This is a genomic window from Salinibacterium sp. NK8237 (assembly GCF_015864955.1).
GTDB lineage: Bacteria > Actinomycetota > Actinomycetes > Actinomycetales > Microbacteriaceae > Rhodoglobus.
In genome coordinates, this window is record NZ_JADYWE010000001.1 from 1 (window position 1) to 57,172 (window position 57,172).

The following is a 57,172-nucleotide window of genomic DNA, read 5'->3' on the forward strand; positions in this document are numbered from 1 at the left end:
AGAGGGAAACGCCCGGTTACATTCCGAACCCGGAAGCTAAGACTCTCTGCGCCGATGGTACTGCAAGGGGGACCTTGTGGGAGAGTAGGACACCGCCGGACTTCAATTGTAAAATAGCCACCACTGTGTTTGATAGACACAGCTGGTGGCTATTTTGCGTTAAGTCCCCACCCCAAAATCAGGAGCAACGAATGAGCGATTCCTCAGAAAATGACGGCCGGCACGACAGCCGACCCCACGGGAACCGCTCTGGCGCGCCCCGATCTGGTGGACGTCCCACTGGTGGGCGTCCAGGTGAGGGACGACCAAGCGATGGAAGGCCACGCCGCGACAACGCCGCAGGTGGTCCTGCCCGCGGCACGCCGGCATCCGGCTCGGACCGTCCATGGCGCAACAAGCCCGAGGGTGATGACCGCCGCCCACGTCGCGATGGCGATAGTGCTGGCGCTGACCGTCGTCCGCGACGCGACGCTGATGGCAGCGATCGTGCGCCGCGCCGAGACTCTTCCGCCGGCGAAGACCGTCGCCCCCGCCGTGATGCCGCTGGAGAACGTGATGGTCGCCCGCAGCGCTCTGGTGACCGCGACTCACGACCTCCTCGTTCAGGCGACCGCGATAGTCGTCCCCCGCGCTCCGGCGATCGTCCCGATAGGGGAGATCGTCCGGCACGCCCGTTCCGATCCGATGGCTCAGGGCGCCCCGAGCGCGGCGGCCGTCCGGATCGTGGATCCGATCGCCGCGGTGGCGCGGACGAGAAACGACTCTGGACCAAGGGCGGAGCGCCCGCGCGCGGTGACCGCGACGCCAGCGAACGTGAGCCAGAAGAGGACCGCGATCCCTTCGGCATCCGCTCGGTTCGTGCGTATCACGAGGCTCCCGAGATTCCTGAGGGCGTTACGCCCAAAATGCTTGATCGTGTTGCCTCCAACGAGCTGAAGACGCTCAGCAAAGAGAATGCCGACGGCGTTGCTTTGCACCTTGTGATGGTCTCGCGCCTCATCGAAGAAAATCCTGAACTTGCACACCAGCATGCGATCTCTGCTGCTCGTCGTGCAGGTCGTATCGGCGTTGCGCGCGAAACGCTCGCCATTACTGCCTACGCAACAGGCGACTACGCTCTGGCACTGCGCGAACTGCGCACCTACCGTCGTATTACTGGTCGTGACGACCAGTTGCCGATGATGGTCGACAGCGAGCGTGGACTCGGGCGGCCTGAGCGCGCCCTCGAACTCGGGCGTTCGGTGAAGCGCAGCACGCTTTCCTCGGCCGTTCAGGTTGAGTTGGCTATCGCGATGTCTGGCGCCCGTCTTGATCTCGGTCACGCTGAAGAAGCGCTTGTTGAGTTGCAGATTCCGCAACTCGACCCCGACAAGGCCTTCACCTACAGCCCCGCGTTGTTTGGCGCCTACGGAACCGTGCTCGAGGACCTCGGTCGCGATGATGAAGCGGCCGTCTGGTTTGCCCGCGCAGATGTTGCAGAAGCTGCACTCGGTGACGACGAAGACGACACAATCGAAGTCGTCGAAGAAGAGCTCGAGTTCGAAGTGTCTGACGATGTTGCAGTAGAGATTGAGGATGCTGATGGCGCTGTGGAAGTCGCTGACGAAGCGGACGGGAACGACGACGAGAGCGGCACGCGTGTCAGCTAAGACACCGCTTACTGGCGTCGCTCTGGTACTCGCCGATCTTGATGGAGTGATCTATCGCGGTCCGGACGCAATTCCTCATGCAATCGAAAGCATGAACGCTATTGAAGGCGCTCAAGTCGCGTACATCACCAACAATGCGTCGCGTACCGATGCATCCGTAGCTGAACACCTGAGTGAACTCGGGCTGACAGTGGAACCGCGCGACGTGGTGACCTCGCCGCAAGCGGCGATGGGTCTGTTGCGCGAGATCGTTCCTGCCGGGTCGACGATTATGGTGGTTGGTGGTGACGGACTCACCAACGAACTCGAGAAGTCTGGCTTCGTCGTCACGCGCTCGGCCGATGATTCGCCAGCGGCAGTTGTGCAAGGCTTCGCTCCGCACGTGGGGTGGAAAGATCTCGCTGAAGCATCGTTCGCTCTCAAAAGCGGCGACGACGGCATCCCCTGGATCGCTACCAACACAGACTGGACGATTCCCCAAGCTCGAGGAACCGCACCCGGCAACGGAACGCTCGTTTCGGCGGTACATTCCGCCGTTGGGCGTTTGCCGATCGTCGCGGGCAAGCCCGAAGTAGCAATCTTTGAAGAAGCGTTCCGTCGCTACGATTCACGCGAAGCACTCATGATTGGCGACCGCCTCGACACCGACATTCTCGGTGCCAACCGGGCCGGCATCCCATCTCTGCTCGTTCTCACCGGCATCGACCAAGCCAAGCAAGTGCTCGCGTGCATCCCGGATGAGCGACCGACGATGATGGTCGATGACCTGCGCGGTCTGCATGAGCCGTATCCCGAAACGGTCGTTGCGCACGACGGCGCCGCCGTTGTGACGACGGTGGGAACTGCGACGGTGCGCCTTGAAGGGCAGCGACTGACCGTGACGTCGGCCGGAACATCCATCGACCGATTGCGTGCGGGAGCCGCAGCAATTTGGAATTCGGGGAGCGCCATCTACGCCCTCGAGGTTCCAGCCGAGCTATATTCGTGAGCATGGATGACGAATCGCCCGTCGACGGACTGATGTCTCGACTGAGCCTGATCGAGGACCAGCCGCTCGAAACCCGTGCTGCCGCGTTCACTCAGATTCACGACCAGTTGCAGCAGCAGCTTGAGGGCAAGGACGCGTTCTCGCGCAATGGCTAGCGTGCGGCTCGATGCAGCACTCGCTGCGCGTGGACTTGCTCGCTCTCGCACGCACGCAGCGAAACTGATCGCAGACAATCTCGTGACGGTGTCAGGAATCGCGATTCCTAAAGCATCCACTCCGGTGAACGACGACCACGTCATCGAGGTCGCCGAAACCGATCATTACGTGAGTCGAGCGGCCCACAAACTTGTGGCGGGCCTCGATGCGTTCGGGATCGACGCGACAGACAAACTTGCGCTTGATGTCGGCGCATCTACCGGCGGCTTCACCCAGGTTTTGCTCGAACGTGGTGCTCGCGAAGTTATTGCACTTGATGTTGGCCACGGGCAACTCGTCGACCTGATCCGGTCGGATGCCCGAGTGCGCGTTATTGAGCGAGAGAATGCCCGCTATCTCACCGCTGAATCGCTTGCTGAATTGAGCGGGACATCCGAAACGCCCAGCCTTGTTGTTTCTGATCTGTCGTTTATATCGTTGAGGACTGTCTTGCCCGCGTTTTACGCCGCGGTGGGGGAGAGCGCCGACTACGTGCTGCTGGTAAAGCCACAGTTTGAGGTTGGTCGCACGAACATTCGCGAAGGAATCGTGCACGGCTCGGCTCTGCGTGATGAAGCCATCACGGGCGTCTTGTGGGCGGCCTGGGATCTGGGGCTCGGCACGGCCGGCGTCATCTCCTCACCAATTGCCGGTAACGCAGGAAACCGTGAGTATCTTGTCTGGTTGAGCGCACGGTCAGGCAGCAATCCGACAGAATGGTTAACGCAGGTTTCTGCGATCGCCTAGAGCCATCCGCTTGGTGGCGTCGAATCACACAAACACTACGAATGAGAGGTGCACGGTGCAGTCCGAGAACTCTCATGCTTCTGATCGTCACATTCTGGTCATCGCTCACACCGGTCGTGCGGAGTCTCTGACTGCCGCTATTTCAGTGTGCCGCCAACTCATCAGCGCGGGAATCGTGCCGGTACTGGCGCCCGACAGCTACGAGACAATCCTTCAGGCAGAACCAGACCTTTCGCCGGTACGCCGGTTGGGCAATGAGGTCGAGACGGGCGAGCTCGAGCTGGTGATCGTGCTCGGCGGCGATGGAACCATACTTCGCGCTGCCGAACTCACTCGAGGGTGCAGCGCCCCGCTTCTCGGCGTCAATCTGGGGCACGTTGGTTTCTTGGCGGAAAGCGAACGCGAAGAACTCACGTCCACAGTGGAACGCGCGCTGGCTCGCGATTATCTCGTCGAAGAGCGCATGACGCTGTCGGTGCGCGTGAAGGTCGATTCTGAGGTTGTCTACGAGACTTGGGCCCTCAATGAAGCGACCGTCGAAAAGGCGAGTCGTGAGCGGATGCTCGAAGTCGTCATCGAAGTCGATGGCCGCCCGCTCTCGTCGTTCGGCTGTGACGGCGTCGTCATGTCCACGCCGACCGGATCCACCGCCTATGCGTTCTCCGCTGGCGGCCCGGTGGTGTGGCCGAGCCTCGATGCCCTCTTGCTCGTTCCGCTGAGTGCCCACGCACTCTTTGCGCGTCCCATCGTCGTCGGGCCAGACTCAGCCCTCGCCGTGGAGGTCCTGGATCGCAATATGGGCATTGGCGTGTTGTGGTGCGACGGACGACGCGCTTTCGATCTTCCACGCGGGGCCCGCGTGATTGTGCGCCGCTCACCGGTGCCGGTGCGACTAGCCAGACTGTCTCAAGGACCGTTCACCGATCGCCTTGTCAAGAAATTCAATTTGCCGGTCAACGGATGGCGTGGACCAGCATCGGAGGAGGGCACCGGCTCGTGATCGAAGAGATCTCCATTCGCGACCTCGGCGTTATTGCTTCAGCGCGACTTCCGCTGAGTCCCGGGTTTACCGCGCTCACGGGGGAGACGGGGGCGGGAAAGACCATGGTTGTCACCGCGCTAGGGCTCCTGCTCGGTGAACGAGCCGATGCGGCAGCGATCCGTGCCGATAGCGATCAAGCATCCGTGGAGGGGCGTTGGGTCATTGATCCCACCTCGGCGGTTGCTGAGCGCGTGCGTGATGCCGGCGGTGACCTCGACGACGGCGAACTTCTCTTGGTGCGCACCGTTGCTCGCGAAGGGCGCAGTCGTGCTGTCGTCGGCGGCCGGAGCGCTCCCGTCGGAGTGCTCACTGAGCTCGGCGACCAGCTCGTCGTGGTGCACGGCCAGTCTGAGCAGATCCGTCTCAAGTCGTCAACGGCTCAGCGAAACGCGCTCGACCGTTATGCGGGAGCCGAACTCGCAACCGTGCTTGAGGGCTACCAAACAGTGTTCCGTCGCTGGCAAGCGGCCCAGGGCGAGCTCGATGTGCTAGTCGCAGAGAGCGATCTTCGCAGCCGCGAAGCTGACGAACTCCGCGTCGCGATCGATGAGATCGAAGCCGCTGACGTGCGTCGTGGTGAAGATCTAGAACTCACGGAACGTGCGGATCGCCTCGCGAACCTCGAAGGTCTGCGACTGGCCGCTGAAGGCGCCCACGCGGTGCTGTCGGCGGATGCCGCGGAGGAAGGCTCCGATGTCGTGGCGCTGCTCGCCAGTGCCCAACGAGGGCTTGAGCGGGTCGCCGAGCACGACGGGCAACTCGCTGCCATCGCCGAGGCTTTGGCGGCAGCATCCATCACTCTCGGGGAAATTTCGACTGACCTTTCTGGTTACCTTGCTGGACTGGATTCCGATGGCAGCCGCGAACTCGAACAGGTTGAAGAACGTCGCGGCCAACTTGCCGCTCTCGTGCGCAAGCATGGTGTGAGCCTCGACGATGTCGTTGACGTGCTCGACACCGGCAGTCAGCGCCTGCTGGAACTCGACAATGACTCCACGCGCATAGACGAGCTGCGGGCTCAGGTCGAAGCAGATCAGTCAGAGCTGATCGAGCTGGCGGCCAAGGTCAGTGACGTGCGATCGCGCAGCGCTGCGCGTCTTTCAGCCGCTGTTACCGACGAACTCACCCACCTCGCGATGGCCAACGCCGAAATTGTCGTCACGGTCGAAGACCGCAGCGACTATTCGTTGAGCGGCAAAGACGAAGTGGCGATCCTGTTGAAGCCGCACCCTGGAGCTCCGCCGCGTCCGCTCGGCAAGGGCGCCTCCGGGGGAGAGCTCTCGCGGGTCATGCTCGCGATCGAAGTCGTCATTGCGGGCAACGATCCGGTTCCGACCTTTATCTTCGATGAAGTGGATGCCGGTGTTGGTGGTGCCGCTGCGATCGAAATCGGCAAGCGGCTTGCTCTGCTGAGCCGCACCGCCCAAGTGATCGTTGTCACGCACCTGGCGCAGGTGGCCGCGTTTGCCGACAACCACCTCAGCGTCATCAAGGGCGACGACGGATCAGTCACGGCATCCAGCGTTCACAAGCTTGAGGGGGAGGCGCGCATCGCAGAAATGGCGCGACTGCTCTCGGGACTACCCGATTCGGAATCCGGACTCGCCCACGCCCGCGAGCTTATTCAGACCGCGCACGACCTCGAGAATGCTGCTCTCGGGCGCTAACTATCCGGCGAACTACAGGGCTCGCTGCGTGCCCTAGCTGTTAAGCCGGTAACGAAACACCCCATCGCTGCAACAAAACATCCCAACGAGGCATAGGATGGAATCCCGTGGTGGACAATAAAAACGCGGTCGTAACAAAGCACATCTTCGTCACCGGAGGAGTCGTCTCTTCTCTCGGTAAAGGCCTCACGGCGGCGAGTCTCGGAAACCTGCTGACAGCACGCGGGCTCCGCGTCGTCATGCAGAAGCTGGATCCCTATCTGAACGTGGATCCCGGCACGATGAACCCCTTCCAGCACGGTGAAGTGTTTGTCACCGATGATGGCGCCGAAACCGACCTCGACATCGGGCACTACGAGCGCTTCCTCGACATCAAGCTCAACCAGGCAGCTAACGTCACCACCGGACAGATCTATTCCGAAGTGATTGCCAAAGAGCGTCGCGGTGAATACCTCGGCGACACCGTGCAGGTCATCCCGCACATCACCGACGAAATCAAGCGCCGTATGCGCCTGCAGGCCGCCGGCCCTTTCAGCGATGAAGACCCGCAGCCTGACGTCATCATCACCGAAATCGGCGGAACCGTTGGTGACATCGAGAGCCTTCCCTTCATCGAGTCGGCTCGCCAAGTTCGCCACGAACTTGGCCGCAAGAACGTCTTCTTCGTTCACGTCTCGCTGGTGCCGTTCATGGCTGCCTCGGGTGAACAGAAAACGAAGCCCACCCAGCACTCCGTTGCTGCATTGCGCTCGATCGGCATCCAGCCTGATGCTCTCGTGCTGCGCAGCGACCGCCCCGTCTCCGAGTCCAATAAGCGCAAGATCGCGCTCATGTGTGACGTTGAAGAAGACGCCGTGGTCAACGCTACCGACGCTTCCAGCATCTACGACATCCCTGAAATGCTGCACAGCCAGGGCCTCGACGCCTACATCATCAACCAGCTCGGGCTCGAAGCGAAGTCAGTGAACTGGGACGGCTGGAGCGAACTGCTCGAAGCCGTGCACAACCCCAAAAACGAGGTCTCGATCGGCCTCGTGGGCAAGTACATCGACCTGCCCGATGCGTACCTCTCGGTCACCGAAGCACTGCGCGCCGGTGGGTTCGCCAACAGCGCCAAGGTCAACATTCGTTGGGTTCCCTCTGACGAGTGCGAAACTCCCGAAGGTGCGGCCAAACAGCTTTCCGATCTCGACGGAATCATCGTTCCCGGTGGCTTCGGTGTGCGAGGCATCGAAGGCAAGCTCGGCGCGCTCAAGTTCGTTCGTGAGAACGGTATCCCTGCGCTCGGAATCTGCCTCGGCCTGCAGTGCATGGTCATCGAATATGCTCGCGACGTGGCGGGCCTCGAAGGCGCATCCTCGACGGAATTCGATGCCGACAGCAAATATCCGGTCATTGCAACAATGGCCGAGCAAGTCGACATCATTGCGGGCGGAGACATGGGCGGCACGATGCGTCTCGGTCTTTACAACGCCAACCTCGAGCCTGGCTCCATCGTTGAAGAGATCTACGGCGCACCAACCGCGGCCGAACGTCACCGTCACCGCTACGAAGTGAACAACGAATATCGCCAGCAGATTGCGGATGCCGGACTCAAGTTCTCCGGAATCTCGCCCGACCGCACCCTCGTCGAATTCGTCGAGTTGCCGCGTGACGTTCACCCCTACTACGTGGGAACGCAGGCTCACCCCGAGCTGCTCTCGCGCCCCAACCGTGCCCACCCGCTATTCCGCGGACTGATCGCCGCTGCAATTGAGCGCCAAAAGTCCAGCCGCCTCTTTGAGGTGACTGAGCAGGATGATGCATAACGAACTCAGCGACGACCGCGTCACACCGGAGCTGCTGAGCACCGAAACGGTGTTCGCTGGCCACGTGTGGAACGTAGACCGCGAGCGTTTTCAGCTCGACGGTTCTGCGCTCACTCGAGAGTTCGTGAATCACTCCGGCGCCGTTGCGGTGCTGGCTATGGATGAGCGTGACCGAGTGCTTCTGATCAAGCAGTACCGGCATCCGGTGCGGTTGCGTGATTGGGAACTGCCGGCTGGCTTGCTCGATGTCGTGAACGAGTCGCCGCTGCTGGCGGCTCAGCGCGAATTGGCCGAAGAAACTGACCTGCAAGCCGAGTCCTGGCACGTGCTCAGCGAAATGCTGACCTCGCCGGGCGGAAGCAACGAAGCCGTACGCATCTATTTGGCTCGTGGCGTGAGCGCCACGGGCGAAGTATTCGAGCGCTATGCGGAAGAAGCCGGTATCGAGCTCCGTTGGGTTCCGCTGGAGGATGCCGTTGAGGCGGTTCTCGAGCGACGCGTGCAGAACTCGATCCTGTGCCTCGGACTCTTGGCGGCGCAGCTCGGACGCGACCGAGGGTGGAACACGCTTGGCGCACCCGACGCACCGTGGCCACGGCATCCGCGAAACTACGCTGAATAGCCTCTCGCGGTAGGTTGAGCGACATGACCGAGCCGGCGCGTCCCGTTGCGAAGAGCGCGATTGCGATCGCCGCAGAGCGCTATCTGCGGCACCTGGCAATTGAGCGCGGTCTTTCGGCGAACACTCTCGCCGCGTATCGCCGCGATCTTGACGGCTATCTTGCGTTTCTTGGCACGCGCGGTCTCAGCACGCCCGCCGCAGTGACAGCGGATGACGTGACGGCGTTTGCTCACAGTTTGCGAGTCGATGCTGAGCGTCCGCTCGCGGCATCCTCGGTGGCGCGCATGCTCTCGACAGTGCGCGGGCTCCACACGTTTTTTGTCGATGAATCGCTCGCGGTGGAGGACGTCGCGCATACCGTCGCGATCCCGAAGCAAGCGATGCGCTTGCCGAAGGCGATCACGATCGAACAGATGGCGGCGGTGCTTGCATCGTTTCCGGGCGATGAGGTCATTTCGCTTCGCAACACTGCGCTGCTTGAGCTGCTCTATGCCACCGGTGCCCGAGTCTCTGAGGTCACAGCACTCAACGTTGACGACATGATCGACGGCGACATTGTGCGCCTGCTCGGCAAGGGCAACAAACAACGGATCGTTCCCGTCGGCAGCTTTGCGCAGTCGGCGATCGAAAAGTACCTTGTGCGCGCTCGACCAGTGCTCTCGGCGAAGGGTGCGGCGACTCCGGCACTGTTCCTGGGGGCCCGCGGGGCTCGGCTGTCTCGCCAAAACGTGTGGCTGATCATCCAAGCCGCTACCGAGCGGGCAGAACTCGGGATCGATATCTCGCCGCACACCTTTCGACACTCGTTCGCGACTCACCTTCTTTCGGGCGGTGCCGACGTTCGCGTGGTGCAGGAACTGCTCGGACACTCCTCGGTGGCGACGACCCAGATTTATACGATGGTCACCGCCGACACGCTGCGCGATATGTATACGACGGCGCATCCGCGCGCTCGCTAAGGCGTGTGGGGGAGCGCTGGAATGCTGCTGGTCGCTGATCTAAGGACCCGCTGACCCGCGTGTCGCGCTGCCAAACCTTCAACCTTTGGTAGAGGCGACCCTGCCGTGTCCGCGCGTGGGAGCGCGGGCTGCGGGGCAAGCGCGACGTAAACTTTTGTCATGACGACACAGCGCGAGAACGATTCGACGCTGGCGGGGTTGGATGTTCAGGCAATGGGCCCAACCGGCCGGCCGCTTACGGTTTTTCCAGAACCCCCACCCCTCACGGGCCATGGCCCGGCACGCATCATTTCGCTGTGCAACCAAAAGGGTGGTGTCGGCAAAACGACCACCACGATTAACCTCGGTGCATCGTTCGCTGAATATGGCCGCCGCGTGTTGGCCATCGACTTCGACCCGCAGGGTGCGCTCTCGGCCGGTCTCGGTGTTCCCACGCACGATGTGCCCACGATCTACGACCTGCTGCTCGGCACGATCAAGAACCCGGCAGAAGCGATCGTGCACACCAACGTGCCCGGTCTCGACGTAATCCCAGCGAACATCGACCTCTCGGCTGCTGAAGTGCACCTCGTCAACGAGGTCGCTCGCGAAACGATTTTGGCGCGCGTACTGCGCAAGGTCAGCGACCAGTACGACGTCATCCTCATCGACTGCCAGCCCTCGCTCGGCCTGCTCACCGTGAACGCGTTGACGGCAGCCCACGGCGTGCTCATCCCGCTCGAATGTGAATTCTTTGCTCTCCGCGGCGTCGCTCTGCTCGTGGAGACAATCGAGAAGGTTCAGGATCGCCTGAACCCCGCGATTAAACTCGACGGCATCCTCGCGACAATGTTTGACGCACGCACGCTGCACTCGCGTGAAGTACTCGAACGCGTTGTTGAGAACTTTGGAGACGACGTTCTCGAGACCGTTATCGGTCGCACCGTGAAGTTCCCGGATGCCAGCGTGGCCGGCGCCCCCATCACGACCTTCGCCCCCGACCACTCTGCGGCGCACTCCTACCGCCAGGTGGCGCGAGAGCTGATCGCCCGTGGCGCCGTCGCCTAGCGACGTGGACGAGACCGAGGCATCCGCACCAGGGTTCTCGGTCTCTCTCAACAACTTCAACGGGCCATTCGACCTGCTGCTGTCGCTCATCACCAAGCATGAGCTCGACATCACCGAGGTGTCGCTGTCGCGCATCACGGATGAGTTCATTGCCTACTTGCGCGACTTCGAGTCCGCAAATGGATCAGATGACATCGACGAACTCGATCAGGCCAGCGAATTTTTGGTCGTTGCTGCCACGCTGCTCGACCTCAAGGTAGCCGGGCTCCTCCCGCAGGGTGAGCTCGTGGATGCCGAAGACGTTGCGCTGCTCGAAGCACGCGACCTGCTGTTTGCGCGCCTGCTGCAATACCGGGCGTTCAAGCAGGCCAGCGACTGGTTTGGGTCGCACTTCGAGGCGGAAGCGACGCGCACCGTGCGATCGGTGCGGCTGGAAGAGAAGTACCGCACTCAAACTCCCGAACTCGTGTGGACGTTGAGCCTCGACGATTTCGCCGCACTCGCGACCCTCGCGTTCACACCGCGAGAGATTCCGAGCGTCGGACTCGACCATTTGCACGCACCGCTCATCAGCATCCGCGAACAAGCTGCGCATGTTGTCGCGCTGTTGCGCGCGGGGGAGCCGAAGACCTTCCGCCAATTGATCGCCGGCGCCGAGTTGAAGGGCGTTGTTGTGGCGCGATTCTTGGCAGTGCTCGAGCTGTATCGCGGCGGCAATGTTGCGTTTGAACAGATTGAACCTTTGGGCGAACTGACCGTGCGCTGGACTGCAGAACACTGGTCAGACGATAGCCTCGCTAATCTGGGAGCAGATTATGGAAACTGACGAACATACAGCCACCCCCGTTGTCGACCTCGCCCGCGGGCTCGAGGCGATCTTCATGGTTGCCGACCAGCCGCAGAGCCTCGTGAGCCTCGCAACGGCCCTGAACGCACCAGTGGCGGCGATCCGCAAGACAATCACTGCACTATGCGCCGATTTCGACGGTGAAGGCGATGGGCCGCGACGCGGTTTTGAACTGCGCGAAGTCGGTGGCGGCTGGCGGATTTATGTGCGCGAAGACTACGACTCGGCCGTGCGCGACTTCGTTTATACGCAGAATCCGTCGCGTTTGAGTCAGGCCGCGCTGGAGACACTTGCGGTGATTGCATACAAGCAACCGATCAGCCGGGGAGCCATTGCAGCCGTGCGCGCGGTGAATGTTGACTCAGTAGTGCGTACGCTACTGAGTCGAGGACTTATTACGGAAGCGTTTACCGACAACGAGACGGGCGCCATCCACTACGAAACAACGGAGCTCATGCTCGTGCAACTGGGGATCAACTCCATTGCCGAGCTGCCTCCCATCTCGCCACTTTTATCTGATGGTACGGACGGTTTTGATGAACAACGCTAATGGCTCAGGCCCCAGCAATCCCGAGGGCGAACGCCTTCAAAAAGTAATGGCCGCTGCCGGTGTGGCATCGCGTCGCGTCTCGGAAGACTTGATCTACCAAGGCCGCGTTGCCGTCAACGGCAAAGTTGTTGAAGAAGCTGGTCGCCGGGTAAAACCGACCGACCGCGTCACGGTGGATGGCAGCGCGATCCAGCTCGACACCACCAAGCGCTACGTCATGCTCAACAAGCCCGTCGGCGTCGTCAGCTCTATGTCTGATGAGAGCGGGCGCCCCGACCTTCTGCCCTACACCGGCAACTATGACGAACGACTCTTCAATGTCGGTCGTCTCGACGTGCAGACCTCTGGCTTGCTGATCCTCACGAACGACGGCGAACTCGCCCACGTGCTTGCCCACCCCTCCTTCGGCGTGATGAAGACCTACATCGCCAAGGTCGAAGGCACCGTGACCGCTCAAACCATTTCGCAGCTCATGAAGGGCATTGAGCTGGAAGACGGCTTCATTGCCGTCGACAAGGCGCGTGCGCTCGGCCGAGCATCCAATGAGCAAACCATGGTCGAGCTCACCCTGCACTCGGGCCGCAATCGCATCGTGCGTCGGATGATGGAGGCCGTTGGCCACCCCGTGCTCGAACTCGTACGTCGCCAGTTTGGTCCGCTGAACCTCGGAAGCCTCGGAGTGGGAAAGACTCGCAACCTCACGAAGGTGGAGTTGGGTGCAGTACTGACGATTGCCCGCGAGGCCGAGGAACAGTCGTGAATCTAGGCCGCATCACCGGGCAAGTGCGCATCGTGGGTGCGGGGTTGCTTGGCGCCAGCATTGGTCACGGCTTGCGGGCCAAGGGCGTCGATGTGATTTTGCACGATGCGTCGCGCTCAACGGCGACGCTCGCGATTGACTATGGCGCTGGCCGTGCTCCGCAGGCTGACGACAAGCCGACGCTCGTGATTGTGGCGGTTCCGCCCGATGTCACCGCTGAAGTTGTCGCTCGCGAACTTATTGCGTGGCCGCGCGCCACGGTGACGGATGTCGCGAGCGTGAAGGTGGGCGTGCTCGAGGAACTCATTGCGCTGGGTGCCGATCTTGATCGCTATGTTGGCTCGCATCCTCTCGCCGGACGCGAACGCGGCGGCGCCATTGCGGCGCGCGCCGATATGTTCATCGGTCGCCCCTGGGTTATCGGCAGGGGAGAGCCCTTCCGTCGTCGCGCGGTGGAAGATGTTGTCATCGAGCTGGGTGCTATCCCGGTCGCGATGTCGGCATCCGATCACGACAACGCGGTGGCCCTGATTTCGCACGTTCCCCAGGTGGTGGCGAGTTTGCTCGCGCACCGGTTGGAGGGAGCATCCGACGCTGCTGTTGCTCTTGCTGGCCAAGGATTGCGCGACACGACCCGCATTGCCTCGAGTGCCCCTGAGCTGTGGGTGCAGATTTTGGGTGCAAACTCGGGCCCCGTTGCGGAGATTTTGCGCGAGCTGCAGACCGAACTCGGTGTGGCGATTGAGGCGCTCGAGACGCCGGATGCTCCGGGTGCCCGTCGTGCTCTCGCCGAAGTTCTGGCCGGGGGCAACGCGGGAGTCGCCCGTATTCCCGGCAAGCACGGCACGAGCAAGCACTACAGCCAGCTCGTTGTCATGGTCGACGACAAGCCAGGAGAGCTCGCACGCTTGCTCACCGAAATCGGCGAAGCTGACGTGAACATGGAAGACTTGCGCCTTGAGCACTCACCGGGTGCCCAATTCGGTTTGGCCGAAATCTCGGTGCTGCCCGAAAAGGAAGCCGTATTGATAAGCGAGCTTGAAGCTCGTGGTTGGAAGATTGCAGAGACTTTCGCGTGAATAAGAACCCGTCGTTTGTTGTTGTGGCCGTAGATGGGCCTGCCGGCAGCGGAAAATCGAGTGTGTCGAAAGCGACCGCTCGGGAGCTTGGCTTCGACTACCTCGACACTGGCGCGGCGTATCGCGGCTTTGCGTTGCACTGCCTTGAGCGTGGCGTTGACACCCTGGGGCCTGGCGACGTCATCGAGACGCTCCCACGCTTCGAGTACTCCATCGGGATTGACCCTGACAACTACTTTGTGACGGTCGACTCGGAGATCGTGACTGACGACATCCGCGAACCTCGCATCACGGGCGTCGTCTCGAACATTGCGCGGGTGCCAGAGGTGCGGCAGTACATGGTTGACCTGTTCCGCAGCATCATTGCAGGCAGCGAAAAACCGGGCATTGTGGTCGAAGGTCGTGATATCACGACAGTGGTTGCACCGGATGCTCAGGCCCGAATTCTGCTCACAGCCAGTGAAGAAGCTAGGATGGGAAGACGTGCGGCCGAACTCTCCGGAGAATCGAGCACGACAACCGCGCAACAACTCAGTTATCGAGATGCGCAGGACTCCAAAGTCGTGGACTTCATGAACGCCGCCGATGGAGTCATCACCATTGATTCCACCAATCTTGACTTCGATCAAACCGTGACGGCCGTCGCGAGTTTTGTTCGCTCCAGCATGTAAACAAAGGACTACCCATGGCCGATCATTCGCCCGCCGAAGACGACTTTCCCGACCTGAACCCAGATCTGGTTGAGCGCCTTTCGGGAATGAACGAAGAAGAGGCTGCCCAGCGCACGTCTGCGCTGCGCGCCGGCCTGAGCGACTACGACCTCGAAGACGACGACCTCGAGGTTCTCGACTCTGCATCTGATGACCCCGATGCCGTCTACTATCTGCCTGCTCTGCCCGTTCTTGCGATCGTTGGTCGCCCGAACGTCGGCAAGTCAGCTCTCGTGAACCGCATCATCGGTCGTCGTGAAGCTGTTGTGGAAGACACCCCCGGTGTCACCCGCGACCGCGTCAACTACAAGGCCGAGTGGAACAACCGTCACTTCACCATCGTCGACACTGGCGGCTGGGAGCCCGACGCTAAGGGTATCGACGCTTCCGTTGCTGCTCAGGCTGAGATCGCTATCGACCTCGCCGACGCTGTGCTCTTTGTTGTGGATGCCACGGTTGGCCCCACCTCCACCGACGAGCACGTCGTGCGCATGCTTCGCGCCACCAAGAAGCCCGTTATTTTGGTCGCCAACAAGGTTGACGACATCCACCAGGAATCGGATGCCGCCTCGCTCTGGAGCCTCGGCCTCGGTCAGCCGTGGCCGTCATCCGCCGTTCACGGCCGTGGTGTTGCTGACCTGCTTGACCACGTGCTCACGGTTCTGCCGGAGATTTCGACAGTCGCCAAGGAAGAAGTGGGTGGCCCGCGCCGCGTTGCTATCCTCGGCCGCCCCAACGTCGGTAAGTCGAGCTTGCTCAACAAGACTGCCGGCGAAGAACGCGTTGTTGTTAACGACCTCGCTGGCACGACTCGCGACCCGGTCGATGAGCAGATTGAGCTCGGCGGCAAGTTCTGGCGCTTTGTTGACACCGCCGGCATCCGTCGTCGTGTTGCTTTGGCTCAGGGCGCTGACTTCTATGCAACCCTGCGCACCAGCGCTGCACTGGAAAAGGCTGAAGTTGCCGTTGTCATCTTCGATGTCAGCCAGCCGCTTAGCGTTCAAGACCTCAAGATCGTTGACCTTGTGCTCGAATCGGGCCGTGCGCTCGTTCTGGCTTTCAACAAGTGGGACCTTCTCGACGACGAACGTCGCGACATGCTTGAGCGTGAAATTGACCAGGACCTCGCGCACGTCGCGTGGGCCCCTCGAGTGAACATCTCGGCCAAGACCGGTCGTCACATGGAGAAGCTCGTTCCGGCTCTCGAACTGGCATTGGCGTCGTGGGATACCCGTATTCCGACCGGAAAGTTCAACGCGCTACTGGCCGAACTCACGCAGGAGCACCCTCACCCGCTTCGAGGTGGCAAGCAGCCGCGCATCCTCTTTGGTACGCAGGCATCGAGCCGCCCGCCAACGTTCGTGCTCTTCACGACCGGATTCTTGGACCCGCAATACCGTCGATTCATTACGCGTCGACTGCGCGAGATCTTCGGCTTCGATGGCAGCCCCATCCAGGTCAACATGCGTGTGCGTGAGAAGCGCAAGCGCAAGTAGGTTCTCGAAGTCACAGGCTTCGGCATAACGCCAAACGGCGAGCCATTCTCCTAGGAGAGTGACTCGCCGTTTGTGCGTTAACCGTCGGGCTGCGGCTGGGAAGTGCGGCCGGAGTGTGACCCCCGGAGTGTGACGCTCCGGGGGTGAGCGGATGCCGTGTGACGGTCCGCTCACACCGTGCGGTTAGTGAGCGACGGGAGCGTCGCTCGGAGTCATTTCTGATTCGGGACGCTTCACGAAGAACGTGGCGACGATCGCGAAGAGCGAGATGATGCCGCCGGCCATGAACGCGAGGCGCACACCACCAGCAAGCGCTGTGGCCTCTGGCGCGCCTTCAGCGGCAAGGGCGACCGACTGCACCGTGAGGAGCGCGATGAACAGCGCAGTGCCTGCAGCGCCGGCAAGTTGCTGCACGGTGCTGATGGTGGCGCTGCCGTGCGAGTACAGGTGTGGCTTGAGCGTGCCCAGTGCCGAGGTGAAGAGCGGCGTGAACATGAACGCGAGTCCGATGCTCATGGGTACGTGGATGGCGACGACCATGAACGGTGAGCTGGTTTCGGAGAGCAGCGTGAAGCTCCACAACGATGCGCTCACGAGTATCGAGCCGGGAATCATGAGGGGGCGCGGGCCGACTTTGTCGTAGAGGCGGCCAACGAAGGGGCTCAAGAACCCCATGACGAGGCTGCCGGGCAGTACGAGCAGTCCGCTCTGGATGGGTTCGAGCCCGAGAACGTTTTGCGTGAACATGGGCAGCAAGATGATGGTGCCGAACAGGGCGGCCATCATGACCATCATGAGGCCGATCGCGACGGCAAAGCCCGGAGCAGCGAAGGTGCGGAGGTCGAGAAGGGCACTATCCGTTTTCTGCAGCTTCAGTTGGCGGACGATGAACAACACGAGGCTAATTGCGCCGACGCTGATGGGGATGGCGGGGGCGATGAGAACAGAGTCTCCGGCGGCTGATTCTCCGAGGCTGGAGAGTCCGTAGATCAGGCCGGAGAAGGCGATGGCCGAGAGGATGACCGACAGCACATCGATCGATACCTTGCGGGGGTCGGTGACGTTCTTCACCTTCGTGATGCCGAGCAGGAGAGCGGTGACAGAGATGGGGATCATGACGATGAAGACCCAGCGCCAGTCGAAGACGGCCAAAACGAGGCCGGCGACAGTGGGCCCGACGGCAGGGGCCATCGACATGACGATGGAAACGTTGCCCATGGTCTTGCCACGAGTTGCGGCAGGAACCAGAGTCATCACGGTTGTCATCAGCAGGGGGAGCATCATGGCGGTACCGGAGGCTTGAATCACCCGTCCGACAATCAGCACGGCAAAGGTGGGCGCCATAGCCCCCAGCAGAGTGCCGATGGTGAAGAGAGACATTGCGGTGATAAAGATGCCACGCGTCGTGAAGCGTTGGATGAGGAATCCGGTAATCGGAATCACCACGGCCATCGTGAGCATGAACGACGTCGACAACCACTGAGCGGTGCTCGGCTCGATGTTGAGGTCTTCCATGATGCGGGGGATCGCCACGACGAGCGAGGTTTCGTTGAGGAACACCACGAAGGTGGCGGCGAGCATCAGGCCGATGACCAAACGGTTGCGGCCGCTGTTATCGACCGGGCTGGCTGGCCCGTCATCGTTGGGGTCAAAAAGAGGGATGCTGCCGGTGATCGGCGCCGTGCTGGTCATAGAAATCCTGTCGTGTGTGAAGCGGTAGGACGAAGCAGCAGCCGGGATTGAAAAGGGTGCACAGATCTCGCGTCATCTTTATTGTCGCTTGGTGCAACGACATCCGGCACTGAAATAGTCCACATTGCCTTTCGCCTGAGGCGAACACGACACCGTGCCAAGCCGCTATCGTTGAGGCACAACTTGTGACACGGGGTGCCCTGCGGGGCTGAGAACACACCCGTCGAACCTGATCTAGTTAGAACTAGCGAAGGGATGTCGTGCATGTCGCGTACGCCACCAAACTTTTTGATCGCCACTCAAGATGCGCTCGAGGCGGTGAGATCGACGTCGCCTCTCGTGCAGTGCATCACCAATAGCGTGGTGGTGGGCTTCACTGCCAATGCATTGCTGGCGGTTGGAGCAGCGCCGGCCATGGTAGATATCCCGGAAGAAGCCGGCATGTTCGCTGGCGTGGCATCCGGAGTGCTCATCAATCTCGGTACCTGTCGCGAAGAGCAGCGCGCTGCGGCTCTCGAGGCTGCACCGGCCGCCAATGCTGCCGGAACGCCCTGGGTGCTCGACCCGGTCGCCATAGGGGCTCTGCCGGTGCGCACACCACTCGCGTATCGCCTGCGTGACCTCGGGCCCTCCATCGTGCGGGGCAACGCCTCAGAGATTCTGGCGCTCGCCGAATTGGGCACGGGAGGTCGAGGCGTCGACAGCACGAGCAGTGTGGATGCCGCGCTCACTGCCGCCCAGATGCTTGCGCGGGTGACCGGCGGCGTCGTCGCGGTATCGGGAGCGACGGACGTGGTGACCGATGGCGTGAGTGTCGTGAAGCTGACGAACGGGCATCCGGTGCTGACGAAGGTAACGGGTGGTGGCTGTGCGCTTGGCGCGATCATGGCGGCGTTTGCGGCGGTGACTCCGGATGCGCTGACCGCTGCTGTGGCGGCAACGAGCGTGTACACGGTAGCGGCCGACCTCGCGGCTGAGCGCTCGGCACTGCCGGGCAGCTTCGCGGTCGCACTCCTCGACGCGCTGAGTGAAGTCTCGGTGGACGATATTGCAGAACGGGCGGTGATCGCATGAGCGGCTTCCGAGAGAGTTTCGACCTTTCCACTTACTTGGTGACAGATTCGGCTCAGGCGAAGGCTGCCGGGCATGACCTCGTTGATCTCGTGTACGAGGCTGTGGCCGGGGGAGTGACGATCGTGCAGCTGCGCGAGAAGGACCTGCCCGCCCGCGACTTCCTTGATCTGGTGCTGCGGGTGTCTACGGCGGTGGCACTGAAGGTGCCCGTGCTCGTCAATGACCGAGTCGATGTCTATCTCGCTGCGCGCGAGATGGGTGCTCGGGTTGCTGGGGTGCATGTCGGGCAGGGCGATCTGCCCGCAGCGTCGGTGCGGGCGCTCGTAGGCCCGGGGGCGATTGTGGGTCTGAGCGCATCGACTGACGACCAACTGTACGACGCCAGTGTGGGGTCGGCGGGTGTCGACTATGTCGGCATCGGGGCCTTGCATCCCACGACGACAAAGAAGGACGCTCCGGATGCTCTCGGGCACGATCGCATGGCTGAGCTCATTGCGGCGAGTAAGCGACCGACCGTGGCGATCGGTGGGGTGGGGCCGGATGACCTCGCGCTGCTGCGTGCGGGCGGTGCAGACGGTGCTGCAGTGGTGTCTGCCATCTGTGGTGCGGCTGATCCGCGAGAGGCGGCTCGCGCGCTCGCCGCAGCGTGGGCTGGCGTACCAGCGGCCGAAGACGAAGGAGAAGACGCATGAGCGGGGCACGGAGCGGGCTACGGGACCAGACACGGAGCGAAAGCGGTAGCGGTCTGCGGGTTCCTCGCGTTCTGAGCATTGCTGGCAGCGATCCTTCGGGTGGTGCGGGTATCCAGGCCGATCTGAAGTCGATCGCAGCCAACGGTGGCTACGGGATGGCGGCCATCACGGCTCTGACGGCTCAGAACACGCAGGGGGTGCGCGGAGTGCATGTGCCGCCCGCTGAGTTCTTGCGCGAGCAACTGGATGCCGTGAGCGACGATGTGGCAATCGATGCCGTGAAGATCGGCATGCTCGGCACCGTCGAGGTTGTCGGTGTCGTGCGGGCGTGGCTTGAGACTGTGCGGCCTCCGTTGATCGTGCTCGACCCCGTGATGGTCGCCACGAGTGGCGACCGACTGCTGGATGCCGAAGCCGAGCAGGCGCTGCGCGACCTGGTGCGGGTGTGTGACCTTGTCACGCCGAATATTCCTGAGCTCGCGATCATCGCCGCAGAACCCGCCGCTGAGACGTGGCCTGAGGTGCTGGAGCAGGCGGCGCGAGTCTCTGCCTCCTACGGGGTGCGCGTACTCGCTAAGGGCGGCCACTTGAGCGGGGCCGAGGCTCCGGATGCGCTGGTGGATGCCCGTTCCGGGAACGCAGCTATCGTGACCGAGTTTGCTGGCATCCGTATAGAGACCAGCAACACCCACGGAACCGGCTGTTCGCTGTCGAGTGCGCTCGCGACCCGGATTGCGGCCGGCGGTGAGTGGGCTGCCGCTGTGGGGGAGTCGAAGCGGTGGTTGAGCGAGAGCATCCGTGCCGGTGCGGCGTTGCAGGTGGGGAGCGGGCGTGGCCCGATTAGTCACTTTGCGGGGTTGTGGGAGCGCGGCGGCCTAGAGACGGCGTTGACCGCTGCTGAGGTGCGCGAGCAGTGGTGGGCGGAGATCGCTTCTGTGCGCGCGCAGATCGACGATGGTTACTTTGTGCGGGCGCTGGGGGATGGTTCCCTCGAGCGGGCTGATTTCGTCTGGTACCTGGCTCAGGATGCGCTTTACCTGCGCGATTACGCGCGGGCGCTCGCCGAAGCTGCCCGGCTGGCACCCACGGCGGCGGAACAAGCGTTCTGGGCATCAAGTGCCGAGGGTTGCATCGTGACGGAACTGCAGTTGCACGAGTCGTGGTCGGTGGCCGGTGAGCTGTTCGCGGCTTCGCCCAGTGCGATCACGACGGGGTACCTGAATCATCTGCTGGCGACGGCAGCCCGTGGTGACTACGCGGTCCTTGCCGCAGCCCTGTTGCCGTGCTTCTGGGTCTACCACGACGTCGGGTCGCGACTGCACCCGCTGGCGCACCCTGAGCACCCCTACGCCGACTGGCTGACCACGTATGCCGATGACGCATTCACGGATGCCACAGAGCAGGCCATCACGATAGTGACGGCGCTCGCCGCAGACGCGACCCCTCCGGTTCGGGATGCAATGCTCACCGCTTTCGTAGCGTCGACGGAGCATGAACGCGAGTTCTTCGCCGCAGCACACGGCATCTCGTCTCACTGATTTGGCCGGAGTTGCCGTTTTGGCGCAAAACTGAACATCGGCGCTCAGATTTCGCGGTAAGCTAGTCGAGTTGTCGCGGGCTGTAGCGCAGCTTGGTAGCGCACCTGACTGGGGGTCAGGGGGTCGCAGGTTCAAATCCTGTCAGCCCGACAATGTGCCCCGGACTTTTCACGAAGTCCGGGGCTTTTTCTATGCCCAAGCACCTTCGGATTGTGGCCTCGCGCTTAGTTCGAGCACGAAAATGGTTTATCCCAGACGCGGTCTGGCTAACATGAGACATCAGGTGAGCGAAGCTTACTAATCCCATGTTGGAGGCGGTCCAAGGTGAAAACGAAAATCAAGGTTGGGGACGTCTTTATCGTCCCTACTGGCGATGGTCGTGCGGGGGTGGGGCAAGTGGTGGGAGTGTATGGAAAGAGTGACTACTATTTCGCGATCTTTGACACCATTGTCCCGCTGGAAGTTGCGGACGAGAGAGCAATAGAGGCGCTCAAATTGCCGTTGCTTTTCCTTGGGCTGTCGTTGGATGCCAAAATCTATTTTGGAGATTGGCCCGTCGTAGCGCACGCGGAAGTGGACCCGTCGATCTTGCTTCCTGCATACAAAGTCTCTATGGGAACCATAGATAATATTCACGTAATTGACTACACGGGCACTCGGAGTCGTCCGGCCACTGAGGCCGAAGTTGACCTCTTGGAGTTCCGGTCGACCGTCTCTCCTGTGCGATTCGAGCGGGCTTTGCGAGCTTATTTAGGTTTGGAACCGTGGTTAGAGCTGTTCGACAAGCTGAAGCCCAATGAGCTGACTACGACCGCGGCACTCTTCGACTGAGTGGCTGCGGTGGTTGGCCCACAGGAATCGTCTCGTGCAGAATCACGATTGAACCAAGGTGTTAGAACATGACCATTTTTGAACGGCCCCATCCTGCTTTTCTTTCGACGACTCGTGCCGGAATGTGTGCAGTGTGGGAGCCATCGCGTTTCACCCATGTGACTGACGCAGAAACGTGGGCAGTTGCGTTCGATAACGATGAATCGATCATAAGCATGATCAAAGAGGGTGCTTTTGTTCCTCTGAACGTGGGCGGGAGCTCAACTTTTAAGATTGATGTTCGTTCCGGAACACTCACCGAAAGAGAACAGCGGCTACGAGCCGTGACATCGGAGCCGTATCTGTTGAAGACCGAGGGACTGATACAGGCGGGTGCCCTAGAAGAAATTGGTTCCTACATGGGGGGTGCGACTGAAATTTCTGTGGGCAAGGGGAGTTATTCAGTCACTGCCCACCTCATCGACTGGGACGCGGAGTTGGGCGCGAGAGATGCATCTGGGGAGGCATCCCCGGATGCGCTGCCGGATTTCATTGTGCAACTTGCCCTGATCGAGCCCGGTAGTTCACCTGTGTTCCGGACTGAAGTGCTTACCTTTCCGACCCCGCCGCCGCCCGCAGTGAAAGAGATCATCGTCGGGGATGTGTTCATCGTCCCTACGGGTGACGGTCGTGCTGGCGTCGGGCAAGTGGTGGGGCTATACGGAAAGAGCTCTTATTATTTCGCGATCTTTGACGCTGTGTTGCCTCTCGAAGTTGCGGCCGAGAGAGTAACGGACGCGCTTAAATCGCCAGTGCTCTTTCTCGCGTTGTCTCTGGACGCCAAAATCTATGTCGGGCACTGGACGGTAGTGACGCGGACGGCTGTGCATGCTGCGGTGCGTCTCCCCGCCTACAAAGTAGGTGTCGGGGGTCCCCCAAACATGCACGTAGAGGACTACTCGGGGACTCGTAGGCGTATAGCCACTCGCGCTGAAATCAACTTCCTGCAATACCGGAGCACAGTGGCGCCAGTCAGATTGGAGATGGCTCTACGAGCGCATTTGGGCTTGGAGCCCTGGCATCAAGAGTTTGAGGAGCTCAAGCCCGATTGGGTAGTAACTACCGCTGCGTTTTTCGACTAACCGCGAGCGTTGTGAGAGGAAAAATGAAGTGAGCTTTGTGCGATTGGCCACCGTGGCGCCGGACCTTGTGGAAGAGATATCCCAGCGTGACGGCTCCGAGCTGAGTGCTCTATCGAACGCTGTCGTGGCTTGGGCGATCGGGCAGGTGGAGATAGAGGACCCACGCCTCGCCGTAGCGCTCTCCGCGCTGAAGGAGCGGCGCGTGAGTGATCGAGTTCATGACGAACTCTGGGAGCTTGTGGAAGAACTGGACGAGTTGGCCTGGGATCTTCAGGAGTCAGAAGCGGGTGATGAAACCCTTGTGGGATACGCCCACGCGTTTGCCCGAGCGCGTGCAGCGAACGCGCTCTGGTATTCCCTCTTTATCCCGGCATCCTCTGAAACGGTCGCTGACTGCATGTACGAAGCACAAGCAGTCGCGGGTGACGTGAACGGTCTGCGAAACGTCGTTCGTCAAGTCTTGGCCAACACTTACCCAACACTTTGACTCGGGATTGCTCTTAAATCCTCAGTAAGCGGCAGATGTAGTTTCGCTTACGGGCGTATGGAAGCCCTTATGTTTCCGGGGTTTCCGGCACTGTTCGGTAACTGACGGACTCCACGATTCTGAGACAGGGGGTCGCAGGTTCAAATCCTGTCAGCCCGACAATATGGAAAAGGGACTGTCCATCTGGACGGTCCTTTTTTCGCATCCACAAGGCGAAGAGGTGAGTTCTTCTCCACATCACCGCTACGATTCCCTCATGTCAACTAACACGCCCGAGTGGTTCGGTTCAGCAGCGCGCAACACCGCGCATCAGCCGATCGTGCAAGTGTTCTTCATGCTCGTGTATTTGATCTGGTGGATCTTCGCTGCTCCCGTTGCCGGGACGCTCATTTTCGTCGTGGGGGTCGCCTATGCCGCGGTCGTCGTGTTTCTCTCAGTCCGCAACATCCGGCACGCCGCCAACTTTCCCAATGTGCCCACCGCTGAAGGTGCGCTTATCGGAAAGCGCATGGGAATCCTTTCGGGAATCTCTTATGGCACGCTGTGGATCGTAGCGATCGTGCTCGCGTTGCTCGGTGAGTGGCGTCTAGTGTTTCCCGCTGTGGCGCTCATCATCGGAGCCCATTTCTTCCCGTTAGCGTTCATCTTCCGACGTCGCATCGATTTTCTTCTCGCGCCAATCGCGGTCGTGTTCGCAGTGATCGGGTTTCTGGTTGCTGCGCGCCCAGAGATTTCGTGGGCCTTTGTATATGCGATCTCCGGAATCGGCGGTGCGGTCGCCACGGCGGCATACGCCGTGTACTTGCTCTTCACTTACCGCAACCTCTGTCGCGAAGCAGGCGTCGCGCGAGAGAAACTGAGTTGACGCTTGTGCGACTAAACACTGTTGCTCCAGACCTCACGGCGGAGATCTCCACGCTTGGCGACGTTTCGCTCCGTGATGTATCTCGTGCCGCCGCTACTTGGGTTCTGAGCCAGGTCGATATTGACGATGTTCGTCCCCGAGTAGCTAACGCTCTCTGGTTCGCCCTCGCAACCCCTGCATCGGCCGAAACGGTCGCTGAGTGTCTATACGAAGCCTAGGCAGCCACTGGCGACGTGGACGGTTCGCGAGCTGTCATCCTTCAGCCCAAGGGATGATCGTGGCACTGTTACCGGTGCCCGACCGCCCATCAGCGGGAGGGTGCTTCTGCTAACAGAAGCAGCCGCGCCGTTGAGCGGGTTTTAGTCCTTGCGCTTGCCGGCGGCCTTGTCTTTCTTGTCAGCGCGCTTCTCCTTGAGAGACTTGCTGGCTACAGTCTTGCCGGATGATCTCTTGGGTGATTTATGTGTTGTCGCAAGCTACTGAAATACCCCGAACTCACGGATTGTGGGTTTGGCTAACCTGGCGTCCCTGGCCGCGGTCCTCACCCCGCATCCACGTGCTCGTTCACACCAAAGGCCTCATCGACTTCGCCGAGCTCGTCGAACTCATACTCCCACTCGTGCTCTCGGGCACCAGTTGCGGGGATTACACGTACGGCATCGGTAGGCAAGGACCGGGCACGATTGTCGAGGAAGAAGGCGTTCTTGCGGGGGTCGAGGCCCGAGATGTCGCCCACAAACTGCCAGTTTTTTCGCCGTGCAAACGTGTGGGTGTACTCCAACCACTGCTGCAGCGTCGGCTCCGCGCCGCCATGATTCTGCCTGTAGTACACCCGCGTCGAAGCGAACTCGCTCGCGAGTCCGATGCCGGGGTTAGGCAAATTGCCCTGAAGCGTGCGCTGCGCGAGTTGACGTGCGGACAGCTTGACGGCGGACCACGGCTGCCGCTGCACGTCGAGGTGACGCTGCAACTGGCCTCTGGGGATGTTGGTCCCCGGGTAGACGCCACCGGTGCGCACAAAGTGACTGCTCGGCCGGTTGTAGTGTCGTTCGGCTGCGCGCCGGTTGCGCAGCTCTGGCTGCAGCGTCGTGGAATACGCCCTAATAAAGCGGGTGAATGTCGGATAAACCGTGTGCGTGAATAGCGCGAAGCGGTTGAACATCGCCCACAGCACGGCGGCGTTGTCGGCGTTGTCAGCGCCGCCGGCCTCGTGCACCAGCAACTTGGCAGACCAGATGAGGTCATCCGCAGAGAAGGGGTACGTGAAGGTGCCCCGTGGCGTCGTGCACTCGAGGGTACCGAGTGTGATTCCCGCGAGGTTAGCGCTCGTCGACGCAGACCCAGCCGCTCCCGAGGAGGTCGTGCTCGACGCGGATCCCGCCCCTGCCCCGGCGGCGCCTGCGCCCGCAGCAGCACTTGCGGCCGGTGACCCGAGAGCCGTCCACGTGATGGGACCAACGACGCCGTCGGTACTCAGCCCTCGCGCCGCCTGGAACGCCTTGACCCTCGCCTGCGTTCCCGCGCCAAAGATGCCGTCGCTGGCTGTAGCGAATCCCGCCGCCGAGAGGGCGATCTGAAGCTGCCGCACAGCACTGCCGCGAGCGCCGCGCCTCAATGTCGGGCGCACTGGTCCTGGCGTGGGCGGAGTGGGGGCCGAACGGGGTGCTGGCGACGGCCCCGAGGCTGTGGTGCCGAGCGTCGCGAGCAGGTAGGTCGTGGGGTCGAGCAATCCCACAGGTGCTGCCTGACCGTGCGTCCACCGCTTGTTGCGCGTGGTTCCTCGGGTATACATCTCGAAGTGGAGCATGTGCCCGCCGCCAGGGTTTCGCCCAATGAGGCCGATGGTTTGCCCCGCTGTCACGGTGTCTCCGACCTTGAGCCCGTGACGGGTGAGGGAGTCGGGCGAGACCTCTCCGTAGTTGATGACCACTTGTGGGTGTTCCACGAGCAGTGCCCACGTGGTCTTGGTTTGTCCGCAGCAGAACCCGTAGAACGCGACGATACGGCCGTCTTCACACGCCACAACCTCGTCGCCGATTTCGGCGTTGAGATCGACGGCGCAGTGCCTCCGCGTGAATGGACCCCGTGCGGGTCGACCTGCAGAGAAGCGGCGCCCCGCGTTTCTTCCCACGCCTGTGCCGTCGCTCGCCTTGTAGTTCACCTCGGTGGGCTGGGCGTGGGTAGAGCGCACGGGGAAGTGGGCGCCAGTAGAGGGGACCGGAGCGTGGGGCGCGCCGACCTGGGCTGGCGCAGGGGCAGATGCCTGATCCTCAAAGCTCGCTTCCCATTCATCCTCTTCGTCGACCTCGCACTCCTGTTCGGACTCGAAGTCGCCCTCGGCCTGCAGCGACTCGCTTGGCTCCCGCTGCCACCCGTCGCCTGCTTCACGTGCACCCTCGTCGAAGAACTCGCTTGTCACCCACTCGTCCTCGGAAGTCTCCCAACCGTCTTCCTCCGCGGTGGCATCCCCACCCACCGGTTCAGCTATGGATGGCCCCTCGTCGTCGGCGAAGTCCTCCCGGGCGGCGGACGACTCCCACTCGCTCAGCGCGGCGCCGTCTGCATCGACGTCCGACACCTCCCCAAACGGCGACGCCGGGGCGGCGAAGTAATCTGCGGTCGACATGTCAGGCACCTGCGCGGGTGGCCGCGAGTTCCGGGCGTGGCACGCGCAGCGGCTGCGCGCTGGCAGTCACAGCAGTGCCGGTGGGACGCTCTTTGACCCGATCGCCCGTCGCCGATTGCCACAGGTTGATGAGGTCGTTCATGTCCTCGGTCAACTGCGACGCGGGTGAGTAGAGGGCCTCGGCCTGAACCGGATCGTCGAAGATTCCCAACTCAATGGCGCGGAGAACGCTCGACGAGAGTTCCGCCATCTCCAGTAATTCGCGGCTTCGGGTGGCGGACTTCATTCCTACCCGCTCTGCGATGGCCGTGAGACGCCCGTCTGGCGTACTCGCCTGGGCCTTGAGGTCCTTCACGATCGGCGAGTCTGAGCGCAATGTCAGGTCGAACCAGCTGAGCGCGGACACGTACGCGAACTCCTCGCGCGCCAGCGCGCCGCCCTGCCTGCGTTGATTCAGCATGTCGCGGATCGCACGGCACAGCAGCGCGACGTACGAGGGATCTGTGGGGTTGACTCCTGCCGCGTTCTTGCGGTTCTCGAGTCCCATCCAGACTTGGCGCAACAACTCCGTCCACTTCTCGCGGAAGTCGAGGTTCACTCCGCTCCCGACTCCCTGTTTCCACGCGTCGGGGGTCGTGGCGCCGCCCCAGATGTTGGGGATCTGGTGCGGGAGGTCGAGCCCGAACATCCGCCAGTAGGCGTTGCGGCGGTTCACGCGGGCGTAGGGCCGCATCTCGCTGATCACGCCGCCGATGGAAAACAGTGGCGGATCCCTGAAGAACAGTTCCTCCGTGCTGCGCAACCACTTCACACTCTCGGGCGACAGCGAGCCGAGGGTCTCGCCGAGCACCATTCTGCGCACCACCTCCGAGAAGATCTCCATGACGCCGGTGCTCTCGACAAGGTACGCGTAAATCAGCTGGTGCCAGATCAGCCCGCCCGATCCAGGGGAAGCCTCAAGCGGCCCGCGCACGCGCGACCAGTTGTCGGGATTAGTGACGCTGATTCCGGATGGGTCGATCAGCCCCCCTGCAGCCTGCGTTGGCAGATTGAGGTCCTCAATGATCTGGCTCGCGCCGAGCAGGGGAGCGGCGTTCGGGGGAGTGACGCCAGGAAGGGGCGGCACGAGGGCGCCCGCGGCCCAGGCCTCGTCGAGCCATCGACTGAGCTGGACCGGGTGCACGAGAAAAACGGATGTGGCGGGCTTGCCCTGCGCTACAAACGTGTTCGCTAGATTGAGGAACATTGCTTCTCTCCTAGTTCTTGGGTGATTTCGGCGATTTGGGGGAGTTCGAGCGGGCACTGACAGCGGGTTCGGGCAGATGTGCCGAACTCTTCGTCGGGTGCGCAGACGCAGCGATCATGCGACCAGCGGAGTCGTACACCACGGCGAGTACCACTGCGGAGACGGATGATTGACTTGGCACCTCAACGGTGCCTGCGTCGGACAATTCGCCCGCATCGTAGTAGTCGATCTCGCCAGATTTTGTGCGCAGCGTAAGCTCCACCGTCTCACCGCGGCGTGCACGCGGAGGCACTTCGATGACGAGCGTTCTGCCGTGCAGCGTCGACGGCACAAAGCCGCTGAACGTGGACTTGCCGCCTCGCCCGGTTCTCCCCAGCAGACCAGTGATCATCCCGTACCGAAATGCCGTGTCCGACTGAACTACCTCCTCGCGCGTTGGCCCGGAGTCGCGAGGCGCGGACAACGGCCCGCCGGCGAAGCGTGCAATGGCCCTGTCGAACATCTCCTCGAATTGACGCTCGTCCCACCCGGTCGATGCGGGTGCGGTGGACTCGTTAGTGGTCATGAGGGTTTTCCTTTCCTAGGCAACAAGTGTTGAAGGTGGCGAAGTGACGCTGGTGCGCGCTCCAGTGGCGTCGATAGCATCGGCACCCACCTGGGTAACCCAACTGCGGAGAACCGCGCGATGTTCGGCGGCCTTGTGCGGCTCTTCAAGGGACCGCGCAGAGAGCAAACCAAGGATGCGCAACGGTTCGCGCCGGCGCAGATACGTGGATGTGAGGAGCGACGGTCCCGCTTGAGTTGCGAGCGCGGCGAGCGCGCTAGGGCTGACGCGCATCGGGTCGATCAAGTGGGTGACGGTCGCGCCCTGAAACGCCTTCATCGGCCTACGGGTGCAGACCTCCACGATGCGCTCCATCATCCCTGAGCTGATTGTCATGAATTCGCCGGCCTGTCCCGCGCTCTCGACGTCGTGTCGCTCCTGCCACGCCTGACCTAGGTCGTCCCAAGGACCGGCGCCAAACCAACTGCGGCACATAGCGACGTTGAATGCCACGCGCGCCGCGGGGAACGGATGGGGGTCGCCCGGTCGGATGTGGAAGACCTCGCGAGTGCTGCCGTCCACCACGTTGGCGAGTGCCGCGACTGACGACCAGCCGCTCTGCGCCCACGCGTGGACGTCAGCCGCGATCTCGCTCGACCACGACGCCCACATCAGCGCGACGTTGCGGGACGCTGGGGACAGCTCGCGCTCGAGCGCCTCGGCCAGCTCGGCCTTCCACCCGATTTGGTGAGATACCTGGTGTCCTGTCTCGTGGAACAGGGCCGTAGGGTGCGACAAATTGTGCCGGGTGAGTTTGATGGCCGCGGCCGGTGAGGGGTGCGCGTGGTCCCACAATTGGACATCGGCCCGCAGCACGCTCGCTCCCTTGCCGATCGCGGCGTAGACGAGTGCCGGGATGGGCTCGTGCCCGAGCGGGAGCAGAGCCGCAGCCATGGAGTCGGTCGCGAGCGTGTCGTAGCCGCGCAGCAACGATCCCATTGTGGGATTGGATCGCGAGTTGATCGCGGTGCTATAGAAGTCGAGGATCGTCTCCGCGCGCAGGTAACGCGATCGCAGCCGGAGTAGGCGGCGCCTCACCTCGTGTGGTTCGCCGCCGGCATCGTGCCAGCGCATGAGGTCGGCTCCCTCTGAACGCAGTTCCGCGACCATGGCGTGCATGCGGTCTCTCAACTTGCGGCTCAGATAACTTTCGAGCGATCGCCAGCCCTCGGGAGAAGCCGCTGTGTCCAGATCATAGAGAGCGTCGATGGCGAGCGACCAGTGGGCGATTTCTGCGGCGAGCTGGCGCTTTGTTGCTGCACTAGGCACGGTGGTACCCCGCTTTGATCGATAACGTGGGCTCCGCGGGCGACGCGGCGATCAGCGCCGCCTTGTCGGCGAAGCGGAACGTCACCATGAGCGTCACTCCGGAGGCCGCGTCCTTGGCGGCGGCACTGAGCGTCGAGGCCATCCCCGGGAGCTGTTTCGAGAACGCCGTCATCGCCCCAGAAACTAGAATTCCCGCCAATTTCTTGGTGGATCCTTCCGGCATCATGATCTGGCGGCGTTTGGTCATGTGGACGAGCCGCGCCGCGAGCGCGTCGGTCAGAGTCTCGCCGAACACCGACCTCGCGACCTTCACCACCTCGGTAAGTTGACGTGCGTCGAGCATGCGCGCCATGCGATGGGCGTTTCCTTCGCCCACGCGCAGCAGGAGGCGGATCTCAGGTCGTGGCGACGTGAGGTCGAGTCGAACCGAGAACGGGGAACGCTTGCGCAGCCGCTTGCCCGCAACTTTGATCCGGAAAACCCTGCGCGGCGACCCGCGCCCGCGGGCGTTGCTGCCGAGGCGCCGGTTGCGAGCCAGCATCCCGGCGACTTCCTCGGAAAAATCGTCGAACTCGTCGACGGTCGAGGCTTCACCGTCTGACTCGTACTCCGTGAGGTGGCCCACCTCACCACCTGGCAGGAACTCATACAGTTCCAGTTCGCCCTCAGCGGGCCACTCCTCGACCCCTGCCTCGAGCATCCGCGACTCCAGAGTCTCTCCGTTGGTGAATCGCACCGACTGCGCGAGCGACTTATGCACCCGAAGCGGGATCACCCGACTGAACTTCTTGTAGCGAAACACTGGCGCGGTTGCCCGTGGCATCGACACCCACACTCCGCCCTCAGCCGACGGGTCCACGAACTCAGGGCGCAGGAGCGCAGCGGGTATGTGTTGCGCGGCCGCCTCCGCGAAAGCGGCCTGTACCTCACCCTCTAGCAGCCGGTCGTCGTCAAGGACAGACTCGTCGAGGGTCGCGACATGGGCCACGGCCGCCTCTGCTGCCGCGACGAGGGCGGATGTTCCGAGCGTGGGGTCGTTGGCGGCAGACTCGGCCTCGAAGCCGATGAGTTTCAACCCCGAATCCGCGATGTAGCGCGACAGGAGTTTTGCGGCCTGCGACCCGACCAGCGGAGCCATGACGACGGAGAGAGCCTTGGCGACCACGCCGACCACCCGCTTACGGCCCACGATCTTGACGCCGATCTTGAGGAGCGGCATAACGGCGGGCAAGAACTGCTCCATCTCTGCCAGCGGCGTCTGACCGCTCTCCATTTCTGCGAGCTGATGCGCGAGGCGGTCGCGGGCTCGGTCGAGCGTTGCGACGTCAGCCTCATAGGCGTCGCCACCGGGTGCACCCTCATATTCGGATTCGTGTTCAAAGTCGCCCTCGGTGTTGAACGCTGGGGCGAAGAGTTCGCCCGCGACGTCGAGGTCGAACGCCTCGGCCTCGGTGAGCTCGCTGACCTCAGTCTTGATCCCCAACCTCTTGGCCACACGGACCGCGACGGCACGCAATGGTGGTGGCAGTTTGCCGAGCACGCGGCGCAAGACACGCTTGAGTAGCGGGCGCACCGCCTTTTTGATGGCGGCGAAGATGCGCTTGAGCGGGTTCAAATTGCCGATGAACTTCACGCCCTTCTTGATGGCCTTCTTGGCGAAACTCACCACCTTCTTGAACTTGCGCCGCAGGGCCTTGAAAAAGAGTTCTTGAGAGTCGAGCGGATTGCCAGCGTTGTCCTCGTATTCGGCGGCACCGAACAACTCGTTTTCGAGTTCAAGTTCTGAAAACCATTCGAGTGACTGTCCGTCGTGTTCGCGCTCCAGCTCATCGATCATGTATTCCGCCTCGGAGACGATGGACTCCATCCACTGCTCCACGTCGCTCTGCGCAAGTGCAGAGCCGCCCTCGGCCTCGCGCCAACCAGACATCGCGTTGAGATGGCGCCGTGCAGCTTCATTCACCAGACTGTCGACGGCAGCCGAGAACTGTTCATCCTCCATCTCGCTCGCGAGATCTTCGAGTGCCTGACCCTCCCACTCCTCCTCGGTGAGCGTCGCGAAACTCTCCGCGAACGGTGAGGTCATAGGGGATTCCGGCTGCAGGGGCTCGGTGCCTGCCTCGAGGAGCTGATTCGGCTCAACTAGCGGTGTAAATGCGGGTGGGTAGGACTCGCTCGTCATGCCGTACGTGCCGTGAACCGTTTCCATCATTGCTCCCAACGACCGCTGAAGTGGACTGCTGCGAGACCCACGATGAACCCTGAAGTGTTACCGCTGCGTGATGGCAGCGTCACCGTTGCGACATTTCTTGACGACGCAGCCACCGCTCCACTTGGGTGGCTGCCTCCGGAACAGTGGTGGCGTAGAAGACTTCGTCGGCGTAATCGCCCACGGTAGTGATTTTCACCCGCAGTGCCCGCTCCGGGCCTCCCTCGAGCCACACCGCAATGAAGAGCATGGCGTCGTGTGGTTGTGCCTCATCCATAGCGTCGATGGTGATCGCGGGACCATCACCGCGTCATCACCGTTGCATCTCCGCGCTCGACAGCGCTCGGTGACAGTGCGGTGACGCAATCGACGCAAACTAGGACAAACAGTCATAAAGTGGAGATCCAGCCGCGAGCGGTGGGCACGCGATTGATGACCCGTGGAGGGGCCGACGATGACCGTGGAGAGTGGGACATGGGCGCGCTAAGTGGGACGCACCTCACGTTGTTAAATGGGTTCGCTGTAACCCAGGACGGGAGGCCACGCCCGATTCCGGCCAGTGCGACGCGGCTCGTCGCCTACCTTGGACTGCAGCATCAGCCGGTGCCACGATCGCGCGCCGCGGGTGTGCTCTGGCCCAATTCGTCTCAGGATCACGCATTCGCCTGCTTGAGATCTACGCTGTGGCGACTGCGCAAGGTGCTCCCCGAACTCATCCAGGGCGAGGCCGAGATGCTATGGATCGGGGCTGAGGTGGAGGCCGACGTCGACCTCGTCCTTCGTGTTGCCGACACACTCGCGTCTGGTCACGACCCCGACGAAGGCGTGGTGGTGCCGCTGGGCTGGTTTGCGCACGAGCTCCTGCCCGACTGGGACGACGACTGGGTGTACATCGAGCGTGAACATTTTCGGATGACGGCGCTGCACGCTCTTGAGCAGATGTCCGCGTCGTACCGTCGCAAGGGTCAGTTTGCGCAGGCGATCGAGTCTGCACTTGCCGCGATCGCGGTGGAGCCGATGCGCGAGAGCCCACGCAGGGCGCTCGTCGCCGCATTCCTCGCCGAGGGCAACATCTCCGACGCGCTGGCCCACGTCAAGCACTACACAGCGATTCTGGATACCGAACTCGGGGTCGCCCCTTCCGCGCAACTTACGGGGCTGGTGGCAAACCTAGGCCTTGCTAGGGCATCAGCGCGACGGTAGGACGCACGCCGACCGACGCTCCTTTTCTCCGCAACGATCCTCGGAAAGCTTCGAGCCGCGTGCCTGCGAATAGGAAACGTGCTCGATGCACTGACTTGGTTTGGTCGACGTGCTTCAGGGGCGGCTACCCAGAACGTGTGAAGACCAGTCTCTCTTTGAAGACTTCTCCCAGGCCAGGACCAATCCCAGCCGAGTTTCCGAGCCGGTTCACGGAGCATCCGTCTCTTCAGTTCGCGGATGTCACCCCACCGACCTCTACCGCCAGTTCTGCGCGCCGTTCAACCTACGTTTTCAACTGGTAGTTCAGATTCATTCGCCGCTGAGTGCGGACATGGAGCGCGACGCGTGGGCTGCGGTATCGATGCACAACCGCCCATCAGCGGGTCGGGCGCTTCCGTTCGAAGAAGCACCCGCGCCGCTGACTAAGTTTTAGTCCTTGCGCTTGCCGGCGGCCTTGTCTTTCTTGTCAGCGCGCTTCTCTTTGAGAGACTTGCTGGCTACAGTCTTGCCGGATGATTTCTTGGGTGATTTATCGGCCATGACGTTGTCCTCCTGTGAGCCGAGTGGCTCGTGCCCCGAGCGTACCCGCTAACGCTCGTGACGGGCGAGTCGGCGTAGGCCTTCGTCAATACTCACGGCGGGCGACCAGTCGAGCGCCTCGCGGATGTCGCGCTGATCGAACCAGTGTGCCGTCGACAGCTGCTCGGCTAGGAAGCGCGTCATGGGAGGCTCGTCCGCTCCGGGGCGCACTGCCCACACCCGTTCAACGAGAGAGCCTGCGGTGCGTCCAACGGCGGCCGGGATACTCCAGCGCGGAGGCTGAACCCCCGAAGCGAGGCAGATGCCCGCCAAGATGTCAGCAACCGGGCGAGGTTCACCATTAGTCAGAACGTAGGCCTTGCCGTGGGCGACGTCGGCGCGGTGCAGGGCGGCGACGATTCCGGATGCGGCGTTGTCGACGTAGGTCGTGTCGATGAGGGCGGTGCCGCCATTGAGTAGCGGCAGGCGTCCACGGCGAGCTCGGTCGACGATGCGGCCGACGAGCTGCGTGTCGCCAGGACCCCAAACGAGGTGCGGCCGGATGGCAACCACGCGCATCCGGTCGGAATCGCTGGCGAGAGCGAGCAGTTCGGCTTGCGCCTTTGTTCGCGCGTATTCGCTGCGCGCGTGTTCGGGTGACGCAGGCTCGGCACCAACGCCGGCTAACGCGGAGCCCGAGTGCGCGACCGAGGGCGATGACACCTGCACGAAGCGAGGAACACCCGCTGCTTCGGCCGCGGCGAGCACGAGCTGGGTTCCCTCGACGTTGACCGCGTGAAAGGCGTGCGGGTCGCCGGCGAGCGATACTTTCGCGGCGAGGTGGATGACGCCTTCGACGCCTTCCATCGCAGTCGCGACGTTCTCCGGGTCAGTAATCGAACCGAGGAAGTCGGTGACACCGTCGACACCAGAAGGCCGTCGTTGCAGCGTGCGCACGTCGTGCCCCGCGGCGACTGCTTCTGCGGCAACCGCGCGACCGAGAAATCCGGATGCACCGGTGACGAGCACGATCACGGTGCGGTCGGCTTTCCGCCAGCGAGAAGACGCTCTGCCCACCCAGAAAGCCGCGAGCGGTCGATCTTGGAGTTGTGACGGATGTCCGTCGGAAGCTGAGGAACGACGAGCACGGCGACCAGAGGAAGCGCGGTGCTCGCGCGCACTGCTGCTGTCAGCTCGGGGCTGGCAAGGCCGGGGCGCTTGGCCGCGGGAATGGTTTCGACGACCGCGACGGCCTGGCGCAATCCGTGTGGACCAACTCCAACCACGGCGGCACGGCGAACGGCCGAGACAACTTCAACGTCTTGTTCCGCGCCAACCGGAGCAACCGGCCCCGTCGCGCTCACAATCACGTGGGGGAGTCGGCCTTCGACCCAGAGGCGGCCGGTCTCGTCGAGGTGACCGACGTCGCCTGTGCGATGCCAGCGTGCGGGCGGGCTAGCCGGAACGTTCGTTGAGTCACGTGCCTCGTCAGTATCCGGAGTCGCAGCGTCAGTAGACGTAACAGTGGACCCATCCGCGGAGACGGCGGAAGCGGCATCCGTCTCGACCGAAGTCTCACGAGCAGCGGCGCGATCGGTGAGCCACAGGCGATCGTAGTGATCCTTGAGGTGCGGCGCTGAGACGATGATCTCGCCAAGAACCCCGGGCTCAGTGCTCGGTGTTCCGGTCGCGGCGCCGTCGGAGTCGAGCGCGCTGATGCGAATGAGGTTCTCGCCGATCGGTGTTCCCACGCACACGCCAGTATGCGCACCACCGGCGGCGGCACGGATGCCGTCGAGCGTGATGTCCGTCACCAAGAGACATTCGGTCATGCCGTACGGGGAGTGCGGTGTTGCGTTCGGCATGATGGTGGCTGCCGAGGCGAGCAGTTCTGCGCCGATCGGTGCCCCAGTTGAGAGGAAGGTGTGCACGCGCTCGAGTTCGCTGCGGTCGTGATCGGTGAGATCTCCCGCGGTTGCCACGACATTGAGGATCGAGGCGGGGGAGAGGAACACCATGCTGCCCCCGGATGCTTCCACTGCGGCCGCGACAGCGCGGGCGGTGAGAGTGCGGGGAGACGAGACATCCATCGCAGGGGTCACGGATCGCGTGCCGAGTGCCGGACCCAGCAGGGCAAACGGAGCGAATCCGGTTACGAGCCCGGTGTCGGCGGTGACTTCGAAGTGGCGCGCAAGCACGTCCCGCAGAGCAGAAAGCTGGCCGTGACGGTAGACCACACCCTTGGCCGGGCCGGTGGAGCCTGAGGTGAAGAGGATCGCTGCGTCATCCTCAGCCCGCGGTTCGGCGGGGAGGGCTGTGTTGGCGCCGAGCGTGATGAGGTCGCGCAGGCTGTACGAGACTCCGAGCGTTGCGGCGGAAACCTTGGGCAGTCGCGCGGTGGAGATGCGCACTCCGGGCCAACCGAGCGTGCGGGCGGCGGTGAGGCCGGGGGCTTCGCCGATGATGAAGTCGGGCCACGATCCGCGCACGGCACGGGTGAGTCCCTTGACGCCGAGGCCGGCATCCGCGACGACGATGATGGCGCCGATGCGCAGGCAGGCGTAGACCACTGCGGTGAGTGTCGGCCCGGGCGGGACGAGCAACGAGACCCGCTGACCCTTCTTCACACCGATCGCGGTGAGGCCGGCGGCGATATGACTCACGCGGTCGGAGAGCTGTCGCCAGCTGACCTGCTGAGGACCACGTTGCCCGCGCGTCGACATGTCGATCACGGCCGTGGTGGTGTCGTCGGCGCGTTCATCAAGGTTGCGCCAGAGCGGCACGAAGCTCGAATCGTCGGCGTCGGCGTCGGCGGAGGCGGATGCTGCAGCGAACGCTTCCCGGGGCGTCGGCGAGGCCGAGCCCGGGTTCGCGAGACTCGCAGCATTGTCGCCGAGCCAGGTCAGCACCGAGTCGGCGTACGGAACGTCTTCGGCAACGAGGTGGCCGGCACCCTCAAAGCGGTGGACGTTCGCGTGCGGGAGGCGTTCGATGAGGTCGTCGAGGTAGTAGTCGCTGAAGATCGGATCGCGCGGACCCCACAGCATGAGCGCCGGCAGGTCGAGCGTGGCCACAGCGGTGGCGATCCGGTCGAGTTCGCTATAGCTTTCGTGGTTGGCGTCGACGGGGATGTCGGCAACGAAGCCGCCGATTCCGCCACGACGTGCTGCCGTGCGGTACGGCGCGCGGTACGCATCCTTCACCGCCGGGTCGAGCGAATCGGTCGTGAGTGCGAGCGTGGTCTCCAAGAACGCGGTGGTGCGCACGGTGGATGCCGCCAGCATTCCACGGGCGCGCGCCAGCCGCAGCGGCGCGGGGATTGGCTTGCCTGCCTCGTGGTGCACGGCGGTGTTCAACAGCATGACGCCCGAGAGCTGGGCCGGGTGATCGACTGCCCACCCGAGCGAAACGACACCGCCCCAGTCGTGCCCAAGCGAAATAACGGGGCCGGTAAGCGAAAGTGCGTCGGTGAAGGCGGTCAGATCGGCGACCCGCTGCGCGAGTGGACGATGGATGCCGGTGCGCTCAGAGAAGCCCATGTCGAGCTGGTCGACGGCGATGATCCGCCACGCGGGCGCCGCAACCCTAGACCCGTCGCCAGCCCCATCCGCAGCCCCAGCTTCAGCAGCCTGCACCGATTGCGTCAGCAGTTCGCGCCAGTAGTACGACCAGGTCGGGTTGCCGTGGACGGCCAAGACAGTGCCGGCAACGGGCACGCCGAGGCGAGCCAACTCGTCGCCGGTGTCGAGGTAGTGCCAGTCGCGGGTGAGTCCCGCATCCAGACCACTTCCGGGTACAGCGGTAACTCGGCTGAAGCGCGGGTCGAGCCCGGGCAGGTCGTGCGGCGGGCGGGAAGCGGCTTCAGTCACCATGCGAGCTCCATCATTGCGGTGTTGAGGCCGGAACCCACGCCCACCAGGAGAACGCGGTCGCCCTTCTTGAGCGACCCTTGGGCTTCATCAAGCGTGATGGGAATCGACGCGGGGCCAACGTTGCCGTATTGCGGGAAGGTGGTGGGCACGCGATCGCGGTCGAGTTTTGCTGCCTTGACGATCGCGTTGGTGTGTACCGACGACACCTGGTGCGTGACGTAGAGATCCATTGCGGACCAGTCCCATTCGGTGGATGCTTCTTTCCACGCCGAAACGACGAGGTCGAGGCCACCTTTGAGCAGTGCTTTCGCGTCGGTGAACATACCGTCGACGCTGCCGACACAGAGTTCGTGGAACTGGGTTGCCGCGCGGGTGACTCCACCGAGAATCGGATGCCCGGCCGGGTGTTCGTCGGTGCGTCCGAGTACGGCAGCAGCAGCTCCGGAACCGAGCGTGAGCGAGGCAAATTCACTCATGAAGCCGTCACGATCGGAATCCTGCTTCAGCAGGCGGTCGATGGTGTTGGTTTGGATGTCGTCGGCGTCTTCGCCATTGACGATGATCGCGTAGCGAATCTGGCCCGACTCGATCATGTTCGCGGCAAGGTTCATCCCGCTGACAAAACCGAGACATGCGTTCGCGACGTCGAAGTTGATGGCCGAGCTGGGCAGGCCGAGGCCGTGGTGCAGGCGCACCGCTACCGAGGGCTCAAGGTGCTTGCGGCTGACCGACGTATTAATGAGGAGGCCGACTTCAGAGGCATCCACACCAGCTTCGGCTAGCGCGCGTTGACCCGCCGAGACGGTGGCATCGTCGGATGTTTCACCGGCAGCCCAGTTGCGACGCTCGAGCACGCCGGCCACCCGTTGAAGAAGTCTGCTGGGCAGCGCGAGGCGCGAAAACGCCGGGGCGAGACGCGTCTCAAGGTCTTCTGATGTGGTTACCCGGCTGGGTAGTGTGCTCGCGACCGACAACAGGGAAACATTGTTGAAGCGCGTGTTGGCATTTCCGGCCACGGAACCTCCGTCGAGCGAGCCCCGCGGGCTCAGTAAGCAAGAGGCCTAGTTTACGCCAGTTGGCTGAGCCTTGCCTTCTGGTAGCGCGAGCGGAGTTCGCGCGTGTCGCGAGACAGTCGGCGGATGAGGACGCGAACTAGAATTTGTTCTGCAGTTCACAGACGACATCTGCCTCGATCGACGTGCCGTCTTCGAAGGCGCCGGCAAAGCGAACTTCGACGATGTCGCGGCTTCCATCGGGCGTTCTCTCGCTGATCTCTGTCAACGTCGAGATGGTGCCGTTGGCGTTGTTGCCGACCCCAGCGGCCGCCTCTTGGTCACGGAATCGGAAGCTCTCCTCGTTGAGCGCGATGTAGTTCATCAGCATGTCTTCGTGGGCGTCGACGTTGTCGATGCCGATGATGGTGGCAATGTCGCCGTCATTGAGGTCTCCCACGTCTTCGGCGCCGAACCCGCGGCTGATCTCGCAGTCGCCAGTGAAGTCCGGAAACTCGACGCCGTTGATGCGCAGCGTGGCGTTGCCGACATCGTCGGTGCTGAAGCCGGCGGTAGCGGGCTCGTCTGTCGTTCCCTCGTCACCCGTGGTCTCATCCGCTGTCGTCGTTTCCTCAGTCGTGGTGGAGTCTGCGGGGTCGGCGGCGGGGGAGCACGCCGCGAGCGTGGCACTGACAGCGAGAACGATTGCCGCGAGCCGTGCTTTGCGCGCCCAGAGAACGGAAAAGGGCATGAGGGATGAGTGCGCAGTTGTCATGAGATCAAGGTTCCTCGCCGGCAGAGTGGTTGTGCAATAGGTCTTTCGGCGTAGCCGCGCGGGTAGGGTATTTGAGCATGGGACTCAGCGATTCTGATGCGCAAGCTGTCCTGCGAGTTGCCAGTCGGCTTACGCAGCATCCGCCCCTCGAATTTGCGGATGTGCTTGAGGCTGTGCGCGAAGTCATCGACTGCGACAGTGCATCCTTCAATGACATGGTGCTGGCCACCCGCGATTTTAGGTACGTGATTTCGCCCGCCACCGAGATTGTCAAAGCGACCCGGCTCAAGCCCGAGTACGACAAGTACTTTCACCAGCATCCGCTGAACGCGGCCGCGAACTCCGCGCGCGGGCTCGGTGCTATCCGCTTCTGTGATGTTGTGGGCGGCGCGGATGTCACCACCACCGACCTGTACCGCCATTTCTATGGCCCGTTCGGTGTGCGTTTTCAGTTGGTGACGCAGTTGCCGTCGCCACCGGATGTTTTGGTCGCTTATGCCCTGAACCGTAGCGAGCAGATGGGGGAGTTTAGCGATCGCGACGTTGCTGTCATGAGCGCCTTGAGTGGTCATCTCGCGATGCACCACCGTTCTTCGCTCGACGCTGAGCGTTCCCGCCTCGTGGATGCGGAGATGGATCGCTACGCCTGGGCGGTCGTGTCGGTGCGCTCGGATGGCGTGGTGGAGGCGTCTTCGTCAACGGTGTTGGATGCCGGAGCCCGGGTTCCCGACAGCCTCGCGTCAATCATTGCCGACACCGCGCGAGCGCCGGGCAACGATTCTCGTCACGATGTGATCATCGGCACGCACCGGTGGCAGTGCATCGTGCATCCGGTGCGGCTCGGCCCCACGGTGCTGCTGCTGCGCCGGCAACAGGATGTCGCAGCGGACACTAACGCGCTCTTGGTGGCAGGCCTCACCCCTCGTCAGGCCGAAGTGCTGCTCACCCTCGCGCGCACCGGAGGTTCGAACAACGAGCTCGCGCGCGAACTAAGCATGTCGGAGTCGACCGTGAAGAAGCACCTCGAAGGAGTGTTTCGGGTGCTGCAGGTGACGAGCCGGGCGGCGGCGGTGCTGAGGTTGCGCGAGCTTGCGGATCCGGGATCGGGAACCCTGCGAAACTAGCGCCTCTGCCGCTAAAGGATGCTGACGCGTCCTATGAAGTCGTGCCGAGATACTCCGTAGACGCGCTTCGGACGTTCGCAATGCGCTCTTTCAAACCGGGAATGTATTCATCTGGATTCTCGCCGATCGTGTCGAGGTGAGTGCCGATAACGGAGACGAGCTTGCCGATAGCCTCCTCGAATAGTTCGCGGGTTCGTTCTACATCCTGACTCATGTGGATGTCTGTCTCCGGTCCGTCCCAGATTTCAGACCATTTGCCGAAGAACTGGTGGGCGAGGCTATTTCGCTCGGCAACAGCGCGCGTGAGTAGCGCCTCCAGTTGAGGGTCGCTTACTAGCGTTCGAAGCGCCGCGACAATTGTGCCCATAGTCGATGTTGAGAGCGTCTCTACTGCACGTTCGAGTTCGTCTTCTGAAGTGAAGTCCTTAGCGACTGTGCGATTTGCTGTCACTAGAATTCGTAGCCAATATTCCAACGCTTGGGCGCCGTGCATGGCCCGTCCATAGGCTGCGAACACAGCATCGGTGGAGTAATCAGGGTCGCTGGCAGACATACATGGAGACTATCGATGAAACCGAACGGCACATTAGATCGATTCACCCCGAGCCTGCGCAGTCGTCAATGTCACAGCCCTGGAGTGAGAAAGAATTCGACGTAGATCGTAGCCGTTCGAACTGGTGCTGTTAGGGCTACGTGTCAACAGCCAATTATGCTCGACCGTATGGTCAACTCTGCGGTGTTTAGATTCGCGATGCCGAAGGCTGTGCGCATTACAAGTCGTTCCTCAAGCATCACCAACTCCTTCGTAAACGGCATCATTCCTGCGATACCGCCGACAAAAGCACAGGTCGAGGAGGCACTGCTAGTGCTTGATATGGAGGACATAGTTGTGTGCGCTTATTGCGGGGACCCGGGAACGGAATGGGACCATCTGCGCCCGCTCGTTGTTGACAAGCAACCCACTGGTTACATCTCAGAGATCCAAAACCTCGTGCCTGCGTGCGGAAAATGCAACCAGAGCAAGGGTAATAAGCCGTGGCGAATATGGATGTTTAGCTCGGCCCGATTATCGCCTGCCACGCGCGGCGTGTCGAGACTCGAAGAACGGGCGGACCGTCTGGCTGCCTATGAATCGTGGGGCACCCCGACGTTTATTGACTTCGCGTCGCTTGCTGGCCGGGAACTTTGGGCCGACCACTGGCGGAACCACGCGACGATACTCGCCGCAATGAGACATGCAGAACTTACTGCCGATTTAATTCGCTTGAAGGTTGCGTCTTCGAGGGCTGGCAACGAGTCTCCGGCGGTGTTCCCAATGGAGTGAAAACGTCCAAATTCCGTGCTCGTTGGTTCGAAAACCTATTGGGGTCTGTAACTGACTACGCGTCGCGCGGCTCAGGATCGGCGACGATCTCGGGCGAGAGCATCCGCCGCTTCGTGAGGGCAGCTTCTGCCACCAGAATGCCCAGCACGACCGCGGCACCGATGGCGAAGAGCAACAGCAAGAGTCCGAAGTCGGATTCGGGCGCTAGCACTTCGCCGGACTCGGTTTGCCAGGACCAGAGGGCGCGCAGCGAGCCGAGCATGAGGCCGGTCATGATGACGAGGGTGACCCGGCGGCGGTTCTTCAGGAGCCACTGCGGGCCCGAGACGAAGAGGCCCAGGCCGACGATGGCGCCGATCGCGAAGGCGCCGAGGTAGCCGAAGTTGCGGTCGTTCACAGCAGCGAGGGTGGGTGCGTACATGCCGAGGATCAGCAGGAGGTAAGAGCTCGAAACTCCGGGGAGCACGAGGGCGCAGACCGCGAGGGCCGCAGCGAGCGAGACAATGATGAGGGTCGGATCCGCATCCCCGCCACGCGGCAAGCCCGTGAGCGCAGCGGCGACACCGGCCGCCAGGAGGCCGATCAGAACCTCGGGGAACGTCCAACGTCCGCCAATCATGCGGGCCGGAACGATGAGGGATGCAGCGATGAGGCCGGCCGACAGGAAGTCGCGCGCTTCATGCCGGAGCTATCGTCGTCTCTGCCGGGGGATTGATAGCGATCGGGTTCGTGATTTTCGGTTAGTCATCATCTCGGCTACTGAACGGTTTAGAGGTCGCGCGTTTTTTCGATAATCGTTGCGGGGTCTGCGCATGCGCCGACAACGATAGCCATGTCGAGAACTCCGGTGAGCGCCTTGACCGGTGCCGCCGGTTCGAGACGGGCCTGTAGCGCCTGCAGCAGGTTGGCGAGCGCTGCACTGTCATGGGTCACGCCGAATGGCAGTTGGATCATTCCAGGCCGAGTTCCGTCAGCGAGAGCCGCGAATTGGTGGATGCGCGCTGCGGCTTTCGGGGTGTCTGCCGTATCGCGCACCGCGACGGCGTCGCGCAGGCCGATAGTGAGTTCGATGCCGTGGAGTCCAGCCCTGAGGAGCGCGCGACCGGCTACGCCGCGCACACGGGGCGCCGCTTTGGAGAGTAAAGCGTCTTGATCGTCCTTGGCGAATACGCCCGTGATTTCTTCGAAAGGCACTGTGGTGTCACCGCGAACGACAATCCCTGTGGGGGTTATCGCGATTACCGCCCCGTTTGCGCCGTGGGAACGTTGAGCTGCACGACGGATGAGGAGAAGACGGACGAGGAATAGCGCCGCGAGAACGAGCAGCACGATCGCGCCAGCGGTAAGAGTGGGCCGCGTGGCGGCAGCTCCGGGCGGGAAGACGATTAATGAGGCCGCGGCCAACAGCGCGAGGCCAGAAAATGAGAAAAACAGGCGACGCCACGATGTGCTGATTTCTCGGATCCGTGCGGGTGAAGCGGTCAGCTCGTATTCGGGATCGCCTCTCATCGTGGACTGCTAAACAGCAGCAGATGGTCGGTCGAAACGCGGCATCTGACAATGTCAGGGTGAGCCGCCCAAGAGTGAGCGATGCTCGGGGTTACCATTCAACAACCTTAGCCTGTGGGGCTAACGCCGAATTGAAATTATGAGTGGGTTTCTGTCGGGAGCTTTACAGAAGACTAACTATCCAAAGGGAGATGTGCATGGTTGATGAATTCTTCATCTCGAGAGCTATTGTCGCGCGGTATCCTGCTGCCCCTACGACGATTGACGATCCTCGAATTTCCGTTGACAACGCGCGCGAATTTCGCGTCGCGGGCGACCGCGACTCCGAGAACGGGTTCATCGTCGACGATGCCGGCGTCTTCCGCCACGCTCAATGGATTTCGGGCAAAGGTCCTTCTCTAGGTTTTTCGACGAATTCTCTGCGAGCGGTGGAGATGACTTTGATTTTGCTCGATCTCGCACCGTCGCTCCATAAGGGTTTTGGAGTAAGTTGGCGACACCCATCGCTGAGCGGCGGCGAGCTCTCTCCCGCATACACGGTTACGAGCACTGAGGATTCTACGACGGTAACGTGGAATGAGGGTTCTCTATGGATGCTGGAGCAGGGCACAGGATCATGGATTAGAGCATTGGCTGGCTGGCTGCCGTACACGATCGATGAAATTTTCGAGTCGAGAACTAACCCACCAGGTGTGGTGGGGTTGGTGCCGTATCGAAATTTTGAACGTATTTCCCATGACGAGGCTTTGAGGGATTGATGACTGAGAAAGACATGCCTGCACCGCTGTACTCGTGGTTTGAGCCGAAGAAAGACCCGGCGAGCGGTGCCGTCCTTGTCGGGGAGGCGGCGGCGATGGTTGGTTTTGATCCGGCGTTTCCTTGAGGTAGCGGCACTGGGCGGCGGATCCTCCCGGAGCCGTTCGCTATCTCCGAGAGCGGTCGATTCCCTAGCGGACGTCGAACGTTCAGTGCGCCTCTCCGCGATCAGGCGATGCTCTCGCGGTGGTGTGCCCCACCCGATACCGACAATCTCCGGATGATGACAGCGCTAGGCGTCGCGCGGCTCGGGATCCGCGACGATCTCTGGCGAGAGCATCCGCCGCTTCGTGAGGGCAGCTTCTGCGGCGATAATACCCAGCACGACCGCGGCACCGATGGCGATGAGGAGCAGCACGACTCCGAAGTCGGATTCGGGTGCCAGCACTTCGCCGGACTCGGTTTGCCAGGGCCAGAGGGCGCGGAGTGAGCCGAGCATGAGGCCGGTCATGATGACGAGGGTGACGCGGCGGCGGTTCTTGAGGAGCCACTGCAGGCCCGAGACGAAGAGGCCGAGACCGACGATGGCGCCGAGGGCGAAGGCGCCGAGGTAGCCGAAGTTGCGGTCGTTCACAGCAGCGAGGGTGGGCGCATACATGCCGAGGATCAGTAGTAGGTAGGAGCCCGAAACTCCGGGGAGCACGAGCGCGCAGACTGCAAGGGCCGCAGCGAGCGAGACGATGATGAGCGTGGGATCCGCTTCCCCGCCACGCGGCAAGCCCGTGAGCGCAACAGCGACACCGGCGGCCAGGAGGCCGATCAGAACCTCGGGGAACGTCCAACTCCCGCCCACCATGCGGGCGGGGACAATGAGCGACGCGGCGATAAGTCCGGCCGAGACCGCGCGGGTACCGGTGGGATACTGCTCGATCAGGGGAGCGAGCAGTGCAGCGCCGATCACGATGGCGGCGAGCATCCCGATACCAATGGGTAACACGACGTTCCAACGCACCGAACGGAAGTGGGCGCCAGCGCGAGAGAAGCCGCGACCACGGATGCCGTCGGCGACGGTGAGCGCCACACCACGGGCGAGGTGCCCGGCGCCATCGATGAGCGTGTCGTAGACGCCGACGAGGAGGCCGATGGTTCCGCCGCTGACGCCGGGAACGATCTCAGCGAAGCCGATCAGCATGCCGCGAAAGGCATCGCCGACAGTGCGGATGACGGGGTGAACTCGGGTCATCGCTTACTCGTTCTCTTCTCGTTGGCTAGTGGTGCGTGCCGTAGTTGTTGGGGGAGCCCGCCCTGAGCTGAAACGCAGGGTGCGGCATCCGGAGCGGTGGATTTTTTCACCATCGTGCAGAGTAGTCGATTTAGTTGAGGTGGCGGTGGCTATTGGCCCCGTCGCGGGCACATTCCCACTCTCGTGCCCGTACCCTAGAGGGGTGACTACGGGCAACAATCGACTACGCGCATTCCAGCAACGGATCAGTCGATCCCTCATCACTATGGCCGGGGGAGCCCTGCGCTCCAACAATGCGCCCACTCAACTCTTGTCGTTGCCCGGGAGCGAACATCAGCTGTCTCAGCGTCACGCGCGCTCGGTCATCGACCTCTGTTTGCGCGCGGGCGAAGCGATGCTCGCGACTGGAGCATCCGCCGCTGACGTCGTGGCGACCGTGCTGCGCATCAGCACCGCCTATGGCGTTACCGGGATGCACGTCGACATCACTTTTACGTCGCTCACCGTTTCGATACACCGCGGGATGAACGAAGACCCCATGTCGATCATGCGCATCGTGAAAGTGCGCACCATTGACTACACGCGGCTGCAGAACGTGTACTGGCTCATCGATGTCATTACCGGGCCCGACGGCCCTGGGGATGTGGATGAGACCCGCGAGGAACTGGGCGCAATCCTCACCACGCCGCATCCCTACCGACGCTGGGTCGTCACCGCTGGCAAGGGCATACTCGCGGCAGGTGTTGTTGTGATCTTCGGTGCCAGCTTTGTGCTGGTTCTTGTGGCTGCGTTATCCGCCGCCCTCTCGGATGTGCTGACGCGTCGCCTTGAGCGTTTGTCGGTCCCCGCTTTCTTCGCGCAGATGGCCGCTGCCGGCGTCATCAGCGTTATTGCGGTGTTCATGTTCTGGCTGAGGTCAATCGGGATCGATATTCCCGGATCGAACAGCCCGACCGTGATTGTGATCTCCGGAATCATCATGCTGCTTTCCGGTGTCGGCCTCACGTCGGCGGCGAGTGACGCGATCGGCGGCTACTACGTCACCGCCACAGCTCGCGGCATGGAGGTCATCATGATGACGCTCGGCCTGGCAGTCGGTATCTCGATCGTGCTCAGCATCTCGTTGCGCCTCGGAATTCCCGTGGCGATCGGTGACACGCTGGGGGACAGCCGCAGTGTTATCTCGGGAATGGTCGGCTCGGCCATCATCGCCGTCGGCTTCGCCCTTGCCTCTTATGTTCGGATGCGGTTGCTCCCCATCATGGCGATGGGTGCCGCCCTCGTGTACGCCGTCTACTGGTTCGTGCTGCCCTTGGCGTCGTCGCCCGGCCTCGCTCCTGCCATTGCCGGAACAGCGGCCGGCGTCGTGAGCTACCTTCTCTACCGCTGGCTCAAAGTGCCAGAAGGCGCCACCAACATGGTGGGCATCATCGCGCTGTTGCCTGGTCTCGCGCTGTATCGCGGAATCTACGCACTCATGGATTCTGAGTTCGGCGTCACCGAAGCGCTGCCATCCATGGTGATGGCACTCGCGACCGGCCTCGGCTTGGCGGCTGGAACAACCATCGGCGGATTCGTTGCTCGCCGTACCTTCGGCTTCGACCGCGCGGCAATGGCGGCGTTGAAGCGGTCGCGGACGCCGCGGTAGTGCTTGGCATTCTGGGCGAGCGCCTCGCGTCGCGAGCTTTGGCCTCGCGATCACTCTTGACGCGAGGCGATAACGATTGGTGTGCGCCCAATCGACGTTTTCGGGACCGCCTCGGGTGTGCCTCGTCAACGTTTTCGCCGCGCCTCGCTATTCGCGACTGGCCGACACCGGTACAGTTTGAGCGTTGCTAGAGTTCGGATTCGGAGCGAGGAATGGGTGCTATGCGAGATCAAGATGACCTTCAGTCTGCTATCGAGGGTGAAGTGCCCGTAGAGCGAGCGAATATTGCGCTTTTTGGCGCAACTGGCGCCGGCAAATCAACACTGTTGAATGCAATTTTCGGGGCAGAAATTGCACAAACAGGAATCGGAGCGCCAGTCACTAACGAAACCGAGATGTTCGTCAACGATGCTGGCACTCTCGCAATTTTCGACGGCGCGGGTGTTGAGCTGGGAGGCAGAAACCCGGTCCGCGACATAACCCAGCGACTGTTCCGGAACAGGCAAGGTGAGTCGGATGCTGTAATCCATGTCGCCTGGTATTGCGTGAACAGTCAGACTGGTCGACTCGAAAAAGGCCAACGCGATGTCATCACCAAAGTGGCTGCGCTCGGCATCCCGGTAGTTCTAGTCCTGACCAAAGCTAACGTGCGCAACGGAGTTGTAGAACCTAAGACTGCTTCCCTCGCGGATGAGATTAGCAAGATGACGCTTCCGATCGTCGGCGGCCGCCCGGTAATTACTTCATCCGTGGACGACGAATTCAACGGAGTCGGGCGGTTCGGACTCGAGACCCTCCTGGACGAGACCTATCGTGTAGTTCCTGAGGCGCAGAAGATTTCTGTCGCCGGGGCACAGAAAATCGACCTGACGATTAAAGCTCGCTATGCAAGATCTTGGATCGCGGGTGCTGTTGCATTCGCGGGTGGCGTCGGAGCAACCCCCATCCCGCTCGCAGATGCTGCACTGCTCATCCCGGCTCAAGCCGCGCTCATGGCGCGAATCGCTGCGATCTACGACATCCCACAAGCGAAAGCAGCGAAATTGGTGGGTTCTACGACAGTTCTCGCTGCGGGCGCCGGAAAAATTGCGGCCGCAAGTCTGCTCAAACTTATTCCCGGAGTCGGCTCAGTAATCTCGGCGGGTGTCGCCGCCACTCTTACCGGTGTACTTGGCGAGAGCTGGCGGGTCACGACAGAGCGGGTCTTCACGGGAAAGTTCGATTTGGACGACGCGGACCAGCTGACGAAGATTGCTGAAATGTTTGCAAGCAACATGAAAAGCGGTGCCAAAGCGGAGGCAGCGCCAGCTGCCACTGACTGAGCGACTACGCGAGCGCGTCCTCAACGCAGGGATGAAGGTGCTTCGACTCAAGCGCAACTACCGCCTGCGCGGCAGCCGAAGCGAGTGCCTCATCCGTAGATGCGCCCGAGAGGGTTGCGTGCAGAAAGCCTGCGAAGAATGCGTCGCCGGCACCGTTCGTGTCGCGGATCTCGGCAGGCGCCGAATCCACTCGATGGAGTCCGTCGGCGTCTACTGCCATAGCTCCCTCGGAACCGAGCGTGCACACCACCACGGTGGCGCCCGCGTTCACCCGAACGCGCATGAAGGGCAGAGGGTCCGGCATCCCCTCGGCGTTCATAAAGAGGTGCGACGCCGCCTGGACGAACGGTTCGTGAAAGTCAGAGTGGCCATCGTAATCGTGGAGATCAGTCCAGATGGGGATGCCCGACACCACCGACTCGGGAAGAAGCGACCGAGACGTTTCCGATAGGTCCATGACAAGCGCCTCCGCGCCTTCGGCCAGCGTGCGAAACTGCGCAACATCTGGCTCCGCGAACGTGGGAGTCGACAGGTAGACCGACACTCGCTCGCCAGCGTGGGTCATCAAATTCAGATGCCGTTCGCTAGCGCCGGGAACGGTAACGCAAGCCAGCTCGATCCCGGCAGACTCGAGAACGGAGCGCAGCCGGATAGATGCGGCGTCGTCACCCACCGCTATGTGACAGGTGACTTTGTGGCCCAGCGCGGCCAAGTGCAGCGCCTTGCCGGCGGAAGCGCCGCCGATGGCTTTGTGTTCCTCCAGCGCGAACTGCATGTGCGGGCGAGGTTCGGGCAGGTTGTCGAGTTAGAGAATGCTATTCCACGACACGGGGCCAGAGATGAGGATGCGCTTCAGCAGGGTCACACAGTACTGGCGCGAGCAACGTTAGGTCGTGTGGCAGGTGATCGCGCACCAGAAGCAGCCGTTGACCCTTGCGTAGTGGCCCTTCGCGGCATCCACAGCATCACTGCACGAGGCGAACTCGCCGAGGTCGGTGCGATTCTCGACGCTGGGCAGGCAGCCCCGCGTCGAAGCCAAGTCATGAACTTCGTGGTCTCCGGTGCCGGGCTGAGCGTTCTTGTTTACGGTGAAGTTAGGCATGAGATCCTCTTTTCCGTTGCACGTCATTGTGTGGGAAACAGGATAGCGACCGAGCCTGATAGTGCTCCGCCGCTTCGCTTACTTATGGAATCATCACCGGGGCTCGGTGCACCGAGACGCAGACCAGCACGAGGTTCTCGGGCGCTCTTTGACTCCCGTTGTTGTCGACCTACTGTGCCGCGCGTGACAGGGGCAAATTCTTGAGCAAGATCCGCAAACTGATGCTCGCGGCGGCACTGAGTATGAGTAGGCCGACACTCACCGCATGAAAGGTGCCTAATGCGATGGCTGTCCAGTAAGTCACGCCAATCAGCACGCCGAAATAGATAATATTCAGGATGAGGCTGAGCTTGGCAAGGCCAATCTCTTCGAGCACCGTGAGCACGAACACGTTGTTCGCGGTTAGTAGCGCGGCAATAACAAACACCACCGCGCCAGCGCGAATCTCACTTGTCGTAGGCACGCCTGCTAAGAGCACGTTGATCGCTGGTTCGTGAATAGTCAGGAAAACGACGAGCACTACGGCTTCAACCGCGAAGATTATCGTGCTCGTTCTCGCGACAATGGTGCCGATACTTGCTCGGTTAAGGCGGTCATCTGCCGCACGCCGAAGTACTTCTGAGCTCACTCCCGCCGCGAAGCCAATGGCGGCAACGATGCAGAGCGTCTGCACCATCAGCATCGCGCTAAACGCTAACTGTGCACTCAGACCGGCACCGTTCTCGACCGCGACGATCTGAATACTCACCACGCTCGACAGCAAGATGTACGAAGCCAATACAGGAAGGCCGACATTGCGAACCAGTTTCGGCATCTCTACACGCGTCGCGTTAGCAACTGGTGCGCTTGTTTTGCGCGATTGTCGGAGTACGCAGGAAACACCGATCAAAAACGACGTGACTCCGCCAAGTGCAAAGAAGATGGGCAAACTGAGAGGGTCAAGGTCGAATACTTTCACGCCGACTCCGTAACTGATCGACGTAATTGAGGCCCGCGCGAATACCAAGCCACTGGACTGCATGAAGCGGCCGCTACCCCGAAGATGTCCCTCGATGAAGTCGGATGCTGCAACAGGCAGATACCCGAGCGCGAGGTAACTCAAAAATAGGACGCCGGGCCCCGGATCTGCCAGACCGACGAGCAGTCCGCCACCAAAGATGGACAGAAGACTCCAGCACGCAACGAATATTACGCCGAAGACAATGGAGATACCGATCGTCCAGAAGGCCCAGTCGCGACGCGAGTTGCCGCCGGGGTACCGGGATCCGTGAGCCCCCGAAATTTGAGACGGGACAGAAAATAGCAGCGATAGACCGCCGAAAAGTAGCGTTAGAGGAACCAAGTGCGAACGTAGGAGAGCTGCATCGGCGCCAGCGGACGCGAAAAAGATCGCAGTCACCAGAATCGCGATATACGACAGGGTGCCCGCTATCGAAGTGAGCGTGCCAGCGCTTAGGGATGCGCGCACGACATGGATCAATTCCGGGGAAAGCCTTAGAGGAGCCAAGAGCCTCGCTGGCGTTGCCATTGACGTTTACTCCTTGTGAATTTGTCTGGGCCGCTGCCATTTTATCGGGGCGCCGTCGAGCCTAGGTGGGCTCATTTGCCATGATCAACATACGATAGATGCTCATTACTCACAGTCATCATTAATGGGGACTCGTGTCGGTGATGCGTCACGATCGACGAAGGGCGCACTGAATGCCGCCGCCAGCTGGCCCGGGGTTCGCCTAAAACCCACTGACCAGCTGTCGACCGTGATGTGCATCGCGTGGAGCTGCTGGTGACCGTCTTCGGCGGTGGCGAAGAGTCGCTCTTTATTGCCGAAGGCGCGAGGGCGGCCGGTTGCGACGGCGGTGCTGGTGCTGGTGGAGCTCATGTCTTCCTCGGCCGCATTGAGCCAGTGCGGAACCTATCGGCAACAAAGCTCAGGACCTTATGGTACCGTTCGGTACAGAACGAGAGTTTGTTTCCGGGTCGCCCCCGCGACCCGTCCCCACAATAGGAAGGATCCCCACAATGGATCTCAACAACCGTCGCGGAATCATCACCGGAGCTGGCCAAGGAATTGGTCAGGCTATCGCCCTCGAATTCGCTGCCAAGGGTGCACACCTGCTGCTCGTTGGCCGCAAGGAAGCTACCTTGCAGGAGACTGCCGACCTCGTAAAGAACGCGGGTGGAACGTCCGAAATTCTGGTTCAAGACCTCGGGCAAGCGGATGGCGCGCAGAACGTTGCTGACGCCGTGAAGTCGTGGGACACCATCGACCTTCTCGTCAATAACGCCGGCAACGTGCGTGCTGGACGACTCGAAGAGTCCACCGCCGCAGAGGCCACGGCGATGATCGACCTCAACCTCACCGCACCCGTGCTGCTTACGCAGGCACTGTTGCCGCAGCTTCGCACCAGCGGTTCCGCCAACGGAAGCCTCATCCTGAACATCTCGAGCGAGATCGCCCTTGTCGCGATGCCGTTCTACGCCGTCTATGCGGCCACCAAGTCTGGTCTGGCCGCGTTCGGTGAAGCGATGCGTCGTGAGCTGCACGGCACTGGCGTGCACGTTGCCACGGTTTACCCCGGTGCCACGGACACCGACATGATGAGCAGCCAGAACGCTGACTGGGAGCGCCGCCCCGTTTCTGACGTCGTCGCTCAGGTCATGACCGGACTTGCCTCAGACGAGCACGAGATCAACGCATCGGCACCCGACGGCCGCGGAATGCAGGAGCTCAACGCATCCAACCCCCTCGCTGTCGACGCAGCTATGGCGCCAGGGCTTGCTGAAATGGAAGCCGCTGTGAAGGACCACAACAGCATTTAGTCAGAAGCATCTAGCCAGAACCGTTTCGAGGGGTGCCGCATTTCTGGTGCCCCTTGAAACTCTGTCGGCTCTAGCCGAGTACTGGTCTAGACGAACGCGAACGCGCGCCCCGGAGCGCCGGTGCCGCGCGCAACTTTGAGCGGTGCGAACACGAAGTCTGCGCCACGGGTAGGCAGCGCGCCGAGGTGGCCGAGAGCTTCGATGAAGACTGCACCGTTGCCGAGGCCCGCGAGGTGAACGCCGCCGCCGTCGTGCGCAGATCCCATGCTGGGGCCGTCGGTGCCGACACAGCGCACACCCTTGGCAGTGAGGTAGTCGAGAGTTTCGGCGATGGGTGCGGGCCAGGCCGGGCCGGTCTTCAAGATCACGCCGTCATGCGCGTACGCGCGTCCGTCGAGGCCAGTGCGGTAATGCTTTTCGTCCCAGCGGGCGCGAAACAGCACGATGTCGCCGGCGGAGATCTCACCGTGCTCCCGCTCGAAATCGCGGATGTGCTCTGCCGTGATGGCCGGGCTGACGCCGGGCGCCATCTCAGCATCCAACAAGAACTCGACGTCGATGACGACGGCGGGGCCCATCAACTGCTCCAAAGGAACATGTTCTGCGGTGATGTCGCCGACCTCAGACGCTCCGTCGATGCCGGTGTGGGAACCCGGCAGGAAGTGCGCAGGCGCATCCATATGGGTTCCCGTGTGCTCGTCAATGAGGAGCCACCGCGTTTGGTAGCTGCCGCAATGAGATTGCAGGTGTGCCTCGGTGGTTCCACCGTCTTCAAAGAAGTTGAACGTCTTCTGTTGATAGGGCATGTGGCCCGGCCAAGTGCAGGGGAGTTCCTCTGCCAGAAGAAGGGTCAGATCAACAATTGTGCCGGTAGGGAGAGCCATGGGGCATCCGTTCTCTTCGGGGCCAGCGCTTACGCGGTGGCCATTACCTCGGTGAAGGACAGAATTCGTTCCTCGGTCGCTTCTTCTCTAGTGAGCTCCGTGACAATCGCGCCCTTGCTCATCACAAGCACGCGGTCAGAGAGTGCCAGCACTTCAGGCATCTCGGACGATACCATCAGCACCGCCATGCCCTGAGCGACAAGATCGTCAACCACACGGTAGAACTCGGCCCGAGCACCCACGTCGATTCCTCGCGTCGGTTCATCCAGAATCAGCAGATCTGGCTTCGAGAGCAGCCACTTCGCCAACACAACTTTCTGCTGGTTACCGCCGCTGAGCACACCGGCTTCTAACCAGCTTCCGCCGATCTTGATACGCAGATCGCTCACCTGCTGGGCGACATCCGCGTCAAGTTTCTTGCGGTTGAGCCAAAACCTGCCGTGCTTCGCCAAATAGGAGAGCACCACATTGTCGTGAATGGTGAGCGCGGTGTGGAGGCCAAGAGTCTTGCGGTCTTCAGAAACCATGGCAGCACCGGCGCGTACGGCAGCGAGCGGCGAGCGGATGACACCCGACGTGCCGCCCAAAGCAACCGTTCCGCTTATGGCCGGGTCTGCCCCGAAAATAGCGCGAATCAGCTCGGTACGGCCGGAACCCACGAGCCCAGCGACACCCACAATTTCGCCGCGGCGAACCTGAAAGGAGCACTCGGATGACGTGCCCTGAACGACAAGTTTGTCGACCGTGAGCACAGCTTCGCCCGGAACTTGGATGGTGCGTGCCTCGTGCATCTCCTTATCGAGCGCACGCCCCACCATTGCCGCGACGAGATCGTCGGTGCTGGTGGTCGCAGGATCAAACTCTCCGCGCGCTACGCCATCGCGAAGAACGAAGATGCGGTCAGCAACCGCATAGACCTCATCAAGACGGTGCGTGACGATGATGACCGAACGGCCATCTTCGCGAAGACGACGAATGAGCTGAAGCAGCGAATCTGTCTCGCGGCGGCCAAGAGCGGCGGAGGGCTCATCGAGAATGAAGAGTTGAGCATCCACCGAAAGTGAACGGATGATCTCGACGATCTGCTGCTGGGCCACACTCAGCTCAGAAACCAACGCTTCGGGATCAATGCCGAAATCCATGTAGGCGTCGGCGATAGCGTGCGACGCCTGGTCAACCTGCGACTTGCGGCTCTTCCACCAACCCCAGCGGTAGCCGGAAGAGCGCGTGAGAAATAAGTTCTCTGCCACAGTCATCTCAGGAATGAGATTGAACTCTTGCAGAACGATCGCAACACCATGGTCGAGAGCGTCTTTAGTCGAGCGGAAAGAGACTGGCTTGCCGTTCACGGAAACCGTGCCCTCATCCATCTCAGTCGCGCCAGCAAGAATCTTGCCGAGCGTTGACTTGCCGGCGCCATTCTCTCCGACCAGTGCGACGACCTCGCCCCGGCCGATGTCAAAGTTGACACCGGCCAGAGCGCGCGTGGCACCGTAGCTCTTCTGAATCCCCGAAGCTTCGAGGAGCGGAATGTTAACAGTCATGCCAGTTCTCGATGTCTATTCTTTGAAGACGGTGTCTTGTACTTGGTCTTCGATGTCGAGCACGTTCTCGGTCGTGACCAAGATCGTTTCTACGCTGATTTCTGCATCAACGGTTTCGCCATCGAGGAAGCTGCACGCGGCGGTGAATGCTTCTTGACCCATCAATACCGGCTGCTGCATTGCCGCAGCGGCTACATCGCCAGCCTTAATGGATGCCAGAGTGTCGGGGCTGCCGTCGAAGCCGACAACGATGGGGGAGTCTGCTCCGTCGATAGCCGTCAGTGCGCCCTGGGTAGCTTCGTCGTGCTCAGTGAAGATACCGAGGAGGTCGGGGTGGCCGGCCAGCAGGTCCTGAGTGAAGCCGAGGCTCTCAGAACGGGTGTATTCAGCCGACTCGAGCAGCGGAACGATCGTGTAACCGGCTGCTTCGACAGGCCCGGTGAATCCCTCGGTGCGGTCCTTGCCGTTTTGGCGAGTTTGCGAGATGCCGATGATGCCTACTTCGCCCTCGTCGAAGCCTGCTGCCTGAAGGGCTGCGACGAGTTCTTCGCCGGCGCCCTCAGCTGCAGCAACGTTGTCGGTCTTGATCAGCGAGACATAGTCGCCGCTATCGGTGCCGATGTCGGCGATGATCACGGGAACGCCGGCAGCAGAAGCGGCATCCAGCACGGCCGGAGCCGACGCTGTGTCGGTGGGCGACAAGATGATGGCGTCAACGCCAGCAGTGATCGCATCCTGAGCATTCTGAAGCTGCTTGCTCTGGCTGTTGTCTGAGTCATAGACGGTGACCTCAGCGCTGGCTTCTGCAGCCGCATCCTGGATGCCGACCGAAAGCGAACGCCAGAAGGAGACGCTCGTGGCGGAGGTGATGTACGCAACAGTTGCGCCTTCACACCCCGCAACAGTGATCTCAGGGTTGGAACTACTTGAGTCAGCTCCATCGATGGAACAGCCGGACAGCACCAGTGCTGACGCTGCCATTGCCGCTGCGGCGATGAAGGGTTTAGTTACACGCATGATTCTCCTTTGATATGTGTGTTGCTGTGTTTGTGCGGGTGAAAATTACCGTTTGCGAACGCGCACCAGTCGGTCGAGGACAACCGCCAAGATGATCACTGTTCCCAGTGCGGTGCCCTGCCAGAAGGCGTTGACACCGATGATGTTGAGCCCGTTCTGAAGAACGCCAATGAGGAAGATTCCTATGAGGGTGCCTAGAACGCTGCCCTTGCCGCCCATGAGCGAAGCGCCACCGATGACAACGGCCGCAATAGTGGTTAGCTCAAAACCGCTACCCGTGTTGGGGTCGATGGTGCCGAGTCGTGACGACTCGATGGTCATAGCCAAAGCGCACAACAGCCCCGTCACGGCGTAGGGGATCACCTGATAAAAGGAAACCCGGATGCCCGAGAGGCGGGCAGCCTCGGGGTTCGAGCCGATCGCATAAATGAAGCGACCTGGCTTGCTGCGGGTGAGGAAGATGTGCGCGGCGATATAGAGGACGACGAATACGATCACGTAAAACTTGACTCCGGCAATGTTGCCCTTGCCGAAGAATGCAAAGGCGTCGGGCAAGTTGAAGATCGAGCGGCCGTCCGAGAGCACGTAGGCCAACGACGCCGTGATTGACATCATCCCGAGCGTCACGATGAACGGCGCCAGTTTGACGTAGGCGACCAGTATTCCGTTGACAAGCCCCGCCAAGAGCCCGACGAGCAGCATGACGCTCACGCCTACGAGAACGCCGGCACTTGGCATAACCAAGCCGCCAACCACAATGGAAACGGCAGCGATGCCACCGACCGACAAGTCAATGCCGCCCGTGAGCACCACCAGCGTTTGGCCGATAGCGATGATGCCCAACACCATGACCTGCGACAGGATGTTCTGCATATTTGACGATGACAAGAAGCGCGGCTCAATGATCGTCAAGACAACAGCGAGCACAACGAGCGCGCCCAACATCGCTGCCTCAATGCGATAGGTGGCTACGAACTTGCTCCACCCCGAGCGCGGGGTGCGCTGCTCGGCTACGGTCGCGGTCACGCTGAAAGTCCAGCGGTTCGGTTGATTCTGAGAGTCATCATTGTCTCCTGGGTCGTGGCAAAATCACTTCGG

The 57,172-nt window shown here is 61.9% G+C and carries 55 protein-coding genes, 1 tRNA gene, 1 rRNA gene and 1 riboswitch; of the genes, 34 read left to right on the plus strand and 23 right to left on the minus strand.

What is annotated here, in order from left to right; genetic code table 11:
- From rrf to der, 17 genes are all read left to right on the plus strand, one after another.
- A 5S ribosomal RNA gene (gene rrf, locus I6E56_RS00005) occupies positions 1 to 101 on the plus strand; the annotation flags it as partial.
- Positions 102 to 191: 90 nt separating this feature from the next.
- Entirely contained in the window at positions 192 to 1,649 is a 1,458-nt protein-coding gene (locus tag I6E56_RS00010) for a primosomal protein (protein WP_197135319.1), read from the plus strand.
- Complete coding sequence (locus I6E56_RS00015) at positions 1,639 to 2,637, plus strand: HAD-IIA family hydrolase (protein WP_307842682.1); 999 nt, start codon at positions 1,639 to 1,641, stop codon at positions 2,635 to 2,637. Before I6E56_RS00010 ends, I6E56_RS00015 begins: the two co-directional genes overlap by 11 nt.
- 2 nt (positions 2,638 to 2,639) lie before the next feature.
- Positions 2,640 to 2,792: a hypothetical protein gene (locus I6E56_RS00020; RefSeq protein WP_169925785.1), complete on the plus strand. Its 153-nt coding sequence runs from the start codon at positions 2,640 to 2,642 to the stop codon at positions 2,790 to 2,792.
- Positions 2,785 to 3,579, plus strand: coding sequence for a TlyA family RNA methyltransferase (locus tag I6E56_RS00025; RefSeq protein WP_197135321.1), 795 nt, complete (start codon positions 2,785 to 2,787; stop codon positions 3,577 to 3,579). The genes I6E56_RS00020 and I6E56_RS00025 overlap by 8 nt, the downstream gene beginning before the upstream one ends.
- A 55-nt stretch (positions 3,580 to 3,634) precedes the next feature.
- Positions 3,635 to 4,579 carry an NAD kinase gene (locus I6E56_RS00030; RefSeq protein ID WP_197135322.1) on the plus strand — a complete coding sequence of 315 codons (945 nt, stop codon included), beginning with the start codon at positions 3,635 to 3,637 and terminating at the stop codon, positions 4,577 to 4,579.
- Positions 4,576 to 6,288 carry a DNA repair protein RecN gene (gene recN, locus I6E56_RS00035; protein ID WP_197137893.1) on the plus strand — a complete coding sequence of 571 codons (1,713 nt, stop codon included), beginning with the start codon at positions 4,576 to 4,578 and terminating at the stop codon, positions 6,286 to 6,288. The genes I6E56_RS00030 and recN overlap by 4 nt, the downstream gene beginning before the upstream one ends.
- A 107-nt stretch (positions 6,289 to 6,395) precedes the next feature.
- On the plus strand, positions 6,396 to 8,096 hold the full coding sequence (locus I6E56_RS00040) for a CTP synthase (protein ID WP_197135323.1): 1,701 nt from the start codon (positions 6,396 to 6,398) through the stop codon (positions 8,094 to 8,096).
- Positions 8,086 to 8,718 (plus strand): NUDIX domain-containing protein, encoded by a 633-nt coding sequence (locus I6E56_RS00045; RefSeq protein WP_374061117.1) that lies wholly within the window; start codon positions 8,086 to 8,088, stop codon positions 8,716 to 8,718. Before I6E56_RS00040 ends, I6E56_RS00045 begins: the two co-directional genes overlap by 11 nt.
- A gap of 23 nt (positions 8,719 to 8,741) precedes the next feature.
- Positions 8,742 to 9,677 (plus strand): site-specific tyrosine recombinase XerD, encoded by a 936-nt coding sequence (locus I6E56_RS00050; RefSeq protein WP_197135325.1) that lies wholly within the window; start codon positions 8,742 to 8,744, stop codon positions 9,675 to 9,677.
- A 159-nt stretch (positions 9,678 to 9,836) separates the two neighbouring features.
- On the plus strand, positions 9,837 to 10,724 hold the full coding sequence (locus tag I6E56_RS00055; protein WP_197135326.1) for a ParA family protein: 888 nt from the start codon (positions 9,837 to 9,839) through the stop codon (positions 10,722 to 10,724).
- A complete protein-coding gene (locus tag I6E56_RS00060) occupies positions 10,708 to 11,550 on the plus strand; it encodes a ScpA family protein (protein ID WP_197135327.1) in 843 nt (280 codons plus the stop codon). Before I6E56_RS00055 ends, I6E56_RS00060 begins: the two co-directional genes overlap by 17 nt.
- Complete coding sequence (locus I6E56_RS00065; RefSeq protein ID WP_197105406.1) at positions 11,540 to 12,121, plus strand: SMC-Scp complex subunit ScpB; 582 nt, start codon at positions 11,540 to 11,542, stop codon at positions 12,119 to 12,121. Before I6E56_RS00060 ends, I6E56_RS00065 begins: the two co-directional genes overlap by 11 nt.
- Entirely contained in the window at positions 12,108 to 12,881 is a 774-nt protein-coding gene (locus I6E56_RS00070) for a pseudouridine synthase (RefSeq protein ID WP_197135328.1), read from the plus strand. The genes I6E56_RS00065 and I6E56_RS00070 overlap by 14 nt, the downstream gene beginning before the upstream one ends.
- Entirely contained in the window at positions 12,878 to 13,960 is a 1,083-nt protein-coding gene (locus tag I6E56_RS00075; RefSeq protein ID WP_197135329.1) for a prephenate dehydrogenase, read from the plus strand. Before I6E56_RS00070 ends, I6E56_RS00075 begins: the two co-directional genes overlap by 4 nt.
- Entirely contained in the window at positions 13,957 to 14,631 is a 675-nt protein-coding gene (cmk, locus tag I6E56_RS00080) for a (d)CMP kinase (protein WP_197135330.1), read from the plus strand. The genes I6E56_RS00075 and cmk overlap by 4 nt, the downstream gene beginning before the upstream one ends.
- A gap of 14 nt (positions 14,632 to 14,645) precedes the next feature.
- Positions 14,646 to 16,166 carry a ribosome biogenesis GTPase Der gene (gene der, locus I6E56_RS00085; protein ID WP_197135331.1) on the plus strand — a complete coding sequence of 507 codons (1,521 nt, stop codon included), beginning with the start codon at positions 14,646 to 14,648 and terminating at the stop codon, positions 16,164 to 16,166.
- A gap of 183 nt (positions 16,167 to 16,349) precedes the next feature.
- Here der and I6E56_RS00090 read toward each other — a convergent pair whose 3' ends face one another.
- Complete coding sequence (locus I6E56_RS00090) at positions 16,350 to 17,858, minus strand: MDR family MFS transporter (RefSeq protein ID WP_197135332.1); 1,509 nt, start codon at positions 17,856 to 17,858, stop codon at positions 16,350 to 16,352.
- Between the two features lie 181 nt (positions 17,859 to 18,039).
- Positions 18,040 to 18,131: riboswitch (TPP riboswitch) on the plus strand.
- On the opposite strand from I6E56_RS00090, the gene thiM reads away from it, so the two are divergent.
- The 9 genes from thiM to I6E56_RS00135 all read left to right on the plus strand — a co-directional run bounded on the left by thiM (position 18,123) and on the right by I6E56_RS00135 (position 24,684).
- Positions 18,123 to 18,932 (plus strand): hydroxyethylthiazole kinase, encoded by an 810-nt coding sequence (gene thiM, locus I6E56_RS00095; RefSeq protein WP_197135333.1) that lies wholly within the window; start codon positions 18,123 to 18,125, stop codon positions 18,930 to 18,932. (Overlaps the previous riboswitch by 9 nt.)
- Complete coding sequence (gene thiE, locus I6E56_RS00100; RefSeq protein ID WP_197135334.1) at positions 18,929 to 19,624, plus strand: thiamine phosphate synthase; 696 nt, start codon at positions 18,929 to 18,931, stop codon at positions 19,622 to 19,624. The genes thiM and thiE overlap by 4 nt, the downstream gene beginning before the upstream one ends.
- Positions 19,621 to 21,162, plus strand: a complete 1,542-nt coding sequence (locus I6E56_RS00105; protein ID WP_197135335.1) for a bifunctional hydroxymethylpyrimidine kinase/phosphomethylpyrimidine kinase — start codon at positions 19,621 to 19,623, stop codon at positions 21,160 to 21,162. The genes thiE and I6E56_RS00105 overlap by 4 nt, the downstream gene beginning before the upstream one ends.
- A gap of 76 nt (positions 21,163 to 21,238) precedes the next feature.
- A tRNA-Pro gene (locus I6E56_RS00110) sits at positions 21,239 to 21,312 on the plus strand.
- Between the two features lie 174 nt (positions 21,313 to 21,486).
- Complete coding sequence (locus I6E56_RS00115; protein WP_197135336.1) at positions 21,487 to 21,993, plus strand: Imm26 family immunity protein; 507 nt, start codon at positions 21,487 to 21,489, stop codon at positions 21,991 to 21,993.
- A gap of 68 nt (positions 21,994 to 22,061) precedes the next feature.
- The gene (locus tag I6E56_RS00120) at positions 22,062 to 23,114 is read left to right on the plus strand and encodes a hypothetical protein (protein ID WP_197135337.1); all 1,053 of its coding nucleotides are present in this window, start codon (positions 22,062 to 22,064) and stop codon (positions 23,112 to 23,114) included.
- A gap of 202 nt (positions 23,115 to 23,316) precedes the next feature.
- The gene (locus I6E56_RS00125) at positions 23,317 to 23,601 is read left to right on the plus strand and encodes a hypothetical protein (RefSeq protein WP_197135338.1); all 285 of its coding nucleotides are present in this window, start codon (positions 23,317 to 23,319) and stop codon (positions 23,599 to 23,601) included.
- 256 nt (positions 23,602 to 23,857) lie between these two features.
- Positions 23,858 to 24,466 (plus strand): hypothetical protein, encoded by a 609-nt coding sequence (locus I6E56_RS00130; protein WP_197135339.1) that lies wholly within the window; start codon positions 23,858 to 23,860, stop codon positions 24,464 to 24,466.
- Between the two features lie 5 nt (positions 24,467 to 24,471).
- Complete coding sequence (locus I6E56_RS00135; protein ID WP_197105419.1) at positions 24,472 to 24,684, plus strand: hypothetical protein; 213 nt, start codon at positions 24,472 to 24,474, stop codon at positions 24,682 to 24,684.
- Between the two features lie 323 nt (positions 24,685 to 25,007).
- Here the strand turns inward: I6E56_RS00135 and I6E56_RS00140 are convergent, their stop codons facing one another.
- The 6 genes from I6E56_RS00140 to I6E56_RS00165 form a co-directional block, all read right to left on the minus strand.
- A complete protein-coding gene (locus I6E56_RS00140; RefSeq protein WP_197135340.1) occupies positions 25,008 to 27,092 on the minus strand; it encodes a peptidoglycan-binding protein in 2,085 nt (694 codons plus the stop codon).
- A 1-nt stretch (position 27,093) separates the two neighbouring features.
- Positions 27,094 to 28,338: a hypothetical protein gene (locus I6E56_RS00145; RefSeq protein WP_197135341.1), complete on the minus strand. Its 1,245-nt coding sequence runs from the start codon at positions 28,336 to 28,338 to the stop codon at positions 27,094 to 27,096.
- Positions 28,339 to 28,348: 10 nt separating this feature from the next.
- Complete coding sequence (locus tag I6E56_RS00150) at positions 28,349 to 28,903, minus strand: hypothetical protein (protein ID WP_197135342.1); 555 nt, start codon at positions 28,901 to 28,903, stop codon at positions 28,349 to 28,351.
- Between the two features lie 15 nt (positions 28,904 to 28,918).
- Positions 28,919 to 30,211, minus strand: a complete 1,293-nt coding sequence (locus I6E56_RS00155) for a hypothetical protein (RefSeq protein ID WP_197135343.1) — start codon at positions 30,209 to 30,211, stop codon at positions 28,919 to 28,921.
- On the minus strand, positions 30,204 to 32,420 hold the full coding sequence (locus I6E56_RS00160) for a hypothetical protein (protein WP_197135344.1): 2,217 nt from the start codon (positions 32,418 to 32,420) through the stop codon (positions 30,204 to 30,206). Before I6E56_RS00160 ends, I6E56_RS00155 begins: the two co-directional genes overlap by 8 nt.
- 82 nt (positions 32,421 to 32,502) lie before the next feature.
- The gene (locus I6E56_RS00165; RefSeq protein WP_197135345.1) at positions 32,503 to 32,697 is read right to left on the minus strand and encodes a hypothetical protein; all 195 of its coding nucleotides are present in this window, start codon (positions 32,695 to 32,697) and stop codon (positions 32,503 to 32,505) included.
- Positions 32,698 to 33,023: 326 nt separating this feature from the next.
- On the opposite strand from I6E56_RS00165, the gene I6E56_RS15145 reads away from it, so the two are divergent.
- A complete protein-coding gene (locus I6E56_RS15145) occupies positions 33,024 to 33,623 on the plus strand; it encodes a BTAD domain-containing putative transcriptional regulator (RefSeq protein ID WP_197135346.1) in 600 nt (199 codons plus the stop codon).
- Positions 33,624 to 34,211: 588 nt separating this feature from the next.
- Here the strand turns inward: I6E56_RS15145 and I6E56_RS00175 are convergent.
- From I6E56_RS00175 to I6E56_RS00190, 4 genes are all read right to left on the minus strand, one after another.
- Entirely contained in the window at positions 34,212 to 35,177 is a 966-nt protein-coding gene (locus I6E56_RS00175; protein ID WP_197135347.1) for an NAD-dependent epimerase/dehydratase family protein, read from the minus strand.
- Entirely contained in the window at positions 35,174 to 38,014 is a 2,841-nt protein-coding gene (locus I6E56_RS00180; protein ID WP_197135348.1) for an alpha/beta fold hydrolase, read from the minus strand. The genes I6E56_RS00175 and I6E56_RS00180 overlap by 4 nt, the downstream gene beginning before the upstream one ends.
- The gene (locus I6E56_RS00185; RefSeq protein WP_197135349.1) at positions 38,008 to 39,030 is read right to left on the minus strand and encodes a 3-oxoacyl-ACP synthase III; all 1,023 of its coding nucleotides are present in this window, start codon (positions 39,028 to 39,030) and stop codon (positions 38,008 to 38,010) included. The genes I6E56_RS00180 and I6E56_RS00185 overlap by 7 nt, the downstream gene beginning before the upstream one ends.
- Positions 39,031 to 39,166: 136 nt before the next feature.
- A complete protein-coding gene (locus I6E56_RS00190; RefSeq protein ID WP_197135350.1) occupies positions 39,167 to 39,781 on the minus strand; it encodes a hypothetical protein in 615 nt (204 codons plus the stop codon).
- 77 nt (positions 39,782 to 39,858) lie between these two features.
- On the opposite strand from I6E56_RS00190, the gene I6E56_RS14930 reads away from it, so the two are divergent.
- Positions 39,859 to 40,905, plus strand: a complete 1,047-nt coding sequence (locus tag I6E56_RS14930) for a LuxR C-terminal-related transcriptional regulator (protein ID WP_231606181.1) — start codon at positions 39,859 to 39,861, stop codon at positions 40,903 to 40,905.
- Between the two features lie 31 nt (positions 40,906 to 40,936).
- Here the strand turns inward: I6E56_RS14930 and I6E56_RS00200 are convergent, their stop codons facing one another.
- Positions 40,937 to 41,356, minus strand: coding sequence for a hypothetical protein (locus tag I6E56_RS00200; RefSeq protein ID WP_197135351.1), 420 nt, complete (start codon positions 41,354 to 41,356; stop codon positions 40,937 to 40,939).
- A 423-nt stretch (positions 41,357 to 41,779) separates the two neighbouring features.
- Between I6E56_RS00200 and I6E56_RS15385 the strand changes: the two genes are divergently transcribed.
- On the plus strand, positions 41,780 to 42,229 hold the full coding sequence (locus I6E56_RS15385; protein ID WP_374061759.1) for an HNH endonuclease: 450 nt from the start codon (positions 41,780 to 41,782) through the stop codon (positions 42,227 to 42,229).
- A gap of 55 nt (positions 42,230 to 42,284) precedes the next feature.
- Here the strand turns inward: I6E56_RS15385 and I6E56_RS00210 are convergent, their stop codons facing one another.
- Both I6E56_RS00210 and I6E56_RS00215 read right to left on the minus strand, forming a co-directional pair.
- Complete coding sequence (locus I6E56_RS00210) at positions 42,285 to 42,893, minus strand: undecaprenyl phosphate translocase family protein (RefSeq protein WP_255529383.1); 609 nt, start codon at positions 42,891 to 42,893, stop codon at positions 42,285 to 42,287.
- 104 nt (positions 42,894 to 42,997) lie between these two features.
- The gene (locus I6E56_RS00215; protein WP_197135353.1) at positions 42,998 to 43,738 is read right to left on the minus strand and encodes a hypothetical protein; all 741 of its coding nucleotides are present in this window, start codon (positions 43,736 to 43,738) and stop codon (positions 42,998 to 43,000) included.
- A 197-nt stretch (positions 43,739 to 43,935) separates the two neighbouring features.
- On the opposite strand from I6E56_RS00215, the gene I6E56_RS00220 reads away from it, so the two are divergent.
- Both I6E56_RS00220 and I6E56_RS15150 read left to right on the plus strand, forming a co-directional pair.
- Positions 43,936 to 44,496, plus strand: a complete 561-nt coding sequence (locus I6E56_RS00220) for a hypothetical protein (protein ID WP_197135354.1) — start codon at positions 43,936 to 43,938, stop codon at positions 44,494 to 44,496.
- Positions 44,496 to 44,621, plus strand: a complete 126-nt coding sequence (locus I6E56_RS15150; RefSeq protein ID WP_255529360.1) for a hypothetical protein — start codon at positions 44,496 to 44,498, stop codon at positions 44,619 to 44,621. Before I6E56_RS00220 ends, I6E56_RS15150 begins: the two co-directional genes overlap by 1 nt.
- Before the next feature lie 165 nt (positions 44,622 to 44,786).
- Here the strand turns inward: I6E56_RS15150 and I6E56_RS00225 are convergent, their stop codons facing one another.
- On the minus strand, positions 44,787 to 45,737 hold the full coding sequence (locus I6E56_RS00225) for a DUF368 domain-containing protein (protein WP_197135355.1): 951 nt from the start codon (positions 45,735 to 45,737) through the stop codon (positions 44,787 to 44,789).
- A gap of 202 nt (positions 45,738 to 45,939) precedes the next feature.
- Between I6E56_RS00225 and I6E56_RS00230 the strand changes: the two genes are divergently transcribed.
- Together I6E56_RS00230 and I6E56_RS00235 are read left to right on the plus strand one after the other, a co-directional pair.
- A complete protein-coding gene (locus tag I6E56_RS00230; RefSeq protein WP_307842686.1) occupies positions 45,940 to 47,385 on the plus strand; it encodes a threonine/serine exporter family protein in 1,446 nt (481 codons plus the stop codon).
- Positions 47,386 to 47,606: 221 nt separating this feature from the next.
- Complete coding sequence (locus tag I6E56_RS00235; protein WP_197135356.1) at positions 47,607 to 48,707, plus strand: YcjF family protein; 1,101 nt, start codon at positions 47,607 to 47,609, stop codon at positions 48,705 to 48,707.
- A gap of 4 nt (positions 48,708 to 48,711) precedes the next feature.
- Here the strand turns inward: I6E56_RS00235 and I6E56_RS00240 are convergent, their stop codons facing one another.
- The 4 genes from I6E56_RS00240 to I6E56_RS00255 form a co-directional block, all read right to left on the minus strand.
- Positions 48,712 to 49,482 carry a carbohydrate kinase family protein gene (locus tag I6E56_RS00240; protein WP_197135357.1) on the minus strand — a complete coding sequence of 257 codons (771 nt, stop codon included), beginning with the start codon at positions 49,480 to 49,482 and terminating at the stop codon, positions 48,712 to 48,714.
- A 111-nt stretch (positions 49,483 to 49,593) separates the two neighbouring features.
- Entirely contained in the window at positions 49,594 to 49,809 is a 216-nt protein-coding gene (locus I6E56_RS00245) for a hypothetical protein (RefSeq protein ID WP_197135358.1), read from the minus strand.
- Between the two features lie 169 nt (positions 49,810 to 49,978).
- Complete coding sequence (locus tag I6E56_RS00250; protein WP_197135359.1) at positions 49,979 to 51,277, minus strand: hypothetical protein; 1,299 nt, start codon at positions 51,275 to 51,277, stop codon at positions 49,979 to 49,981.
- A 165-nt stretch (positions 51,278 to 51,442) separates the two neighbouring features.
- The gene (locus I6E56_RS00255; RefSeq protein ID WP_197135360.1) at positions 51,443 to 51,688 is read right to left on the minus strand and encodes a hypothetical protein; all 246 of its coding nucleotides are present in this window, start codon (positions 51,686 to 51,688) and stop codon (positions 51,443 to 51,445) included.
- Between the two features lie 140 nt (positions 51,689 to 51,828).
- On the opposite strand from I6E56_RS00255, the gene I6E56_RS00260 reads away from it, so the two are divergent.
- Positions 51,829 to 52,629 (plus strand): SDR family oxidoreductase, encoded by an 801-nt coding sequence (locus tag I6E56_RS00260; protein ID WP_197135361.1) that lies wholly within the window; start codon positions 51,829 to 51,831, stop codon positions 52,627 to 52,629.
- 86 nt (positions 52,630 to 52,715) lie between these two features.
- Here the strand turns inward: I6E56_RS00260 and I6E56_RS00265 are convergent, their stop codons facing one another.
- Genes I6E56_RS00265 through I6E56_RS00280 form a run of 4 tightly spaced genes read right to left on the minus strand, consistent with a single transcriptional unit; the run spans position 52,716 to position 57,100 of the window.
- Positions 52,716 to 53,513, minus strand: a complete 798-nt coding sequence (locus I6E56_RS00265) for a cyclase family protein (protein ID WP_197135362.1) — start codon at positions 53,511 to 53,513, stop codon at positions 52,716 to 52,718.
- A 29-nt stretch (positions 53,514 to 53,542) separates the two neighbouring features.
- Entirely contained in the window at positions 53,543 to 55,057 is a 1,515-nt protein-coding gene (locus I6E56_RS00270) for a sugar ABC transporter ATP-binding protein (protein ID WP_197135363.1), read from the minus strand.
- Between the two features lie 15 nt (positions 55,058 to 55,072).
- Positions 55,073 to 56,074, minus strand: coding sequence for a substrate-binding domain-containing protein (locus I6E56_RS00275; RefSeq protein ID WP_197135364.1), 1,002 nt, complete (start codon positions 56,072 to 56,074; stop codon positions 55,073 to 55,075).
- A 45-nt stretch (positions 56,075 to 56,119) separates the two neighbouring features.
- Positions 56,120 to 57,100: an ABC transporter permease gene (locus I6E56_RS00280; protein ID WP_197135365.1), complete on the minus strand. Its 981-nt coding sequence runs from the start codon at positions 57,098 to 57,100 to the stop codon at positions 56,120 to 56,122.
- Between the last annotated feature and the right edge of the window lie 72 nt (positions 57,101 to 57,172).

Excerpts from the sequence above, each read along its gene's own strand:
- I6E56_RS00020 (WP_169925785.1), top strand. The coding sequence starts at position 2,640 with ATGGATGACGAATCGCCCGTCGACGGACTGATGTCTCGACTGAGCCTG.
- I6E56_RS00265 (WP_197135362.1), bottom strand. The coding sequence starts at position 53,513 with ATGGCTCTCCCTACCGGCACAATTGTTGATCTGACCCTTCTTCTGGCA.
- thiM (WP_197135333.1), top strand. The coding sequence starts at position 18,123 with ATGTCGCGTACGCCACCAAACTTTTTGATCGCCACTCAAGATGCGCTC.
- der (WP_197135331.1), top strand. The coding sequence starts at position 14,646 with ATGGCCGATCATTCGCCCGCCGAAGACGACTTTCCCGACCTGAACCCA.
- I6E56_RS00215 (WP_197135353.1), bottom strand. The coding sequence starts at position 43,738 with ATGAGAGGCGATCCCGAATACGAGCTGACCGCTTCACCCGCACGGATC.
- I6E56_RS00025 (WP_197135321.1), top strand. The coding sequence starts at position 2,785 with ATGGCTAGCGTGCGGCTCGATGCAGCACTCGCTGCGCGTGGACTTGCT.
- I6E56_RS00130 (WP_197135339.1), top strand. The coding sequence starts at position 23,858 with ATGTCAACTAACACGCCCGAGTGGTTCGGTTCAGCAGCGCGCAACACC.
- I6E56_RS00145 (WP_197135341.1), bottom strand. The coding sequence starts at position 28,338 with ATGTTCCTCAATCTAGCGAACACGTTTGTAGCGCAGGGCAAGCCCGCC.
- I6E56_RS00255 (WP_197135360.1), bottom strand. The coding sequence starts at position 51,688 with ATGAGCTCCACCAGCACCAGCACCGCCGTCGCAACCGGCCGCCCTCGC.
- I6E56_RS00245 (WP_197135358.1), bottom strand. The coding sequence starts at position 49,809 with ATGCCTAACTTCACCGTAAACAAGAACGCTCAGCCCGGCACCGGAGAC.
- I6E56_RS00260 (WP_197135361.1), top strand. The coding sequence starts at position 51,829 with ATGGATCTCAACAACCGTCGCGGAATCATCACCGGAGCTGGCCAAGGA.
- I6E56_RS00275 (WP_197135364.1), bottom strand. The coding sequence starts at position 56,074 with ATGCGTGTAACTAAACCCTTCATCGCCGCAGCGGCAATGGCAGCGTCA.
- I6E56_RS00065 (WP_197105406.1), top strand. The coding sequence starts at position 11,540 with ATGGAAACTGACGAACATACAGCCACCCCCGTTGTCGACCTCGCCCGC.
- I6E56_RS00270 (WP_197135363.1), bottom strand. The coding sequence starts at position 55,057 with ATGACTGTTAACATTCCGCTCCTCGAAGCTTCGGGGATTCAGAAGAGC.
- I6E56_RS00140 (WP_197135340.1), bottom strand. The coding sequence starts at position 27,092 with ATGTCGACCGCAGATTACTTCGCCGCCCCGGCGTCGCCGTTTGGGGAG.
- I6E56_RS00045 (WP_374061117.1), top strand. The coding sequence starts at position 8,086 with ATGATGCATAACGAACTCAGCGACGACCGCGTCACACCGGAGCTGCTG.
- I6E56_RS00010 (WP_197135319.1), top strand. The coding sequence starts at position 192 with ATGAGCGATTCCTCAGAAAATGACGGCCGGCACGACAGCCGACCCCAC.
- I6E56_RS00220 (WP_197135354.1), top strand. The coding sequence starts at position 43,936 with ATGGTTGATGAATTCTTCATCTCGAGAGCTATTGTCGCGCGGTATCCT.
- I6E56_RS00090 (WP_197135332.1), bottom strand. The coding sequence starts at position 17,858 with ATGACCAGCACGGCGCCGATCACCGGCAGCATCCCTCTTTTTGACCCC.
- I6E56_RS00105 (WP_197135335.1), top strand. The coding sequence starts at position 19,621 with ATGAGCGGGGCACGGAGCGGGCTACGGGACCAGACACGGAGCGAAAGC.
- thiE (WP_197135334.1), top strand. The coding sequence starts at position 18,929 with ATGAGCGGCTTCCGAGAGAGTTTCGACCTTTCCACTTACTTGGTGACA.
- I6E56_RS00070 (WP_197135328.1), top strand. The coding sequence starts at position 12,108 with ATGAACAACGCTAATGGCTCAGGCCCCAGCAATCCCGAGGGCGAACGC.
- I6E56_RS00225 (WP_197135355.1), bottom strand. The coding sequence starts at position 45,737 with ATGACCCGAGTTCACCCCGTCATCCGCACTGTCGGCGATGCCTTTCGC.
- I6E56_RS15385 (WP_374061759.1), top strand. The coding sequence starts at position 41,780 with ATGGAGGACATAGTTGTGTGCGCTTATTGCGGGGACCCGGGAACGGAA.
- I6E56_RS00150 (WP_197135342.1), bottom strand. The coding sequence starts at position 28,903 with ATGACCACTAACGAGTCCACCGCACCCGCATCGACCGGGTGGGACGAG.
- I6E56_RS00180 (WP_197135348.1), bottom strand. The coding sequence starts at position 38,014 with ATGGTGACTGAAGCCGCTTCCCGCCCGCCGCACGACCTGCCCGGGCTC.
- I6E56_RS00235 (WP_197135356.1), top strand. The coding sequence starts at position 47,607 with ATGCGAGATCAAGATGACCTTCAGTCTGCTATCGAGGGTGAAGTGCCC.
- I6E56_RS14930 (WP_231606181.1), top strand. The coding sequence starts at position 39,859 with ATGGGACTCAGCGATTCTGATGCGCAAGCTGTCCTGCGAGTTGCCAGT.
- I6E56_RS00165 (WP_197135345.1), bottom strand. The coding sequence starts at position 32,697 with ATGGATGAGGCACAACCACACGACGCCATGCTCTTCATTGCGGTGTGG.
- I6E56_RS00240 (WP_197135357.1), bottom strand. The coding sequence starts at position 49,482 with ATGCAGTTCGCGCTGGAGGAACACAAAGCCATCGGCGGCGCTTCCGCC.
- I6E56_RS00120 (WP_197135337.1), top strand. The coding sequence starts at position 22,062 with ATGACCATTTTTGAACGGCCCCATCCTGCTTTTCTTTCGACGACTCGT.
- I6E56_RS00160 (WP_197135344.1), bottom strand. The coding sequence starts at position 32,420 with ATGGAAACGGTTCACGGCACGTACGGCATGACGAGCGAGTCCTACCCA.
- I6E56_RS15150 (WP_255529360.1), top strand. The coding sequence starts at position 44,496 with ATGACTGAGAAAGACATGCCTGCACCGCTGTACTCGTGGTTTGAGCCG.
- I6E56_RS00190 (WP_197135350.1), bottom strand. The coding sequence starts at position 39,781 with ATGACAACTGCGCACTCATCCCTCATGCCCTTTTCCGTTCTCTGGGCG.
- I6E56_RS00055 (WP_197135326.1), top strand. The coding sequence starts at position 9,837 with ATGACGACACAGCGCGAGAACGATTCGACGCTGGCGGGGTTGGATGTT.
- I6E56_RS00050 (WP_197135325.1), top strand. The coding sequence starts at position 8,742 with ATGACCGAGCCGGCGCGTCCCGTTGCGAAGAGCGCGATTGCGATCGCC.